The sequence below is a fragment of the Paenibacillus taihuensis genome (genome assembly GCF_003386535.1).
GTDB classification, from domain to species: Bacteria; Bacillota; Bacilli; order Paenibacillales; family Paenibacillaceae; genus Paenibacillus_Z; species Paenibacillus_Z taihuensis.
The window spans coordinates 57,672-113,576 of the sequence record NZ_QTTN01000015.1 but is presented as its reverse complement, the minus strand read 5'-3'; the positions used below and the strand labels follow the sequence as shown (position 1 = coordinate 113,576).

General features: G+C 51.3%; 63 protein-coding genes, 2 tRNA genes and 1 pseudogene (2 of these 66 running past the window's edge). 15 read left to right on the top strand and 51 right to left on the bottom strand.

Translation table 11 applies throughout. From position 1 onward, the window contains the following. The 3 genes from A8990_RS14375 to A8990_RS14365 all read left to right on the top strand — a co-directional run. Positions 1-253, top strand: the 3' portion of a protein-coding gene (locus A8990_RS14375; protein ID WP_116189724.1) for a DEAD/DEAH box helicase. The gene continues 1,547 nt to the left of window position 1, outside the view; the window shows 253 of its 1,800 coding nt (coding positions 1,548-1,800); the start codon falls outside the window, past its left edge; it ends in the stop codon at positions 251-253. Further along, complete coding sequence (locus tag A8990_RS14370) at positions 250-1,245, top strand: YqhG family protein (RefSeq protein ID WP_116189723.1); 996 nt, start codon at positions 250-252, stop codon at positions 1,243-1,245. Before A8990_RS14375 ends, A8990_RS14370 begins: the two co-directional genes overlap by 4 nt. A 193-nt stretch (positions 1,246-1,438) precedes the next feature. Next, positions 1,439-2,368, top strand: coding sequence for a hypothetical protein (locus A8990_RS14365; RefSeq protein WP_147306812.1), 930 nt, complete (start codon positions 1,439-1,441; stop codon positions 2,366-2,368). Positions 2,369-2,387: 19 nt separating this feature from the next. On the opposite strand, the gene A8990_RS14360 is transcribed toward A8990_RS14365, so the two are convergent. Beyond that, positions 2,388-2,579, bottom strand: a complete 192-nt coding sequence (locus tag A8990_RS14360) for a YqzE family protein (RefSeq protein ID WP_116189721.1) — start codon at positions 2,577-2,579, stop codon at positions 2,388-2,390. A 133-nt stretch (positions 2,580-2,712) separates the two neighbouring features. Between A8990_RS14360 and A8990_RS14355 the strand changes: the two genes are divergently transcribed. Then, positions 2,713-3,489 (top strand): N-acetylmuramoyl-L-alanine amidase family protein, encoded by a 777-nt coding sequence (locus tag A8990_RS14355; protein WP_245996020.1) that lies wholly within the window; start codon positions 2,713-2,715, stop codon positions 3,487-3,489. Here the strand turns inward: A8990_RS14355 and A8990_RS14350 are convergent. After that, a complete protein-coding gene (locus tag A8990_RS14350) occupies positions 3,457-4,290 on the bottom strand; it encodes a divergent polysaccharide deacetylase family protein (RefSeq protein ID WP_425463905.1) in 834 nt (277 codons plus the stop codon). The two genes, A8990_RS14355 and A8990_RS14350, sit on opposite strands and share 33 nt — an antisense overlap. Positions 4,291-4,431: 141 nt before the next feature. On the opposite strand from A8990_RS14350, the pseudogene feoB reads away from it, so the two are divergent. Next, a pseudogene (gene feoB, locus A8990_RS14345) lies at positions 4,432-5,352 on the top strand (ferrous iron transport protein B); the annotation flags it as partial. A gap of 362 nt (positions 5,353-5,714) precedes the next feature. Here the strand turns inward: feoB and A8990_RS14335 are convergent. The 6 genes from A8990_RS14335 to A8990_RS14310 form a co-directional block, all read right to left on the bottom strand. Then, positions 5,715-6,047, bottom strand: a complete 333-nt coding sequence (locus A8990_RS14335) for a cobalamin-dependent protein (RefSeq protein WP_342772841.1) — start codon at positions 6,045-6,047, stop codon at positions 5,715-5,717. Between the two features lie 158 nt (positions 6,048-6,205). Beyond that, on the bottom strand, positions 6,206-7,123 hold the full coding sequence (locus A8990_RS14330) for a glycoside hydrolase family 43 protein (RefSeq protein WP_220376810.1): 918 nt from the start codon (positions 7,121-7,123) through the stop codon (positions 6,206-6,208). 118 nt (positions 7,124-7,241) lie between these two features. Then, positions 7,242-7,631 (bottom strand): hypothetical protein, encoded by a 390-nt coding sequence (locus A8990_RS14325; RefSeq protein ID WP_116189717.1) that lies wholly within the window; start codon positions 7,629-7,631, stop codon positions 7,242-7,244. Between the two features lie 96 nt (positions 7,632-7,727). Then, positions 7,728-7,811 (bottom strand) — tRNA-Leu (locus tag A8990_RS14320). A 101-nt stretch (positions 7,812-7,912) separates the two neighbouring features. Beyond that, positions 7,913-8,680: a DODA-type extradiol aromatic ring-opening family dioxygenase gene (locus tag A8990_RS14315; RefSeq protein WP_116189716.1), complete on the bottom strand. Its 768-nt coding sequence runs from the start codon at positions 8,678-8,680 to the stop codon at positions 7,913-7,915. 15 nt (positions 8,681-8,695) lie between these two features. Continuing rightward, complete coding sequence (locus tag A8990_RS14310; RefSeq protein ID WP_116189715.1) at positions 8,696-9,049, bottom strand: DoxX family protein; 354 nt, start codon at positions 9,047-9,049, stop codon at positions 8,696-8,698. A 154-nt stretch (positions 9,050-9,203) separates the two neighbouring features. Here A8990_RS14310 and A8990_RS14305 point away from each other — a divergent pair, with 154 nt between their 5' ends. The 3 genes from A8990_RS14305 to A8990_RS14295 all read left to right on the top strand — a co-directional run bounded on the left by A8990_RS14305 (position 9,204) and on the right by A8990_RS14295 (position 10,768). Beyond that, positions 9,204-9,572, top strand: coding sequence for a winged helix-turn-helix transcriptional regulator (locus tag A8990_RS14305; protein WP_116189714.1), 369 nt, complete (start codon positions 9,204-9,206; stop codon positions 9,570-9,572). A 92-nt stretch (positions 9,573-9,664) separates the two neighbouring features. Next, a complete protein-coding gene (locus A8990_RS14300; protein ID WP_245996018.1) occupies positions 9,665-9,985 on the top strand; it encodes a hypothetical protein in 321 nt (106 codons plus the stop codon). 147 nt (positions 9,986-10,132) lie between these two features. Further along, a complete protein-coding gene (locus A8990_RS14295; RefSeq protein ID WP_116189712.1) occupies positions 10,133-10,768 on the top strand; it encodes a response regulator in 636 nt (211 codons plus the stop codon). 371 nt (positions 10,769-11,139) lie between these two features. Here the strand turns inward: A8990_RS14295 and A8990_RS14285 are convergent. From A8990_RS14285 to A8990_RS14255, 7 genes are all read right to left on the bottom strand, one after another. Next, a tRNA-Leu gene (locus tag A8990_RS14285) sits at positions 11,140-11,226 on the bottom strand. A gap of 100 nt (positions 11,227-11,326) precedes the next feature. Then, complete coding sequence (locus A8990_RS14280) at positions 11,327-12,364, bottom strand: glycoside hydrolase family 18 protein (protein ID WP_116189752.1); 1,038 nt, start codon at positions 12,362-12,364, stop codon at positions 11,327-11,329. Between the two features lie 34 nt (positions 12,365-12,398). After that, a complete protein-coding gene (locus A8990_RS14275; RefSeq protein ID WP_116189710.1) occupies positions 12,399-13,424 on the bottom strand; it encodes a carbohydrate-binding family 9-like protein in 1,026 nt (341 codons plus the stop codon). Between the two features lie 210 nt (positions 13,425-13,634). Next, on the bottom strand, positions 13,635-14,783 hold the full coding sequence (locus A8990_RS14270) for a GntR family transcriptional regulator (protein WP_281272506.1): 1,149 nt from the start codon (positions 14,781-14,783) through the stop codon (positions 13,635-13,637). Positions 14,784-14,795: 12 nt separating this feature from the next. Further along, a complete protein-coding gene (locus A8990_RS14265) occupies positions 14,796-15,005 on the bottom strand; it encodes a hypothetical protein (protein ID WP_116189708.1) in 210 nt (69 codons plus the stop codon). Positions 15,006-15,093: 88 nt separating this feature from the next. Continuing rightward, positions 15,094-15,414, bottom strand: coding sequence for a hypothetical protein (locus tag A8990_RS14260; protein WP_116189707.1), 321 nt, complete (start codon positions 15,412-15,414; stop codon positions 15,094-15,096). Between the two features lie 78 nt (positions 15,415-15,492). Further along, positions 15,493-16,062, bottom strand: coding sequence for a xanthine phosphoribosyltransferase (locus A8990_RS14255; RefSeq protein ID WP_116189706.1), 570 nt, complete (start codon positions 16,060-16,062; stop codon positions 15,493-15,495). A gap of 195 nt (positions 16,063-16,257) precedes the next feature. On the opposite strand from A8990_RS14255, the gene A8990_RS14250 reads away from it, so the two are divergent. Further along, positions 16,258-16,977: a hypothetical protein gene (locus A8990_RS14250; RefSeq protein WP_116189705.1), complete on the top strand. Its 720-nt coding sequence runs from the start codon at positions 16,258-16,260 to the stop codon at positions 16,975-16,977. On the opposite strand, the gene A8990_RS14245 is transcribed toward A8990_RS14250, so the two are convergent. Then, positions 16,963-18,249 (bottom strand): ArsB/NhaD family transporter, encoded by a 1,287-nt coding sequence (locus A8990_RS14245; RefSeq protein ID WP_116189704.1) that lies wholly within the window; start codon positions 18,247-18,249, stop codon positions 16,963-16,965. The two genes, A8990_RS14250 and A8990_RS14245, sit on opposite strands and share 15 nt — an antisense overlap. Positions 18,250-18,355: 106 nt before the next feature. Here A8990_RS14245 and A8990_RS14240 point away from each other — a divergent pair, with 106 nt between their 5' ends. Continuing rightward, positions 18,356-19,399 carry a YkvI family membrane protein gene (locus A8990_RS14240; RefSeq protein ID WP_116189703.1) on the top strand — a complete coding sequence of 348 codons (1,044 nt, stop codon included), beginning with the start codon at positions 18,356-18,358 and terminating at the stop codon, positions 19,397-19,399. Positions 19,400-19,462: 63 nt separating this feature from the next. On the opposite strand, the gene A8990_RS14235 is transcribed toward A8990_RS14240, so the two are convergent. The 3 genes from A8990_RS14235 to A8990_RS14225 are packed head-to-tail and all read right to left on the bottom strand — an operon-like array spanning position 19,463 to position 25,318. Further along, positions 19,463-22,768, bottom strand: a complete 3,306-nt coding sequence (locus A8990_RS14235; RefSeq protein ID WP_116189702.1) for an AAA family ATPase — start codon at positions 22,766-22,768, stop codon at positions 19,463-19,465. Continuing rightward, positions 22,765-24,150 carry a metallophosphoesterase family protein gene (locus tag A8990_RS14230; protein WP_116189701.1) on the bottom strand — a complete coding sequence of 462 codons (1,386 nt, stop codon included), beginning with the start codon at positions 24,148-24,150 and terminating at the stop codon, positions 22,765-22,767. Before A8990_RS14230 ends, A8990_RS14235 begins: the two co-directional genes overlap by 4 nt. Positions 24,151-24,175: 25 nt before the next feature. After that, entirely contained in the window at positions 24,176-25,318 is a 1,143-nt protein-coding gene (locus A8990_RS14225) for a glycosyltransferase family 4 protein (protein ID WP_116189700.1), read from the bottom strand. 153 nt (positions 25,319-25,471) lie between these two features. On the opposite strand from A8990_RS14225, the gene A8990_RS14220 reads away from it, so the two are divergent. After that, on the top strand, positions 25,472-26,674 hold the full coding sequence (locus tag A8990_RS14220; RefSeq protein ID WP_116189699.1) for a GGDEF domain-containing protein: 1,203 nt from the start codon (positions 25,472-25,474) through the stop codon (positions 26,672-26,674). Positions 26,675-27,116: 442 nt separating this feature from the next. On the opposite strand, the gene queC is transcribed toward A8990_RS14220, so the two are convergent. The 6 genes from queC to A8990_RS14190 all read right to left on the bottom strand — a co-directional run bounded on the left by queC (position 27,117) and on the right by A8990_RS14190 (position 31,365). Next, the gene (gene queC / locus A8990_RS14215) at positions 27,117-27,806 is read right to left on the bottom strand and encodes a 7-cyano-7-deazaguanine synthase QueC (protein WP_116189698.1); all 690 of its coding nucleotides are present in this window, start codon (positions 27,804-27,806) and stop codon (positions 27,117-27,119) included. Positions 27,807-27,810: 4 nt separating this feature from the next. Next, positions 27,811-28,521 carry a 7-carboxy-7-deazaguanine synthase QueE gene (locus tag A8990_RS14210; RefSeq protein ID WP_116189697.1) on the bottom strand — a complete coding sequence of 237 codons (711 nt, stop codon included), beginning with the start codon at positions 28,519-28,521 and terminating at the stop codon, positions 27,811-27,813. Then, on the bottom strand, positions 28,511-28,993 hold the full coding sequence (gene queD / locus A8990_RS14205; protein ID WP_116189696.1) for a 6-carboxytetrahydropterin synthase QueD: 483 nt from the start codon (positions 28,991-28,993) through the stop codon (positions 28,511-28,513). The genes A8990_RS14210 and queD overlap by 11 nt, the downstream gene beginning before the upstream one ends. 55 nt (positions 28,994-29,048) lie before the next feature. Then, positions 29,049-29,846 (bottom strand): PhzF family phenazine biosynthesis protein, encoded by a 798-nt coding sequence (locus A8990_RS14200; RefSeq protein WP_116189695.1) that lies wholly within the window; start codon positions 29,844-29,846, stop codon positions 29,049-29,051. A 65-nt stretch (positions 29,847-29,911) separates the two neighbouring features. After that, on the bottom strand, positions 29,912-30,859 hold the full coding sequence (locus tag A8990_RS14195; RefSeq protein WP_116189751.1) for a DMT family transporter: 948 nt from the start codon (positions 30,857-30,859) through the stop codon (positions 29,912-29,914). Positions 30,860-30,912: 53 nt separating this feature from the next. Continuing rightward, the gene (locus tag A8990_RS14190; protein WP_116189694.1) at positions 30,913-31,365 is read right to left on the bottom strand and encodes a GyrI-like domain-containing protein; all 453 of its coding nucleotides are present in this window, start codon (positions 31,363-31,365) and stop codon (positions 30,913-30,915) included. Between the two features lie 287 nt (positions 31,366-31,652). Here A8990_RS14190 and A8990_RS14185 point away from each other — a divergent pair, with 287 nt between their 5' ends. After that, a complete protein-coding gene (locus tag A8990_RS14185) occupies positions 31,653-32,213 on the top strand; it encodes a GNAT family N-acetyltransferase (RefSeq protein WP_116189693.1) in 561 nt (186 codons plus the stop codon). 65 nt (positions 32,214-32,278) lie between these two features. Here the strand turns inward: A8990_RS14185 and fdhA are convergent, their stop codons facing one another. The 14 genes from fdhA to A8990_RS14115 form a co-directional block, all read right to left on the bottom strand. Then, on the bottom strand, positions 32,279-33,496 hold the full coding sequence (gene fdhA / locus A8990_RS14180) for a formaldehyde dehydrogenase, glutathione-independent (RefSeq protein ID WP_116189692.1): 1,218 nt from the start codon (positions 33,494-33,496) through the stop codon (positions 32,279-32,281). 176 nt (positions 33,497-33,672) lie between these two features. Next, the gene (locus A8990_RS14175) at positions 33,673-35,364 is read right to left on the bottom strand and encodes a methyl-accepting chemotaxis protein (protein WP_116189691.1); all 1,692 of its coding nucleotides are present in this window, start codon (positions 35,362-35,364) and stop codon (positions 33,673-33,675) included. Between the two features lie 97 nt (positions 35,365-35,461). Beyond that, positions 35,462-37,651, bottom strand: coding sequence for an EAL domain-containing protein (locus tag A8990_RS14170; RefSeq protein ID WP_116189690.1), 2,190 nt, complete (start codon positions 37,649-37,651; stop codon positions 35,462-35,464). Beyond that, positions 37,644-40,241 (bottom strand): chemotaxis protein CheW, encoded by a 2,598-nt coding sequence (locus A8990_RS14165; protein WP_116189689.1) that lies wholly within the window; start codon positions 40,239-40,241, stop codon positions 37,644-37,646. The genes A8990_RS14170 and A8990_RS14165 overlap by 8 nt, the downstream gene beginning before the upstream one ends. Then, positions 40,238-40,666, bottom strand: coding sequence for a chemotaxis protein CheW (locus tag A8990_RS14160; RefSeq protein ID WP_116189688.1), 429 nt, complete (start codon positions 40,664-40,666; stop codon positions 40,238-40,240). The genes A8990_RS14165 and A8990_RS14160 overlap by 4 nt, the downstream gene beginning before the upstream one ends. Positions 40,667-40,698: 32 nt before the next feature. Next, on the bottom strand, positions 40,699-41,136 hold the full coding sequence (locus A8990_RS14155) for a hypothetical protein (RefSeq protein ID WP_116189687.1): 438 nt from the start codon (positions 41,134-41,136) through the stop codon (positions 40,699-40,701). A gap of 243 nt (positions 41,137-41,379) precedes the next feature. Continuing rightward, positions 41,380-42,147 (bottom strand): phosphoribosylformimino-5-aminoimidazole carboxamide ribotide isomerase, encoded by a 768-nt coding sequence (gene hisA / locus A8990_RS14150; protein WP_116189686.1) that lies wholly within the window; start codon positions 42,145-42,147, stop codon positions 41,380-41,382. 18 nt (positions 42,148-42,165) lie between these two features. Next, positions 42,166-42,588, bottom strand: coding sequence for a VanZ family protein (locus tag A8990_RS14145; protein WP_116189685.1), 423 nt, complete (start codon positions 42,586-42,588; stop codon positions 42,166-42,168). 80 nt (positions 42,589-42,668) lie between these two features. Next, positions 42,669-43,166 carry a GNAT family N-acetyltransferase gene (locus tag A8990_RS14140; protein ID WP_116189684.1) on the bottom strand — a complete coding sequence of 166 codons (498 nt, stop codon included), beginning with the start codon at positions 43,164-43,166 and terminating at the stop codon, positions 42,669-42,671. 36 nt (positions 43,167-43,202) lie between these two features. After that, positions 43,203-43,679, bottom strand: coding sequence for a TcaA NTF2-like domain-containing protein (locus tag A8990_RS14135; RefSeq protein WP_116189683.1), 477 nt, complete (start codon positions 43,677-43,679; stop codon positions 43,203-43,205). 31 nt (positions 43,680-43,710) lie between these two features. Beyond that, complete coding sequence (locus A8990_RS14130; RefSeq protein WP_116189682.1) at positions 43,711-44,196, bottom strand: GNAT family N-acetyltransferase; 486 nt, start codon at positions 44,194-44,196, stop codon at positions 43,711-43,713. Between the two features lie 101 nt (positions 44,197-44,297). Next, entirely contained in the window at positions 44,298-44,870 is a 573-nt protein-coding gene (locus A8990_RS14125; RefSeq protein ID WP_116189681.1) for a GNAT family N-acetyltransferase, read from the bottom strand. Positions 44,871-44,883: 13 nt separating this feature from the next. Further along, positions 44,884-45,486 carry a LysE family translocator gene (locus A8990_RS14120; RefSeq protein ID WP_116189680.1) on the bottom strand — a complete coding sequence of 201 codons (603 nt, stop codon included), beginning with the start codon at positions 45,484-45,486 and terminating at the stop codon, positions 44,884-44,886. A gap of 100 nt (positions 45,487-45,586) precedes the next feature. After that, positions 45,587-46,171 (bottom strand): nucleotidyltransferase family protein, encoded by a 585-nt coding sequence (locus A8990_RS14115; protein WP_342772838.1) that lies wholly within the window; start codon positions 46,169-46,171, stop codon positions 45,587-45,589. A gap of 143 nt (positions 46,172-46,314) precedes the next feature. Between A8990_RS14115 and A8990_RS14110 the strand changes: the two genes are divergently transcribed. After that, a complete protein-coding gene (locus A8990_RS14110; protein ID WP_116189679.1) occupies positions 46,315-46,494 on the top strand; it encodes a VOC family protein in 180 nt (59 codons plus the stop codon). Here the strand turns inward: A8990_RS14110 and A8990_RS14105 are convergent. The 6 genes from A8990_RS14105 to A8990_RS14085 are packed head-to-tail and all read right to left on the bottom strand — an operon-like array spanning position 46,491 to position 49,506. Further along, a complete protein-coding gene (locus A8990_RS14105) occupies positions 46,491-47,057 on the bottom strand; it encodes a pyridoxamine 5'-phosphate oxidase family protein (RefSeq protein ID WP_116189678.1) in 567 nt (188 codons plus the stop codon). The two genes, A8990_RS14110 and A8990_RS14105, sit on opposite strands and share 4 nt — an antisense overlap. Positions 47,058-47,088: 31 nt before the next feature. Next, positions 47,089-47,247 (bottom strand): hypothetical protein, encoded by a 159-nt coding sequence (locus A8990_RS31555; RefSeq protein ID WP_181909579.1) that lies wholly within the window; start codon positions 47,245-47,247, stop codon positions 47,089-47,091. Positions 47,248-47,269: 22 nt separating this feature from the next. Continuing rightward, positions 47,270-47,689: a GNAT family N-acetyltransferase gene (locus A8990_RS14100; protein WP_116189677.1), complete on the bottom strand. Its 420-nt coding sequence runs from the start codon at positions 47,687-47,689 to the stop codon at positions 47,270-47,272. A gap of 19 nt (positions 47,690-47,708) precedes the next feature. After that, positions 47,709-48,455, bottom strand: a complete 747-nt coding sequence (locus A8990_RS14095; RefSeq protein WP_116189676.1) for an alpha/beta fold hydrolase — start codon at positions 48,453-48,455, stop codon at positions 47,709-47,711. 17 nt (positions 48,456-48,472) lie between these two features. Continuing rightward, positions 48,473-48,928: an SRPBCC family protein gene (locus A8990_RS14090; RefSeq protein WP_116189675.1), complete on the bottom strand. Its 456-nt coding sequence runs from the start codon at positions 48,926-48,928 to the stop codon at positions 48,473-48,475. Between the two features lie 44 nt (positions 48,929-48,972). Next, a complete protein-coding gene (locus A8990_RS14085) occupies positions 48,973-49,506 on the bottom strand; it encodes a GNAT family N-acetyltransferase (protein WP_245996015.1) in 534 nt (177 codons plus the stop codon). 360 nt (positions 49,507-49,866) lie between these two features. Here A8990_RS14085 and A8990_RS14075 point away from each other — a divergent pair, with 360 nt between their 5' ends. After that, entirely contained in the window at positions 49,867-49,959 is a 93-nt protein-coding gene (locus A8990_RS14075) for a dihydroorotate dehydrogenase (RefSeq protein ID WP_116189673.1), read from the top strand. Positions 49,960-50,026: 67 nt separating this feature from the next. On the opposite strand, the gene A8990_RS14070 is transcribed toward A8990_RS14075, so the two are convergent. The 5 genes from A8990_RS14070 to A8990_RS14050 form a co-directional block, all read right to left on the bottom strand. Then, entirely contained in the window at positions 50,027-50,824 is a 798-nt protein-coding gene (locus A8990_RS14070; RefSeq protein ID WP_116189672.1) for a Cof-type HAD-IIB family hydrolase, read from the bottom strand. A 39-nt stretch (positions 50,825-50,863) separates the two neighbouring features. Then, on the bottom strand, positions 50,864-51,610 hold the full coding sequence (locus tag A8990_RS14065) for a pseudouridine synthase (RefSeq protein ID WP_116189671.1): 747 nt from the start codon (positions 51,608-51,610) through the stop codon (positions 50,864-50,866). 138 nt (positions 51,611-51,748) lie between these two features. Next, positions 51,749-52,192: a DUF309 domain-containing protein gene (locus A8990_RS14060; RefSeq protein WP_116189670.1), complete on the bottom strand. Its 444-nt coding sequence runs from the start codon at positions 52,190-52,192 to the stop codon at positions 51,749-51,751. Next, positions 52,193-52,996: a GTP diphosphokinase gene (gene yjbM / locus A8990_RS14055; RefSeq protein ID WP_116189669.1), complete on the bottom strand. Its 804-nt coding sequence runs from the start codon at positions 52,994-52,996 to the stop codon at positions 52,193-52,195. Positions 52,997-53,012: 16 nt separating this feature from the next. After that, the gene (locus A8990_RS14050) at positions 53,013-54,113 is read right to left on the bottom strand and encodes a quinone-dependent dihydroorotate dehydrogenase (RefSeq protein WP_116189668.1); all 1,101 of its coding nucleotides are present in this window, start codon (positions 54,111-54,113) and stop codon (positions 53,013-53,015) included. 194 nt (positions 54,114-54,307) lie between these two features. Between A8990_RS14050 and A8990_RS31550 the strand changes: the two genes are divergently transcribed. Then, on the top strand, positions 54,308-54,448 hold the full coding sequence (locus tag A8990_RS31550) for a hypothetical protein (RefSeq protein WP_181909582.1): 141 nt from the start codon (positions 54,308-54,310) through the stop codon (positions 54,446-54,448). Positions 54,449-54,518: 70 nt separating this feature from the next. On the opposite strand, the gene A8990_RS14040 is transcribed toward A8990_RS31550, so the two are convergent. Further along, a protein-coding gene (locus A8990_RS14040; protein ID WP_116189666.1) for a L,D-transpeptidase crosses the window boundary here: on the bottom strand, positions 54,519-55,905 show its 3' portion. 98 nt of this gene lie beyond the right edge of the window; only the last 1,387 of its 1,485 coding nucleotides appear in the window; the start codon falls outside the window, past its right edge; its stop codon occupies positions 54,519-54,521.

Below are 55,905 nucleotides of genomic sequence, written 5' to 3'. Positions count from 1 at the left end.
TCTGTTCGAGCTTGTCATCGGCGAGCTGGATCATATTCTGGAACGGTTCGAGAAGAACGAATCGCTGGAGCAGCGGCTTGCCCGGCTCATGCTGGAGACTGGCGGCAACGGCGACCTGCTGCGCAAGCAAATTGACGATCTCGGCAATTCGCTCAGCCGTATTCGCGATGAAGTGGAGTTCGAAGAGGACGAGATGAGCGCCATCAACTCGATAATGAACGCCGTCGGGCAAACGATTGAGGTGAGACCATGAACGAACGCCAGATACAGAAATTCGTACAGCGGTACCTGGATGCAACCGGATGCCATATTGTCGAAAAGTCGCCAGCCCACTTCCATGTGAAGCTGTCTCCGAAGGCCGACCGCGATTTGACGAACCGCCCTTATTATTGGAGCTTCGTCGATCGCACGGGCGCTGAGCCCGAGACGATGTCGCTGCTGCTCGTCACGGACAAGCAGAAATATGATAATCAGACCGCTGCGGCGGCGGCTAACGCTCAGCAGAAGGATTCATCGGCCGGCGGTGGCGCTGCTGGAGCAGCTGCTGCTGGCAGCGGGGCTTCGGGAACGGCAAACGCCGCAGAAGCTGCACTCGGCCGCTCCTTCGGCTACATTCACGGCACGCTCAATACGAATATTCGCGTACCGCGGGAAGATCTATATTTTGGCTCCAGACGGCTGAATCAGCTGTTCGAATCCTCCCGGCAAGGCGGGAGCTATCTCTGCCTGTTCCAAGAGCCGGATAAGCGCAGCAATCACCCGCTTGACTCAACCGCTTACAGCGCGTGGCTGGGCGTTAATATGAAGGTCGAGTTCGCCTGCGACATGAAGCGAGAAGAATTCCACTCCTTCGGCGTCTCTCTTGCAACTGGACAATGCATCGAACAGTTCCACGATCGGCTGCTGCAATATCGGATGACACCCAAGCTGCCGCCAAACGTGCACACCGCGAAGAACGCATTTACGCTTACCAAAGCAGCAGCGATTGCAGAGCAGACGCTCGAACGCAAGCTGCGTACCTACGACTATTCTTGGGCAGCTGCTGCCTCGAAACGGCTGAATGAAGAGCTCGAAACGATCAACCATTACTATCAGCCGCTGCTGGAATCTGCAGAAGAAGAGAATAAGCCGCAAATTGCGGAGCAATTCGAGCGCCGCCAAGAAGAGATCAAGTGGCAGTACGAGCCTCGCGTTACGGCTTCCGCCATTAATTGCGGCATTTTCTACCTGCAAGGTATCGGATAAACTAGCGCGAGACTTCATGAAGCGACAAGAACGGCGGTATGACCCAATGATCCGGCAAAAATAGAATGATGCTTGTCCAGTCGGCCTGACAGGTTCCTACACCCTTTTTCGCGCCATTTCGTTACAATGACGGTGTCAGGAACGAATCTTTGCTAAGAAAGTCAAATCTTAAGGAAGCAGCAGGTGATGCACATTGCTATGTCGCCGTATCCTCATGTTGGCCCTATTAGTCTCCGCTTTCTTCTTGATGACCAATGAAGTCTCTGCCGCTGCCATATTGAATACGATTTCCGCCCCTGCGGAAGTGAAGTCGAAGCTTGAGCAGCAAGTGAAGCTGTGGTCAGACACGTTGTCGAAGCAGCCTCAATTCGAGGCGTGGAAGAATGCCTCTCCTGTAATTGTACCGATTGGCCCAGGCACGCATGGTTGGCTGGTCACCTTCCAAGTGAACCGTAAGCCTGTTGGCTATATGATTGTGAATGCAACCGTAAACGGCGGTTTTGAGCTTGGGGAATACGGAGCCGGAGATCACCCCGCCTTCGATCCGAACACGCTTTATCGTTCCCTCATCCGCCAAGGCCTGATTACTTCATTCACTGAAGCCATGAAAAAGCCGCTCCATCTGGAACGGCTTTACCTCTCGCCCGTGCTCGCAGTCTGGAAATGGACAACTGCAGCTGGCGAAACTTACTATTTAGATGCTTGGAACGGTGAAGCACTGCCTGTGAACGATAAAATGTGGGACGAGCAGGTCGCTGCTGCCGCCGCTGCCGCGAAGCTTAAGTCACCAACCGTGCCGCTCACTACGGTAGCGCAAGCACATGTCAATCAATGCTTCGATCCGTATGAACGGATGCCATGGCTGACCAAGTCACCTCTATCGTTCGATCAGGTTCGGCTGCACTTGCCCGAATATCTGGATAAAATGAGTCAAATCCGGTATACCGCAGAGCTGTATCGCAAAACCGTGCTCTTCGTGTACCCGGCAATTGGTTATCATCGCTGGAATAGCGGCTCCTCGATTGGCACGGCCGCACCATCTGTCTTCGTTGAAGTGGATTATGAAGGATCGCGCTTTATTCCGATGACAACCATGAATTCCCTCGGCCATTTCTACAGGTAACACTATGAAGGCGGCGTACTTATTCCCGAGGCGATTTAATCCATTGCATAACGCCTAATCCGCCAATACCGAACCAGCGCGTCAGCCAAGGCTCTCTTACAGCTTTGGCTTTTTTGCGGTTTTCACGGTGTGTATCAAGCGGCGTATCGATGAAGTTAATCGCTTTGCCTGTAATGAATTTGATGTAATCTTCCGGTTTCTCGACAGCCATTGCGGTTGCATCTCCTTTTCCCTTATAAATTGCTTATCTACAGTGTCTCCGCTAATCATTCCTTTCAAACATGAATGAGTTTCCTTGGACTGTGCCACGCTAACCATAAGTCTTTTGGAACTGGAGGTATGGCATGTCCATGTCATTTGATCTCATTCGCTGTGCAATTAAACGGCGACTCATTCTTCCACTCTGTACGGTGCTCATCATCAGTTCCGGTTCTGGACAGCCGGCACAGCGTGCTGCAGCATATCCGCTCGATGCGCCTGTCAAGCATACCGCTGCCGCTCGAACTAGTTCGCAGCCGCCGGATTACCATCGAGCACTGCCAAGTGCGGAAGTGCTTATTGATGTAGGACATGGCGGGATTGACGGCGGTGCGCATCATGAAGAAGTCCTCGAGAAGGATATCAACTTGGCGGTTGCCAAGAAGCTGTATCTGCTCCTGCAAGCAAGCGGTATTCGCGCTATCCTTAACCGTGACGCCGATTATGCGCTGAGCGATGACAACCGGTGGAATCCTGCCGGATCCCGGCATCGGCGCGATTTGTCGCAGCGCAGCCAATTGACCAAAGAAATCGAGACGCGAATTCTCGTCAGCATTCATGTCAATTGGGCGCCGGACAAGACTGAGCACGGACCGCTCGTGCTTCATCAGAATGAAGGCGAAAGCGCACTGCTCGCGTTCTGCATCCAGGATGCGCTGAACCGCAAACAGAATACGCGCGCGCTTCCGCGTGTCGGCCGGCCCTTCTATCTGCTCAATGTCGTTAAGCAGCCTGCCGTTATCGTCGAGCTGGGCTTTCTCAGCCATGAAGGTGACCGCGAGATGCTGACCGATCCGCGCAAACAGGTGCAGCTTGCCGAAGCCATCCACTCAGGAGTGCGGAATTATATCCTTCTCCGCTGACGGAACGATCATCTGCGATAACGTGACAAATGTGGTATTCGACTTCATGCCCGGGATGCTCGCCTTCAGAACGGCTGCCGTAATTTTGCCTGGAGGACCGACATGCCCGATCGTGATGCAACTGTCATGGCTCTCGAGATACCTGCGCATGATTCCCACCTGCTTCGAGACATGATTCGCCGTATACACGTCGTCGAGAAACACTTGATTCGACAAGAGCGGCACGCCAAGCTCGGCAGTCAGCTTCGGCAGAACCGTCTTGTACGTTGTGCGGCTATCGAGGAAGAACATGCCATGCTGCTTCACAACGGACAGCACGACGCGCATGACCCGTTCGTCTGCCGTTACCTTGGAGCCCATATGATTGTTCATCCCGACAGCATGCGGCACAGCTTGAATCGCTTCTTCGACGCGTTTGCGGATCTCCACGTCGCTCATCGCCGTTGTGATGGCACCGGGGCCAAGCCATTCCGGCTTACCGCGCACCGGCTCCATCGGCATATGGACGATTACGTCGTGGCCGAGCTTATGTGCGAGCTCCGCATCCTGCTTCGTCGTCGGCAAGAACGGCATGACCGCCACTGTAATATGAACCGGGAGGTCCATCATCTCTGGCGTTCCCGTCTGATTATTACCGAAATCGTCGATAACAATGGCGACCTGACGATTGCTCTTTACTTCGCTTTGTTTATCCGCAGTCACGGATGCCGATGCAATGCCTCCTTCAAGCGGCAAAAGCAGTGTAATTGCAGTCATCAAGGCGCACAAGCCTGTCCATTTTATCCGCTTCATTTGGCTCATTTTGCACATATTCCTCTCTTTTTCGTAAAATGCTCACACTCCTTCATTGTTTGTGTGTATAGGAAAATTTATGTATTTCAGTCATGCTCTTGGGTCAAAAAAAGATGAGCATCATCGCTGATCCCCTTCTTCCCTACGTGCATATTGAATTACATTGAGGATTCTGGCTATATGGCCAGAATTGCCGCTGTTATGGATAAGCTGCTTGAAGGGGTCGGGTTGAACGGCAAGGCCTTTATTCCGATGATTATCGGCTTCGGCTGCAACGTTCCCGGCATCATGGCTGCGCGAACGATCGAACAGCCGAAAGAACGGCTGCTGACCATTTTGCTCACGCCGCTTATGTCATGTTCTGCTCGACTGTCGGTATACAGCTTATTCGTCGGCACTTTCTTTCAATCAAACCAGGCCATTATTGTGCTGTCCTTATACGTTCTCGGGATCGTGGTCTCATTAATTCCGGCCAAGATCTTCTCCTTTACGCTTGCTAAGGAAGAGGCATCCATGTTCATAGTGGAGCTTCCGCCATATCGCATACCCCAGTGGCGAGCTTTATCCCGCAGCACATGGGAGAAAGGAAAAGGATTCGTGCGAAAGGCAGGCACTTTCATTTTCGGGGGTTCGGTTGCGATCTGGCTGCTTGGCTATACCGGTATCCACGGTTGGAACGTGCCGATGGATGAGAGCTTCCTCCAAACCATTGGCTCCTTGCTGTCGCCGGTGTTCTCGCCGTTGGGCTTTGGCAATTGGCAAGCCGGAGCTGCGCTTATTACGGGTTTCCTTGCCAAGGAAGTCGTCGTTTCGACCATGGGAATCATTTACGCTGCACCGACATCTTCAGGCCTTGAGGGGGCGATTACGCACTTCTTCACCCCGTTGCAGGCCTACAGCTTCATGACCTTCATTCTGCTTTACGTGCCGTGACTTGCTACGGTCGGCGTCATCCATACCGAGACCGCTTCTCGAAAATGGACGTTGTTCTCTGTTGGCTATGCGCTTGTCACAGCTTATATCATAGCTTTTATTATTTATCGCACAGGGCTTCTGCTTGGATTTCATTAATTTTCTGGGATGGTGAACCGCTATGCTGTTTAGTATCATCGTCGGCATCGGCATCTTCGGCTATTCGACGTGGTCTCTGTACCGTTATATTGGAAAAACGCGCCAAGGAAAATGTGCAGCATGTTCTCTTAGAACTACATGCACGGCTACGTCAGCCCCCGTCGACAACCGATAACGATAAATAACATAAAATTGCACAATTAAACGACAGACTATTTCATTGCCCGGCGAAGCACAGCCTTCGGCAGGATTTAGTGGATCGCAATCGACTATTATAATGGCCGGCTCGAACCCTTAAGACAATAAACAAGCCAAAGAAGCATCCTGTCCAGATGCTTCTTTGGCGATTTCAGCGGGATTCTTCAAATGTTCTGCCAGTCGTCCCATTCGTCATATGGCAAGTAACGCAGGTTCGGTTTAACTATGCGTTTCTCAATCTTGTCAAATGCCGCTCCGCCGAGGATAAAACGCAGCTTAGGATGACTTCGTGAGATCGCATCAATCCATGCAATGAGCCTGTCCGCATAGCGGACGTCCGTAACGGAGGCAGCTATGAAAGATACTTTATGGCGGTCGATTATCCTCTCCAAATCCGCAAGCGGCGTATCCGGTCCCAGGTACAATACGTCTGCACCGCGTTTGCGAAGGAAAAGGCTGAATGACATCAGTCCCAAATGATGACCGGCGTTATGCAGATAATCCGTCGTACCAGCGGTATAAGAAAGAAACGAATCGGTTTTTCCCTTGGTTCCCTAAGGTTGAGCGATAATAAACCGATTGGATCAAGAATGAGGTGTCCCGTTGCCATCTTCAACACCTTCGGGACACCATTACCTATTTATTCCCCTTACTCTCATTCGATCGGTCGTGCGCTAACTCCTTCGAACGTCAATTGAACTGGACGAATGCTCCCATCCTCTTCGAAAACCATCCGATCCAAGCAGACGACACGGTGATTCCGATCCGTCTCAGTCAGCGGCCGGCGATGATAGACGATAATCCACTCATCCGTGCCAGGCACTTGAATCATGCCGTGATGGCCAGCGCTTGTTGCCACATCCGGGTTCTGCTGGAGGATTTTGCCGACACGCTCGAACGGACCGATCGGCGAAGATGCTTTGGCATACGCAACCGAGTAATCCGGCACGCCCCAGCCGCCTTCCGCCCACATGAAGTAGTAGAAGCCTTTGCGCTTGATCATGCATGGCCCTTCCACGAACTGCTCCGGTGTCACCGATTTGAACGTCTCGCCATCATCAAAAGTGCCGAGGCTAATCATATCCTCGTTCAGCTTCACCACATTGCAATGTCCCCAGCCGCCATAATACAAGTATGCGCTTCCATCATCGTCAATAAAGACATGCGGATCGATGGGCTGCGCGCCGTGATGGAACTTATCGATGAGCGGTTTGCCGATCGCATCGCGGTATGGACCTTCCGGCCGGTCAGCAACTGCGACGCCAATGCCGCCTAATTCTTCATCACTTTGAATATCATTCGCTGCAAAATAATAATAGTATTTGCCATTGCGTTCGATCGGCGAAGGTGCCCACATCGCTCGCCAAGCCCACGAGATGCCGCTCATCTCCAGGATGCGGTCTACCTTGGTCCATTCGATCAAGTCCGTCGAATAGAACGCGTCGAAATGGGTCTGTTCTTCATAAGGTGCCGAATACGTCGGGTAGATCCAATACTTGTTCTCAAATATTCTAGCTTCCGGGTCTGCATACCAGCCTGGAAAAATCGGATTGCCTGATGTTCGCTTAAGCATGCTCTCAGTCACAGTATCCTCTCCCTTTGGTAGAACCAACATATGGACGCAATTATATCAAAAAAACCTTCGAATCATCAATTCGAAGGCTGCGACATTAGAGTATGTAATTGCGACATTACTGACGCAAAGTAGAGTTCTGCGGCCAAATCATTCGGCTATCCTCAGTCGAATCTCCTTGCAGGTAGATTGCTTTTAACCCGTGGTACTTATTTTCAATGGAAATCTGATCGGCAATTGGTTTAGGCTTCAAGTTGCTGACAAGAAAGCCCTTTTTAAATTTGATGTAAAGCATGTTGTCTTCATAGCCGAGCTTATAACCTTTATAGCTTGTCGCACTTTCAACTAACACGATACCCTTTAACGTGATGGATTGATCAGTTGTCGTTACCTCTTTGACTCCCAATACACTCGGATTGATCGGCGTAGTATATAAGTTGATTAGCATGATTCCTGCAATAATGAAAAAGAGTACAGCAATTGCAGTAACAAGAACCTGCTTTGGCATGTTGAAAGCTCTCCTATCCGAAATAAAGCCGGGCAAAATTGAAAGTTATAAAAAAACCCTTCGAACTCAATCGAAGGGTTGTACTGTTAAGGTAAATGCGGTCAAGAGGACTCGAACCTCCACGTCATTGCTGACACTAGAACCTGAATCTAGCGCGTCTGCCAATTCCGCCATGACCGCATATCTCGTAACCAGCTTCTTCATTTCTTCAGAAGCGGCGAGAATTAATATACCATGCGTGTTAACAATAAGTCAACACTTCAGCAAAAAAATTTATTGAACTAGAACTGCACGCATAGCGTGCTTAATGAACCATGTTCAATCGTGTCGTATAGTACACGAATTTCATTCCCTAGCGTATTCGCACCAAGCGCAATCAGCAATGGTGCAAAATGCTCCGCCCTTGGCACACCGCGTCTTGCATGCGGAGCGAGCGTCTCATACCGGCTTAATGCTTCGATATCTCGTGCCAGCACCTTTTCGCGAATCCAATCTCTGAATTCCACAGCCCACTGCCGCGGCGGGGCATCTCCTGCACGATCGATCTCGTTAAAGTTATGCGTCAGGAAGCCGCTGCCGATGACAAGAATTCCTTCCTTCTCAAGCCCTTGCAGCGCTTCGCCGATTGCGATTTGCTGACTTGCGGGCAAGTAGGGATTAACCGATACAGGTACGATCGGGATATCCGCTTCCGGGTAGGCATGCATCATAATCGGGAAGACACCGTGGTCAAGACCGCGATATTTCTGCTGAACCGGAATGTTGTGACTCCGCAGCCTCTCTTCTACCATATTCGCGACGATCGACGAGCCTCTCGCCGGATATTGCACCTGATAGTACGACTGCGGGAAGCCGTAGTAGTCATAGACCATCTCATGGACGTCGTCCGTAGAGGCAATGGTCGTAATCTCGCTCTCGAAATGGGCAGAGAAGATAACGATAGCTTTCGGACGGTTCTCTTTGCCATAGCGGTTAAGAAAAGCGGTAAATTCAGACTGCTCAAATATCGTCATTGGCGATCCATGCGCCAGAAATACAGGTGAAATCAAATTCAGCCCTCCCTCTTACCAGCGGCCAATCGCAACGATTACGAGAAGCACAATAAAGATGACGTTCATGAAGACAGCTTGATTCTCTTTGCGCTTCGCATGTACGCCAGCTGCCAGCACCATGACAACTGCCAGGGCAATGGCTGCAATCGAAGTCAGAACAGGCGCTACGTCTGCCGCGAACGGTACAATAAGTCCAATCGCGCCAAGCAGCTCCGACCAGCCGATGAAATTAATCATTCCCTTGGAGTAATCTTGTGCCCAAGGCATGCTCGACTTCACCTTCTCCACCTGAAATGCTTTCATCATACCGCCCATCAGGAACGCTAGTGCCAATACACCTTGAATAATCCAAAGTGCAATATTCATCCTCATTCTCCCCTTATCTAATTTGTTTTTAACAACTGTCACCAGCAATTGAATGGACCTTGTTATGGTTGTCTAATATCCCCTAGGGCATTTATTGAGAAGTAGTTTCTTTAAAGTGACATAGTATACAAAAAGATACCTAAGGAGAAATCTGATGTCTGCGAATTGTGAGTTTACGACAGTGCTCGAGATTTTAGGCGGCAAGTGGAAGCCTACCATCATGTATCATCTCTTCTCAAACGGTACGATGCGATTCAGCGAGCTGCAGCGCGCCATGCCGGAGATTACGAAAAAAATGCTGACGGCACAGCTTAGAGAGCTCGAATATCATGATATTGTGCATCGTGAAATCTATCAGCAAATACCGCCGAAAGTGGAGTATTCCATGACCGAGCATGGCAAAGGGCTGACGCCTGTTCTGATGGCCATGAACGATTGGGGGAAGGCGCATCTCAATCATCTGAGCACACTATATGGCGAAGAACAGCCACTGAACGAAGCTGCGAGCAACATCGAAGGATAACAAAAGGACGATCTCCAGCACTTGATGTGCAAGAGGTCGTCCTTTTTCGTGACATGGATGAATAGATTCCTAATATAGAACGGGAGGGATCTATGATGAAGAAATTCAGATTGCTGCTAATAATGGTTATGCTCCTTGCGATTACCATGACGCTGACGAGCTGCGTCCCAGGTGATGGCGTCAACACCGCAAGCCGTCCCGCAGGCTTCTTCTGGGGCATCTGGCATGGCTGGGTCGCACCGATATCACTGATAATCGGTATTTTCAAACATCACATCCGAGTATACGAGATTCATAACATCGGCTGGTGGTATGATGCCGGATTTTACATTGCGGTCATCAGTGGCTTCGGAGGAATCTCGTTAAGCAGAAGAAAAAAATATGTTTCGAAACACTCGAAAAATTGTGATTGATTATTGATGCTCACAACACCCTTCGAAATATCGAAAGGTTTCACGATTAAGTAAATTTAAAAAGCAGTTTATTTTTATTAACTTTACACGTTTTATCGTCAATTTAATAATTACACTAATAAATGGAATCGTTGAGGTGGACATACTTTGGAGCAACTAGACACGATACTCATTGTCGATGATAGCCATCTGCATAATGCGATGCTGAACGATATTCTCGCGCCGCATTATCGCGTAATGATTACGGATAACGGATCTAAAGCATTGCATATCGCTTCGACCCAGCGGATCAATATGGTCCTTCTGGACATTATGATGCCGGGTATAGATGGCTTTGCCGTTTGCCATTCTCTCAAGAACATCCCCGCTCTAGCCGAAATCCCTATTCTGTTTATAAGCGCACTCTCCAACACCAGCGACATCGTTCACGCCTTCAAAACGGGCGGAGCCGATTATATTACGAAGCCGTACCAAGCCGAAGAGGTTCTGGCGAGGATAGGCGTTCACTTGCGGCTTCAACGTTCCAAAGCTGAAGTTCAATCGCTCTTATCCCAAACGATGAATGGCGTCATTGAGATTATCAACGATTTGTTGACCAGCAAATATCCCGTCCTTGTTCGCCACGTCAACCAAATGAGATTAACTGCGGAGAAGATGATGCAGCTTCTCTCCATCGGCAGGCATCATCCGCAATCAACTTATTCATCCAGCAAAATTACAGCAAGATCTATCGGATATCACCGTTCCGGGTCAGTTCATTCTGAACATGCTCATTATGTTTGAATCGTATTTGTATCAGGGCTTTGCGCCTAATCAAGCGCTGGAGAGGATCAAGAAGAGCGATCCCCTTATCCGCCTATGCTTGTTGGAGCGTTGGAGCAAATCGTTGCATCGGAGTATGTACTCGTTGAGAAAAAGATTCTATATGAGGAACTTAAGCCTGGCATGGTGCTCTTGAGTCCGGTAATTAACCGCTCAGGGGTTAAATTACTTCCGGTTGGCATCGAATTAACGGAGAACCAAATCCAAAACATACTGAGCTACTATCGAGATCACAAGCTGCTCTTAAGCACTGTAAGTGTGATGGACTACAAGTCCAAATAAGCAAAAAAAAAAACCTTCGATGATTATCGAAGGGTTGTGCTTGTAGAAGATGGTGCGGTCGAGAGGACTCGAACCTCCACGGCTGTTACACCACTAGAACCTGAATCTAGCGCGTCTGCCAATTCCGCCACGACCGCATCTGGCAGTTTGTCGCTTCAAGTGAAGCAACGAAAATTAATATACCATAACCGTCTTGGACAAGTCAACCTATGCAATTTATTTTTTGATTTTTTTTTCTTAGCCAGCTTCAAACCCTTGATGAATCGCATCTAGCAGCTGGTAAGTCGTGTCGCAGCAATACTCCCAGAACATGATTCCCGCGAGCCCTTCCCGAATGACAAAATCAGCTTTATGCTTCATCGATTCTTCGTCATCGTACGTAATAAAATTCTCGCCATCGAATAAGTATGGCGCCTTCGCCTCGTCATCCCAGTAGCGGATGTACCCGTTCTTCCCGATGAACTCGTTCACCAGCTTCGTATAATCCGGGCCGTAGCCGCCAGTTGTTCCGGCCATCTGATGCAAGCCATGATGGACGTTCGGCACTTGCTTCCACATCCGCGAATAGAACGCGGCGCCAATGACGATTTTCTCCTTCGGTACGCCTGCATTTCTGAACAAGCGAACCGACGCTTCCACGCTGATACGGAACAGATCGCCGGTCGACGCATGCAGATTCGTATGATGCCCAGTCAAAGTCTGGAATCCGCCGCGCATATCGTACGTCATCAGTTGAATGAAGTCCAGATAGCGATGCACCTGATCCATTTCCGTGCCGTCGATATAGTATTGGTCCGCGCCAGCCGCGATCGTTAATAAGTAGTGGCGGCCAGTTTCAGACCCAAGGAGATCGAAAGCGTCTCGGAGCTCCTTAAGCAGCAATGTAAAGTTGACGCGATCATCCGGGCTCGCCCCAATACACGCAACGCCATAGCAAGGATACTCCCAGTCCAGATCGATCCCGTCAATCGGATACTCACGCAGAATCGCCACAGCCGTATCCGCCATCCGTTTGCGGCCTTCCGCTGTTGATGCAGCTTCGGAGAAACCTCCGGCACTCCAGCCGCCAACAGAGAGCAGTATGACGAGGTCAGGGTTGTATTGCTTCAACGTCTGAAGACTGTCCAAATGCTTCAAATGAGCGATACTGATGCCGTCGTTCACGACATGTCCGAATGCGATATTCATGTGCGTAAGCTTACGTGCATCTTCTTCTCTTACTTTAGGCAGCCATGTATCTCCGACATAGCCAGCTTTGATATAACTCGATTTCAACCTGATCTCCTCCATCATTGCATGTATTGAACCGTTACTCCTGCCACAGCTTCCCGTCTTGCCCGATATGATAAGTGCTTTGAGCGTCTACGGATGCCGCGGAAATTTGGAACAGGCGACTCGTAATTTCAATGCGCGGTTGAATTGTCCAACCCTCGTCCCCCATTAACAATGCCGGGTCCATCGTGTAATGGCCATGCTCGGCGTAATAATTGCGCTGGCGGTAATACAGACGCCGTAATTCCCATTTCACAAGCTCATCCGGCGGCAGCGTAAATGTATCCGTAGTCTTGTCATCGCCAAAAACAACGTAGCCCCATAGCTCTGGGTAATGCATATTAATAATCCCCTGCGGCGACCATACCCAGTTGTCTTCCGGATACGGCTTGCCTGTAGCAGGATTAACGACCTTCACATAACGGCCATCCTTCACTTCCACTTGCCATTCGACCCTGGAAAAATTAACGCGCCAGAACTGTCCGATCGACGGACGCTTCCGGTCATTCGCGCACTCCAGCAAGCTCTTCCAAGGGATTGCTACCTCGATGCTCCAGCTGCGGTTATCCGCATTCGGATTGTTCAGCTCCCCATCAATGTGTACCGCTGTCTTCAAGCCTGCAATATCCCAAGCATCAACCGGAGGTCCTCCATCACGGTAAGGTTTAACGAGCAGCAGATCCCATACCGTATTCAGAGCGTTAATCTCAAACTCGTAGTATTGATGCGAATCGCCGTCTGGATCGATGAAGATCTCGAAGTCGTTATCGTAGAAAATGACAGAGTCGCGCTCGGTAAGCGTCGCCCAAATTTCGTTCTCCATCAGCTCTGCGCCGAAATAGAAATACTCATCATCCCATAGCATTTTGACACGTGTCTGCTTGGCTGGCAGCGGCCTTGCATCACCTTCGATGTCTACGAAGTCTTCCGTCCATTGCGCATGCGCCCAGAACGGCTTATCCAGCCTGCCGTCGAGCTCCAGAGCGCAAGCAGCCCTGCGGCATATGTAATGCTCCGGCGCATAGGACAAGACGGCTGGCTCAGGTACTCTGCTAACGTTCATGTTCGATTCTCTCCCAATTAGATATATCATCTTGTAGTAACTCCGTCTTTTTTTCGCCTTCATTATACCCCTTTTCATCATAAATGTAAGTAAAAGATATATCTTTATATCAAAAACCGTGGGACTAACTATATCTTATTAAGCAAAATAGCCTCCCACAACGAGTCGCAATAAACATACTCGCAAGGAAGGCTATCTGTAATGGCCTAACTATTCATTTCCATTATGCAGCTCCGGACCAGGTCCGACCGTCTGCCTCGAGATCCACTTCACGGGGATAATTGCCCGCTCCTGCTGAGTCATGCCGTTCTCCAGCTGATCTACAATCATCATCGCGGAGCGCCGGCCGATCTCCTCGTAATTTTGCTCCAGCGTCGTAATCGGAACGTCCGCTTGCGTGCACAGAACATCGTTGTCGAAGCCGATAATCGACAGCTCTTCCGGAACTTTGATTCCAAGCTCAAGCGCGGCCTTCAAGCAATCGTACGCGACCAAATCATGCTCGGCTTGAATGGCGGTCACACGCAGCTCCTGCAGCTTGCCGACAAGCTTCTTGTAGAACTCTCGGCGAACTGGTGCTGCACCTTCAGCATCGCCCGATAAATTGCTGAAGCATAGCTCGATATCGAGCGGAATTCCGTTATCTTGCAGCGCTTTGCTGTAACCGAAGAAACGGTCTCGAACGGTGCTGCGGTATTGAATCCCGACCGTCGAAATAAATGCGATTCGCGAATGGCCGAGCTCGATAAGCTTGGATGCCGCGATGTACCCGCCTTCTTCATTATCAGAAACCACGCTGCCGATCGTCAGCAAGTTATAGTACTGATCGAGTGTCACGATCGGATAGCCGTTCATATGCAGGGCATGTACGACATCCAGGTTATGCTGCGTGCTGACAGGATAGAGGATGATGCCGGCCGTGCCTCGTTTGGGCAGCGACAGAAGCAATTCCCTCTCCCGTTCGCTGCTCCAATCACTGTTATGTATGCTTAAGAAGTAGCCAATGGATTCCAAATATCCGGAAACCGATTGGATATGCTCCAATGAATTGTTCTGGGTTTCGAATGGAAGCACCATCGAGATAATCGGGCTCGCTTGCCGCGTGACAGGTAACTCGGCAGGTTTCTTAACGTCATCCTGCTTCTTGACGAAGCTGCCGCTCCCTCGTCTCCGGTAAATCAGACCTTCCCGCTCCAGCTCTATTAATGCGCGTTTGGACGTGATACGGCTGACGCCGAACTGTTCCGCGAGCTCAAGCTCCGTCGGAAGCTGCTGACCGGTCACATATTCTCCCCCAGAAATACGATCGCGCAGTATCCCGAGTATTTGACTATATAACGGTTTATTATCGCTCAGCACGATCGTTACACCTCACAGCTGCGTTCTCGGCGCTGTAACCGGCTCATAAATATAACTGCGGCTGAGCTTTACCACACGGCGATTGCGCTTGCGGATAACGACGCTGTCTGCGTCCCAAGCTACGACGATGCCCATCACATCATTGCCTTCCATGCCGTCACGAACGACACGAAGCGATGTACCTTCTACCCGATATTGATCGAGCTGCTCTTCAGAGATCACGGACCTACACTCCTTTGTACGACAACGTTATAAAAAAACCTCAAGGCTCGAAGGATTGCTCCTCGCCCTGAGGCTTTCGGATTTTCACTTAACCGACATGCTCTTTGGAGTCATTCGTCTCATACCACTCATCCAACACGCGGGATGACATGACACGGCTCGTAATATACTCCGATTGCTTCTCGGAGAACTGTTCTTTCCAATCAATCTCAAGCTCATCTGCGAGCTTCACGATTGTAAGCAGCTCTGACCAGGCGACATAACGTTTATACCAGAAAAACTGCGGGTGCTCAATCATATAAGGGTACAAGTCATCAAATTCGGTATGCTTGCAGTCGAGTGCACGTTCGAAATGAATTTTCGCGTCCGACAATTTGCTAATTAAGTAATCTGCTGTAAGTTTACCCATATTATGATGCCTCCCTCCATTACTTTATGAACATTATAAGGCAAATCAGAGCGCATGGAAAGATGCTGAATCTTGGTATTACTCGAAGCGGATCTTCCCGCCGTCCAAGGATGCAATCTTCACGAGCGACTCGACCCGAACTCCTTGCTCACGGATTGTACGAGCTCCGGATTGGAATGACTTCTCCACGACGATGCCAAGTCCTGCAAGCTTCGCGCCGGAGCGCTCGATAATCTTGATCAGGCCGCGCGCTGCATCGCCGTTCGCAATAATATCATCAATGAAGAGGACCGTATCATCCGCAGTCAAGAATTGACGGGAAACCATAATATCCGTTACAATTCCTTTCGTAAAAGAAGGCACGCGCTCGCAGTAAGCGTCCGGATCGGCGATCAGCGTCTTCTTCCTTCTTGCGAATACAAGCGGTACGCCAAGGGCGAGTGCTGTCGAGAACGCAACAGGAATGCCTGAGGACTCCACCGTAATGACCTTCGTAATCGGAGACTCGGCGTATAAACGCGCGAACTCCTTGCCCATCTCTTGCGTTAACAGCGGATCGACCTGATGATTAAGCAATGCGTCCAGCTTCAGGACGTCCTGATTAAGAATAGAAGCTTCGCGCAGTATGCGTTCTTTTAACAGTTCCATTCGCTAAACCTCCACCGTAAAAATCTTTTCCGTTAAAGTTACCATATGTACCCTGAACTCTGCAACTGACAGGCAGAAATTCACGAAACCAACGCAATTTCACTGCAACTTTTTTCCAAAATAAGCGTCTAAAAGGTTACCAGAATCGCGGCTGACCGCTTTTTAGGGCATAACGCACAGGTGGTGCTAATGTACATGGATCTTAATTCGAGAACCTTACTGAAAAAACCTGCTTTGACCGGAGCAGCTTGTCTTATCCTTCTAGCTCTGGCAGGCTGTCAGCTTAGCAGCGGTGATTTCTCACTCGGTAACAACGATGATTCCGTAGTAAGCCAAAGCAATTCTGCTTCTAATAATGAACACTCGGACAGCCCTCAGAAGGCTCTCGATACGAATATTACTACGGCTGCCGGCGAGACAGCGGCGAGTGGCGATGCGACAACGGTTGCAGACGCAACGACCGAGTCCACCTCCAGCGGATCGAAACCTGCGGCCAAATCGCCTGCGGCGAAGAACGAGAAGAAGTGGGACTCCAAAGCGCCGAAGCTGCATGGCATTGCAATCGGTGATGCTGGGGCCCTTTGGGACAGCAAGCTTGGCGCACCTTCTGACAGCTACACGATGGATGATGACACAGAGACCGTTTCTGTATCCGAATATTTGGCCTTCTCCGTTGGCTACGGTTCCGATAAGAAGGTTAAATTCGTCGAAATCTTCGACAAGAGCGCCGATACCGGCTTAAATGGCCTGCATGTTGGCGATAGTCAGAACGCGGCGATTAAAGCGCTTGGCAAGCCGGATATCCAAACCGCAAGCGTCCTCGCTTATCAAGGAACAGGCGCGCTGCTGAAGCTCGATCTTGACCCTCAGAATAACAAGGTCCTCTCCATCAAGCTGTTCTCAAATCCAAACTAGCCAGAGTGTAACGAGCGCTACGAACAGGATCGGCATCGTCAGCAGCAAGCCGAGCTTGCCGTACTCCCGCCAGGAGATCTCGATGCCGCCCCTGCGGAGCAGCTGCATCCACAGCAGCGTTGCGAGCGAACCGATCGGGGTCAGCTTGGCACCTACCGATGTGCCGAGCAAGCTCGCAAACGGCAAGTAATCAGGCCCTCCCGTATGCGAAATGGCGAGAGAGGACACAAGCACGGCTGGCAGATTATTCACCGCCGCGCTCAACAACGAGAAGACAAGCCCCGAACCCAGAATGCCCACGAACTCCCCATGCTGTACGAGAGGTTTTAGCAGCTCGGGGAACCACGATATTGCCCCATGCAAATATAAGCTGTAGACGATCAAGTTCATGGATAGAGCAAAGACGATAATGAGCCACGGCGTTTCACGAATCGTTCGCCGTACATTCCCTTGGCGAGCGAACATGCATGCCAGCCACTGAATGGCCGCACCTCCAAGTGCAATGACTGCCACCTGTACGTGCAGCCTCTCCGCAAGCAAATACCCCACCAGCATTGCACCCATGATGAGCCACGATAGAATGAACAGCGGCCTGCTGCCGATTACCGAAGCTGGCTCAGGAAACGACTGCGGCGCCTCCGATCTGTGCTCTTCCCTTCGAATGCTTTTGCCGAAGAAAGCTGCAGTTACAGCCACAGTGCCGACAATGGCGCTTAAGCCAGGCAGCAGCATCGTCCTTGCATACTCACCAAACGAGATATTGAAGAAGTCTGCGGTGAGGATATTGGTCAAGTTGCTCATCATAAGCGGCGCGCTTGCCGTATCTGCCATCAGTCCAACGCCCAGCAAAAATGCGATCCTCGTCTTCCGAGACAACGCGAGCAGCGAAGTGACCTCCAGCACGATCGGGATCATGATCAGAATGGTGCCGTCATTATTGAAGAAGATCGTGATGCTTGCTGCGAGCAAGCAGAGAAGAACCAGCAGCGTTAGCTGATGATGATGAAACCGGCGTACGATATGAAGCGCTGCCCAGCGGAAAAATCCGTTCGCATCGAGAAGCGAAGTAAATAACATAATGCCGATAAGCGAGAATGTCGCGTCCCACACGAAGCCCCATATATAGGCGGCATCCGCCGGAGCGAGCAGTCTTGCTGCGAATAATAGTAGTGCGCCTATGAGTGCCACTATGGCTTCATGAATGCCACGAGGCCGCCAAACAATAAGTGCAAGCGATGCGGAAAAGACGCTGACCGCAATTGCGATATTCATGTGAGCAGGATCAACTCGCTAACCTGTGATTATAGTCATGCCCGTCCCTCTTTGGACATACCTTGTTAATAAGTGTCGTAAGGGGAAATAGGAGGTCGTGGCTTAAATGATGAAACGGACGAGCAAAGTATTGCAAATTGCGTTTACGTATATGGGTACAATTGTAGGCGCAGGGTTTGCAACGGGCCAGGAAATTTTGCAGTTTTTTACGCGATTCGGCTTCCCTGGCGCGATTACCATCTTTCTGGCGACGCTGATGTTCATATGGTTAGGCGCCAAAATGATGCTGATCGCCAGCGATATCCGGGCCAAATCGTATGAGGATGTCAATAAAGTGCTGTTCGGCGAACGTTACGGACGATGGGTCAGCCATTTCATGCTGCTTGTCCTGTTCGGCGTCTGTGCGGTCATGCTCGCAGGCGCAGGAGCCATTTTCTCGGAAAATTGGAATCTGTCCTACCAGTCCGGCCTGCTTATTACGATCTTCGGCTGCTTTCTGCTGCTCCGCAAAGGGATGAAAGCCATTCTCGCCGTCAATGCGATCGTCGTGCCGGTCATGCTGTTGTTCACAGTGCTCATCATTATCGATACGGTTCAGACGCCCGGCTCAAATAGATGGCTGCTCCTTAGCAGTGATCATTCGATCATCTCGCTCTGGGCTTCGCCGTTCTTGTACGCTGCCTTTAACCTATCCATGGCACAAGCGGTGCTCGTTCCGCTCGGGGCGGAAATGCAGGACCGGAAGACGATCGTATACGGCTCTTGGGTCGGTGGAATCGGCATCGGCTTCATGCTCATTGCAGGTCATATCGCCTTGTCCGTCTACATGCCAGGCATCCAGCAGTACGCCATCCCAATGGGCGGTATTGCACGCCAGCTCGGACATGGCATCCAGTGGATTTATATTTTCCTCATCTTCGCGGAGATCTTCACGACGCTCATCGCGGACATTTACGGTCTTACTCTGCAGCTGCAGGAACGGCTCAAAGTCTCCCGGACGCTGCTCACCCTCATCACCCTTGCCTGCTGCTACGTCGCCAGTCAAATCGGCTTCGGCCCGCTGCTCTCAACGCTGTATCCGCTGTTCGGACTGATCAGCCTTGGATGGCTGGCGCTGCTTATTCGGCAGCGGCCGCCGCTTGGGGATTAGATTGTAAGAGCGGAAATAATAAGGCCTAGGCGGCGTAATTGAGAATAAAGAAAGCCAAGGCAGCTATGAAGAAAGTTCGATGGTTGCTGCATCTGGGATGCTCTCATACAAGGCATCTCGCATGTGTGCGTGACAAGTGAATAAGATGATCTGTCTGCGCTCGGCTATTTCTTTCAGAACCGCTGCGGAACCCACGAGTCTTCCATAGTCAAAATTGACAAGTGGATCGTCTAGAATGAGCGGCAAAGCGTGGACAGAGGAAGCCTCTTCCGCGAGTGCAAGACGCATCGCAAGATAGAGCTGCTCCGCGGTCCCCCTGCTCAAATATATACTTTCCACAATACGGCTGTCTTCCGTTTCCAGGGAGATGGCCTGTTTCTCTTCATGCAGCCAAATTCGCTTGTATTTCCCTCCCGACATCACGCTCAACATTCTAGATGCTTCGCGCAGCACTGCCGGCTGGCGCTGCTCCTCCATAATTCGCTTCGTCCGGCGAATCATCGCCATGCTGACCGATAACACAGCATAGCGGTCAACGAGCTGTTCCAGCGAGGCGGTCGTCTGCTCGCGATCCATCGTCAGCCGCTGCCTGTCACTGCTCTGAAGCAGCTGCTCCATTCGCTGCCGCAGCCGGCCGATATGCTCAAGAAGCTCCATACTGCGCGCTTCGTTCCGGCGCAGATCCTCCCCTGCCTCAACCTTCATTCGATCAAGCTGACTTTCGTCAAATTCCGCATACCAGCTCTCAAGTTGTTCACGCTGGTACAGAGATAAACCAGCGGTCAATTGAGCATCCAGTTTAAACAGAGCATTCTCAATCGCACCAAGCCGCTCTGAGCGCTCTAGTGCATCGAGCCATTCCAGTTCATTCGCTGCATGTGCAGCTTGGAACCATTGGAGCTGTTTGGCTGTCAGCTCTTCGGCAATCCTGCTCTGCTGCGAGAGCTGCATCTCTTGGTCAGCCAGCTGGCGCTGCAGCTCTTCCTTCCGCCTAGCCAGCAAGCTCTGGTTGTCCAGCTCTGCCTGCAGCAGCCGAAGCGCAGCGGTCGCATCGCCATGCGCCCGGTAGCATACGGCCGGGAATGCTTCCGCCAGCTGGAACACAGCTTGCTCGTAATCCGCAAGCTGCTCCTCCAGCCGCGCCGCCTTGCTTGCGGCGCGGTCGTAGGCTTGTAATCGAAGCTGCGCTTGCTCCGCGAGATCGTAGGATTCGAGGGCAGCTTCGGTCGTTAGCTCCGCCCGGAGCTGCCTTGTTTCAAGCCAATCGCGCCACTTGGCCGCGATTGCTTCAGCCGCTTCGGCCGCGTGCTCTGCCGCGGCTCGTGCGACATCATGCTGCGCGCGCAGCCGGGCTTGCCGGCGCGAGAGCTCGCGAGCGCGCTCCGCGGTGCCGGCGCTGGCGCGGAGCTCGTCCTGCCGCGCGTCGATCGCAGCGCGCAGGCGCGAGAGCAGCGGTGCCGGGTCAGCGGCGCCGGCGGTTGTGGAGCCGCGAAGCGGCATGTGCTGCGCTGCTGCGGCGGCTTCGCTGTGCGCCGCAGCCAGCGCCGGCGGCGGCGCTGCGCTCGCCGCGAGCAGGCCGTGCAGCAGCGGCTCGGGCTCGCGCGCGAGCTGCTGCAGCGCGGCCGCGACGCGCCGCTGCGCGGCTGCAAGCGGCTGCGCGTGCACCGCAGCCGCAGCCAGCGCTGGCGCCGCTGGCGCTGGCTCACGCCCGCGCCGCGCACGGCCCGGCTGCGCCGCCATGGCGCGCGCGCCTGCGGCCGCGGCTTGCGGCTGCCGCTGCGCCAGGCGCAGCAGCGGCGGCGCCGCCAGCGCAGCCGCCAGAACCCCGGCGGCTGCGGCCGCGGCCGGCCAGCCCGCCGCGGCAAACAAACCAGCGCCAGCGGCCGTCACTCCGCTGGCAATCCACCAAGCTGCGCTAGGCACAAGCCGCCGCGCAGCAGCAGCACCATCACCGCTTTGCGCGCGAACCTGCGCAAGCGCAAGCTCATGCCACGCTTCCTCGAACTGCCTGGAGGCGCTGCGCAGCGCCTCCAACGTCTGAGGAAGCAGCCCAATCTCATACTCCTGCTTCTCAGGGTCAGCGACACCGACGCTCAGCTCCAAGAGCTGCCCATCCGCTTCCCTCAGCTGTGCAGCGGAAGCGCGCAGCTCCGCTTCAGCTTGAGCGACCGTTCTCTCCCGCTCCTGCAGCGCCGCGCGGAAGTTTCGGACCGCTTCCCTCTCCGCGACACCCGATTGGAACGAACGCAGCGAAGCCTCCGTCCATTCCGGCGAAATCTGCGCGATTAACCGGCGCACAGCTTCCATATCCGCCCGAGCTTCTGCCGTCAGCTCGATGAGCGTGTGGCGCCCTGTGTTCATATTTTCCGCTGACAGCATCAGCGACTCGATCTCCGGCTTTCGCGACAACAGTTCGTCGTCGACGATCAACGCTGCGAATTCTCGCCGCTGCCGGTCAGCAAGTCCATTCCCCCCATCCAGCTCCTGCTTCACGCGATGAAGCTCCGCAGCAATAAGTTCCCAGCGGGATCGCGCATTCGCAGCAAGCTTAGGCGTGTCGCCAATTGCCGTCTGCTCATGGAGAAGCGCCGAACGCTCCAGCCATATCTCCCGCAGCTCGGCTGCCCGTGCAAGCAAATGCTCACGTTCGCGCAGCCCTGGCAGGATGCGCTCCACTTGTGCTTGCTCTCCTTCGGCTTCCGCGAGCTCCTCAGACAGCGTATTGTACGCTGCAATGCCGTCCTCCAGCTGTCTAAGCTGCGTCTCCGTCTCTTCCAGCGCTTTCACCAGCTTATTCATTTGCTGTGTGCTTCCGCGAGGGCGATACAGACTGTCCAGCTGTGCGGATAGCAGCTTCTCCGTCTTCGCGATAGCTCCGCCGCCATTCCAGCCGGCGTGATACAGCTGCTTGCCAAGCTCGTCCCCTTCGAGCATGCCGATTGCCTGCAGCTCTGAGAGCGTGATCGCGAACAGCTCCCGGAACAGCCGTTCATTGACGCCTCCAAGGAACATTCGCTCCCACTGCTGCTGCGTGAGCACATCCGCTCCAAGCGCTGCTCCATCGCCAGCGCTATCCGCTCGAACGTTGATTTTGCTCGATGCTTCGCCATAACGCGCCAATATATAGCGGGCTCCGTCCTCATTCTCTACGAACAGCCTTCCTCCATGCCTGCCGCCATTAACGGGCTCCAGCCGTTCTGCCGGATTCCCTTTGCTGGCGAAGCCGAACAGCATCGTGCGAATGAAGCCCATCATCGTGCTTTTGCCCGCTTCATTCTGCCCGTAGACGATCGTAACCGGCGCATCGAAGCGATAATTCCGGTCTCTCAGCTTCCCGAAGCCGTCGATATGTATGCCTCGCAGCCTCATACGCCATCGCCCCTTTCTTGCCCCGAGTCCTCGGTCTTCGCTCCTGCTTTCCCTAACGAGTCCGCCGTTTTATCTCCATCTTTGACTGCCGCATCCTCAAGCAAGAGCCCTGCAGCGAGCTCCCTTGCTCCTGCCAGCCACTGCCTTGAACGCTCATCCTGCCTGGACCGAACCAGCTTGCGCAGCCTCGCATTTGCATACAAAGGCTGCAGCGCTTCACTAACAAGCTCCTCAAGAGCGTCATCGTCATTCTCAATGGACATGCTGCTTCGAATGAGCTCGCCTGTGAAGCTGTCCTCTCTTCCGAGCAGCTCCAGATCCAGTTCAGCGCCTGAAGCGGTCTCAATTCGATAGATCCAACACCAAGGCTCGGAAGCGTTCCCTTGCCATTCATTAATCTCTGCGATCCGTTCTCGAATGCCCATGAGCAGCTCTTGCACGAAGGTCGCATCCGATAAACGATGATGCAGCGGTCCTCTGCCTTCCAAGCTCAATCTCAGCATGCTCGATCGTCTCTCACAGCCAGAAGCAGCCTCCAGAGCTGCCTTTTCCAATGTCATGAGCAATACTTGTTCCGATTCAATGCCAGCAATTTGAACAACAATGTTCTCCCATCTGACGGCATCGAGAGGGACGAACTTCAGCTCCGTCTCATAAGAAGCGGACACATCGACAATATAGCAGCCTTTTGCCCCCGTTTCCTTCGAATGTCTGCCCTGAGTGTTGCCTGAATAGACGACATGCGGATATGTATGTAGAACTGCTCGACCATGAATATGACCTAGCGCCCAATAGTGAAAACCAGAACCGGCAAGCTCGGATAAGCTGCATGGCGAGTAAGGGTCGTGCCCCTCCTGCCCGTCCACATTGCCGTGGAGCATTGCGATCTGATAGACGCCGCTTCCGCCGTCAGCCTCATATCTCGCAGCCAAATTTTCCGTAACCGACCTTGTGCCATAAGAGATGCCGTGTACATAAGCGGCAAGCTCCCCTGACTTCGTGTAAGCCGCTTCCTTCTCCACCTTCTCGGACCCATAGAAATGAACAGACTTCGGCCACTCTAGCTTTGCCCGCTGTCCTGAGAGTGGATCATGGTTGCCATGAATGACAAAAAGCTGCACACCTTTGGCGTGCAGCCTCTTCCACTCCCGCTGCAAATACAGTTGCGCACGCAGCGAGCGGTCCGCCGAGTCGTAGAGATCGCCTGCGATAACGACGAAATCTACTTCCTCCGACAGCGCCGTATCCACTAAATTTCTTACGGCTTGAAAGGTGGACGATTGGAGCGCTTCCCGCACCTCAGCTGGTGCATCCGTCAATCCGCGAAACGGACTGTCGACATGCAAATCGGCTGCATGCATGAAACGAAATGGAACTCCCATGTCCCTTATCCCCTCTATATAACGTTTATGATTCGACAGCACCTGGATTGATTTCGGTATATACTTGCTTCAACTGCGCGATAACACGCTGCAGCGAATAAGCTTTCTTCGCTTTATTCCACGCCGCTCTCGCCATGTTATAGCGGAAATCCGGATCCGATACGACCTTCTCCAGCGCATTGGCTAGCGCAGTCGGATTCTCAGGCTCAACAAGCAACCCATTGATGCCATCATCGATCTGCTCCGCGATACCGCCTACATTCGTTCCGACAAGGGCGAGCCAGCAAAGCGCTGCCTCCGCGAATACCGATCCGAACGCCTCAGCCCGCGATGGGAGCACGAAGACGTCGAAGAACGGCATGAACTCCTCCGGATGCAGCATATAGCCGTAAAAAATAATGTCGTCATACAAATTTAACTGCTGCGCCAGCAGCTCGAGCTCAGGTCTTATCGGTCCGTCGCCGATAATATGAAGAACGAATGGCTGCCCGCGTTCCTTCAGCTGTGCGCAAGCGCGAAGCAGAATATCGAGCCCCTTCGCAGGAACGAGGCGGCAAACCGTGATGAGCTGTACTACCGCGTTTTCGTGGGAAATCGGTTTGAACCGCTTCTCATCAAACCCGTTCGGGATGACGACAATGCGGTCTGCATCTTGCACATATGGACGCATGTAATTGCGGAATGATTCCGATGCGGTCAGGATCCGTTCAGCCTTCGTTTCAATCTCCCGGTAGAGCGACGTGAGAAACTTGTGCTCCATGCCGCCTTCGGCGATTTTGCCATTCAGGACCAGCTCTCGTTCATAGCTGGAGTGGATCGTCATGACGAGCGGCGTATCCGGGAAAATCTGCTTCATGACAAGCGCAGGAATCGGATGATGCGCGTGAATGAGATCGAATTTCTTGTTGTTCAGCCGCAGCTTCGTCCACCAGACGTAATCGCGGTATGTTTGCAGATATTTATCAATAATAGGATTGCCCTCATAATTGCTTATATCAAATGTGTCGAAAGAGACGCTTTCTTGACCTTTGCCGCGAACTCGCTTCGGCAGCGAGAACAGTTCCATCGGCCAGCCGATCTTGTTAAAACGCTCTTGAATGTAGGGAACCATTGAGGACACGCCGCCCGGTTGCTCCGGTGGAAAAAACAGTGCCTGCAAAATATTCATGTGCCCGCGAACCTCCTCAACAAACCTGCAATATACTTCTCGACCTGCAAAAAACATGATATACTAGAACATATGTTTCTGTAAAGCTGATGGATCGGTCAAAATGCCCCATACCGCACCGTGCGTCTACTCTCATGATTAGGTGGTTCAAACATGACATTTGTTCACTGGCTCGCCGGACAAGCCGGTCAAACCTTCGCATCCGCTTGCGTGATGACGATTCTCGTGCTCATGCTCTTCATGGCCATGAAGCTGTACAAGAGCTATAGGCGAAATCAGACGCATCTTGTGCTCATAATCGTGCTTCCGCTCATCATCATCCAGAACGGCGTATTGATCAGCCTCTCCGATCCTGAATGGTCCGCTTCACCTTACTTACATATTGGGTACTCGTTTGTCAGCTTGCTTTCTTTTATTATTATAAACTTTGTTTTCATGAAATTATATACCGGCCCTGCCTCAAGATTAAAGGGCATGCCTTTCTTCTTAATGGCAATTGGCCTCGTAGTTGTTACCGCAGCTCAGATTGCGTATAAGCCTGAGATGCTGAGCGGACCGATCGCCCCAGGCGGTGTTGATCTGCTCGCGCTTGATTTCTACGGACTGATACTGAACTTTATCATTCTGCTCAATCTGCGCGGCGTTGACCAACGGATCAATTATCAGACCAGTCTGATCGTCTATTTCGTTTACCAGCTCTCGGATATGGCTGACAGCTACGTGTTTCACGGCGAGAAGCCGATGCTGCTCATCTTCATTCATTTGCTGCCTATCGTCTATTATACGCTCCTGTTCCTGCTCCTGTTCGAATGGGTGCTTGAACGGCTGATGATGACGTTCCAATCTTCGATTACCGACGGTTTAACAAGCTTGTACAACCGGCGTCATTTCAATAAGAAGGCAGAGCAGCTGCTCCGAGACATGAAACGGATCGCGATCATCTTCTGCGATATCGACAACTTCAAGAAGCTGAACGATACGCAGGGCCATCATAAAGCAGACAACGTTCTGAAGCAGGTCGCTGAGATAATTAAAGAAGAGACAGCCGGTATCGGCACAGCGGGACGGTATGGCGGCGAAGAGCTGCTAGGTCTCATCGCGGCGCCTGGCGTTAAGCCAGAAGATGTTGCGGAAGCCATCCGCAGCCGAGTCGAGAAAGAAACGATGGTCACGATCAGCGTCGGCGTCAGTATTTCCCGTGAGGGCACTTCGATAGCCGAGATCGTCAGCCAAGCGGACGAAGCGATGTACCAGTCCAAAACGACCGGCAAGAACAAAGTAACGCTGCACCCGTCTGTATCACAGAAACGCCCCCGTTCAGAGAGCGAAGGTTCGAAGCGAAGCAAACAAGCTTAAATTTATAGTATGCATCAGTTAAAGTCGCTTTGTCAGCCACAGTCAGTGGCTGGCAGTGCGACTTTTATCATTATAAACGGAAAATGAGAAGCGCTCCATTCAGAAATACCGCCGCGTTTCTCTTGCTGAGAGTCGGATTTTCCGTCTCTCGGAACAGAATTTCTGCTGTTTTGCGACTGAGAATCGTGTTTTCCGACTCTCAGGACTTCAACCAATCAATTTCGGCGGGACTTGGATTCTGAGAGTCGGATTTTCCGCCTCTCCTTTCAGAACATCGGCTGTTTTTGGGACTGAGAGTCGTGTTTTCCGACTCTCAGATTTCGTCGTGGCTCTAAGGGTAATCAAGCCGGCCTCAACGGTGCAACACCCGATTATCCAAACCTCAAACGAAATAAAAACCAAACCGCCCATGAATAAGGGCTGTTTGGTTTTACTCCAATTTCTACTTATAAGGAATCGGGTCCTTCATCCCCGCTTCCGCGAAGCCCTTCAAGCGCAGTCTGCAGCTATCGCACTCGCCGCAAGCTTCAGGTTCGCCGTTGTAGCACGACGTTGTCAGATGGTAAGGAACGTCCATCCGCATGCCTTCTTTGACAATATCTGCTTTCGTCAAGCTGATCAGCGGCGTCTCAATCGAGATTGGCTTACCTTCTACGCCGATCTTCGTTGCAATCGCGATAACCTCTTCTACTTTTGCAATAAACTCTGGGCGGCAGTCCGGGTAACCGCTGTAATCGAGCGCATTCACGCCGATGTAGATGGCTTCAGCGCCTACTGTCTCTGCGAACGAAGTCGCGATCGACAAGAACAACAGGTTACGGCCTGGCACATACGTCACTGGGATCTCGCCCGCTTCGTCCGGTACAGGGTCTGTGCCGACTTTCGGAACGTCAATGCTGTCATCGGTCAGCGCGCTGCCGCCGAAGTCACGCAGGAAGCCGAGCTCAACAAGTCTGAAACGATCGCTGACGCCGTAGTGTTCCGCAACCGCACGCGCATTGTTCAATTCGATTTTATGGCGCTGGCCGTAGTTAAACGTAATCGGGTACAGCTCGTAGCCCGCTTCTTTTGCATATCCCATGCAAGTTGTACTATCCAAACCGCCGCTTAGAATTACGACTGCTTTTTTCATATGATTACACACCTCTCTGTGCCGGATCCCAAATGATTTTGTGCAGCTGCATATTCAGCTTCACGCCGGTGAGTCCGCTCGCCAGCATCTTCTCTACAAGTCGTGCCGGCGGCATTGATTCCCAAACGGGGCTGAATAACGCAAGTGCCTTCGTCGGATATTTCGCTAACGTCTCTACTGCTGCATCGAAGTCGCGATCGCTTGCGATAACGAACTTTACCTCGTCCTGCTCGCGCAGAAGGGAGAAGTTCTCGTGAATCATCGCTTCATTTTCACCCGAGTCCGGCAGTTTGTAGTCCATAATGTATCGCGCTTTGGGCGATGCAATGTCTTGAAGGAATGGAGCTAAGTCAATCGCACCGTTCGTCTCCACATGCACGTCCTTGATTCGTTCAATATTGCATAGCGCCTGCAGCAGCTCACCTGAACGGTTGCCGTACAGGAGCGGCTCGCCGCCAGTCATGCATATATGCTCCGCTTTATACTTCTGCTCGACTTCGGCAACAATATCCTCGATGGTCATTGTAAACTCCGCTTCGGCCGGCGGATAGCTGTACTTCGTATCGCACCAGACGCAGCGCAGGTTGCACCCGAACAGACGTACAAAAACGGTCGGGAACCCGGCACGTGTGCCTTCGCCTTCGACCGTTTCAAAAATTTCTACCATAGGCAGACGAATCGAGCGTTTCTCCTGCTCTGTCGCGTTAACCGGCATGCTCGTCAGCCTCCATCAGTTCACGAGTGACGGCCGCATAGCTGGTTGGCGTTTCCCATAGACGAATTTCTTCAATCCGGATATCCGGGTAATGGCCTTCCTCCACGAGCGCTTCATGGATCTGTTCATAAATCCAGACGACCATGTTCTCCGCTGTCGTGTTCATCGGAGGCAGTACCTCGTTCAAGTAACGATGGTCCAGCTTGTCGATCACACGCTCTTTGGCGATGCGCTTCATATCGGCAAAATCAATTGTTAACCCGCGTTTATCCGTCTTCCCGGACATGATCGTTTGAAGTTTATAAGTATGGCCGTGCAAGCTCTTGCACTTGCCTTCGTATAAATGCAAATGATGCGCACTATCAAAAGTAAATTCCTTCGAAACGAGCACCCGGCGGTTATGATACCGAAGCTGCTGTTCTTCAATATCGGTCCCGAACTGCTGAATATGCTTCGGAATCTCGTAAGTCACGTTTCACACCTTCTCCTTTATGCAATTGCAATATGAAATTATAACACAACTTGCCTTACACGGAAAGATGTCCATTCAAAACAGTGACCGCTTTCCCCGAAATAAGAATTCGGCTGCCTACGACGGCAAGCTTCAGCTCACCGCCGCGTGCGGAAGCCTGATAAGCAAGCATATCATCCTTGCGCAATTTGCGCTGCCAATACGGAGCAAGCGCGCAGTGTGCAGAACCGGTTACCGGGTCTTCCTCGCAGCCAGTTGCCGGATAGAACGCCCGCGAGACAAAATCATATTCGCTGCCGCGGTTCGCCTTGCTCGTTACTATAACACCTCGAGCTTCTACGCGAGAGAGCATCGCGAAGTCTGGCTGCAATGTCCGGACCGTATCTTCGCTGTCGATCTCAACGAGGTAGTCGATCCGATTTTTCGAAACAGCTCTCGGAATGAGGCCCAAGCCCTGAATAAGCTCCTCCGGCGCGGTCACAGGTACTGCTGGCTCTGCCGGGAAATTGAGCATAATGCCTTCAAAAGAAAGGTCTGCTGTGAGCAGCCCGCTTAGTGTATGGAATCTCGCCTGGCTGTTCGTTGGCAGATGGCCGCTCTCCCATAAGTAATGCGCGCTCGCCATCGTCGCATGACCGCACAGGTCCACCTCGACCGTAGGCGTAAACCAGCGAAGCGAGTAGCTGCCGTCTTCTCGAGGAACGACGAAAGCTGTCTCCGACTGATTCATTTCAGAGGCCACTCGCTGCATCCATGCCGCATTCCGCCCCTCTTGCAGCAGGCACACTGCAGCTGGATTCCCTTTGAACGGCTCGCTCGTAAAAGCATCAATAAGCGCAATTGGAATGTTCATGTCCGGCTTTTCCTCCTTATCAGAAAATGCCGAGCCCGGCTAGACCAGTTCGGCATCGTTCCATGCTACGCCTCCGTCGGCGTGAGCGCATTCTGTTTCTTCTTCCGATTCACGATAATAATCCCGCTGCTGACAAGTGCAAGCGCGCCAAGTACGGCAGCCGAAATCGGCTCGTTCAGGAAGAGCGCGGATTGCAGCACGCCGAATACGGGAATGAGGAACAAGTACATCGAGACGCTGCCAACCTGATTGTACTTCATGACATTGTTCCAGAGCGTGAATGCGAGTGCCGATACTAGTGCGAGGTGCAGCAGCATCAGAAGCGCGATTCCGTCAAAATGAAACGGCGTCAAGCCCGTGTTCCAAGCAGCAATTACGCAGAGCATAATGCCCCCGAGCAGCATTTGATATCCGTTAATATACGAGATGCTGTAGGATGCAGAAGCCTTCCTGGACAGCAGATTGCCGCATGCGTTAAACAATGTAGCCGCCATAAGAAGAACTTCGCCTAAGGAGAAATGGAGGCCAGAGTTGCCATCATGCTTGGATAGTCCTAGCACGAGCAAGCCGACAAAGCCGACGATGAGTCCGAGCCCTTTTGCCCCGTTAATCCGGTCGTTCTTGTATAGAAAATGCGCGATGACAATCTGAAAGAACGAGATTGTGCCGGCGATAACCGCACCTACAACGCCTGCGCTCTTGGACAGACCTGCATAGAAAAACGTATATTGCAGTACGGTTTGCAGCAGCGCGATGGTCGTTACCATGCCTCCGCTGCCTCGCTGATAGTCCAGCCGTTCCCGTCTAATGAGCATATACAGCAGAATAAGCAGTCCTGCCAGTGTGAAGCGATATCCAGCGAACAGGATCTGCTCCAATGTGTCTCCGGAGCCAATGCCGAGCCTCTCGTAGCTCAGCTTAATAAACGGATAAGAGCTCCCCCAGAGCAAAGTTGCGCTGATAGAAGCTCCGATAATGCCTAGCGGATGTGTAAAAAATTTGGCTGCGTTCATAACGATATTCGTTTCTCCTTCTTCGGTGCAGGCAGCCACTTTATGTGAAACTTCTATTGCTCTTCAATGGGGATGAGCAGTTCAACCTGCTCTTCTTCCAAATGCTCGTCAATATAAAAAATTTCAAGGGAAACTGCATTTTCCCGTCTCGTCAGCCGCTGCTCGTTCATCCATGCCGCAAGCTGTTCATAGCCTTCACCGATTCGTTTATTTGTGCAAGCGGCCATCGCATAGGTGCGCTGCGGAATTGTAAATTGCACCATGCCTGGCGGCACCTGCTCCAGATGGGGCACCTCAAAGCAAGCCCAATATGTAGCAAATACTTCGTTGCCGAAATACGGACTGTAAAGCACTGTCGTCTTTACGTCTCCTTCAATCTCATGCTTACGCTGCAGAAAAGCGCTTTGCAGAAGTATCGCCTCGTCCGGGAAAGACGAATAAGGACCGCAATAGCTAATTCCAACCATGTTCAAGGCAGGCTTCGTAACCAATGTGCAATTATCCATCGCGAATAACCTCCTGCAAAGTTTGATGTAGAAGCTAAAGGTTAACCCGTTATCAGTTTACCATGATCGCGAGCTTGTTTGGTATCTATTTGTTGGCATTTATATTTATAAAAAGTAAAGGCGGACCGGTATAAAACAAGAATGACAGCACCGCTAATGCTATAATGATAATCATCTTGTCCCTTTCCATAATCAAACATTCTTTCTGCCTTTTATTCGATATAGTTCTTTTGAATCCCTTGCTGATTAGAATCAATCTTTATCATGAATCTTAAAGGAGAGATCCCATGGAAACAACCGAATTCAACAAAACACTTGAAAGCAGTCGCTTAATCCTACGACGAATCACACTCGACGACGCAGAGGACATTTTTGACTATGCAGTCGATGCGCAGGTTTCAAAATACACTTCTTGGGAGCAGCATCGAGCGATCGAGGATACGCATTCATTTATTCATTTTACGATGCAAAAATACGAGAACAATCAGCCAAGTGATTGGGGAATCATCGAGAAGAAGACGAATAAGCTAATAGGTGCGTGCGGGTGGGTCTATATCAACGAGAACCATGGTCGGGCAGAAATTGGTTATGTGCTCTCGCGAAAGTACTGGAATCAAGGCTATATGTCTGAGGTTGTGAACCAGATTCTGGGTTTTGGGTTTGGTGAGTTGGATCTGAATCGAATCGAAGCGAGATGTTTCGCGGAAAATACCGCCTCTGAGCGTGTCATGCAAAAGACTGGCATGCAATACGAAGGTCTTCTGAGAGAGCAAATGATTGTCAAAGGCAGGAAAGTCGATATCAAAATGTACTCCATTCTGAAGAGGGAATTGCCCATCACCGAATAGTTTCAAGTCGCAAAAAAAGGTGACACCAGAAGCATCGCTTCCGTGTCACCTTTCTTCATTTCGTATTAACGTTTAACCGATCCGTGCGGATCGATAACGAACTTCTTCGATACGCCGCGATCGAATTCCATGTACGCATCCGGTGCTTGGTCGATCGAGATCAGCGTCGCGTTAACCGCTTTTGCGATTTGTGCTTTGCCGCTCAAGATCGCAGTCATCAGCTCGCGATTGTATTGCATAACCGGAGTTTGGCCAGTTACGAATGTGTGGGATTTTGCCCAGCCGAGGCCGAAGCGGATCTTCAGCGTGCCGACTTTTGCATCATCGTCCACCGCACCCGGGTCGCCTGTTACATACAGACCTGGGATACCGAGGCGGCCGCCAGCGCGCGTAACTTGCATGATGGAGTTCAGCACCGTTGCTGGCGCTTCACCGTGAGCATGACCGTGACCGTGCGCTTCGAAGCCTACGCAGTCCACGGCGCAGTCCACTTCAGGAACACCAAGGATTTGGTCGATTTGCTCGCCCAGGTTCGGATGCTCGCGAAGGTTGACCGTTTCGCAGCCGAAGCTTCTCGCTTGCGCCAGACGCTCGCTGTTCAGATCACCGACGATAACGACTGCAGCGCCGAGCAGTTGAGCGGAGTGCGCAGCAGCAAGACCTACAGGGCCTGCGCCTGCGACATACACTGTCGAACCCGGCTTCACACCGGCGCTAACGGCGCCATGGTAGCCCGTTGGGAAAATATCCGACAGCATCGTCAGATCGAGAATTTTCTCCAATGCACGCTCTTTATCCGGGAACTTCAGCAGCTGGAAGTCTGCGTAAGGAACCATAACATATTCAGATTGGCCGCCGACCCAGCCGCCCATATCGACATAGCCGTAAGCGGAGCCTGGACGATCCGGATTCACGTTCGTACATACATTCGTATTACGCTCGCGGCAGTTCCGGCAGCGTCCGCATGCGATATTGAAGGGAACGGAGACCAGATCGCCTTTTTTAATAAACTCAACGTCGCGTCCTACTTCAATAACTTCACCTGTAATCTCGTGACCGAGCACGAGCCCGCTTGGAGCTGTCGTCCGGCCGCGCACCATATGCTGATCGCTTCCGCAGATGTTTGTCGTAATAACTTTAAGGATAACGCCGTGTTCACATTTTCTGCCAACATTGAGTGGATTAACGCCTGGCCCATCTCGCAAAATCAAATCAGGATACGAGATATCCCGTACTTCAACCTTGCCGGGTTCCACATAGACTACCGCACGATTCCCTGCCATTAGTCAGCCTCTCCTCTTTCAATGAAATGAAAACTGCTTGTTCACACTCCCCATTGTAATCGCTTCCAGATTGAAAAGCTATCCTGATTTACTAAAATATGACCTTCATGAAAAAAGAAGCCGCCAACCTGGCAGCTTCTCTGAATACTCGGCTTTGGAGTAAAGCATCAATCATTTTAGTTAAGTTTGAATCCTTGCAGCATCTCATTCAGATCCTCCGCAAGCCTGCGAAGCTCCATCGTCGACGACGATATCTCCTCCATTGTCGCAAGCTGCTCTTCCGTCGCGGCGGAGTTGTTCTGGCAAGATGCGGCCACTTGATTGCTTGCTTCAGCAACGGATTGCGCCATTCCAACTACTCGTCGTCCCGACTCCGAAAGCTCGCTGGTCGTCTGCGAAATGTCGCTCACTTGCGTGGACACCGCCTCGATGCTAGCTTCAATCGACTGGAACATATGGTTCGCCTGCTTCGTACGCACAAGCCCGCTTGCCGCTTGCGCCGACACGGTCGTCATACCAGCAGCCGCCTGGCTTACGCGAAGGCGAACATCTTCTATGAGCTCGGTAATTTGCTGCGCGGACAGCTTGGACTGCTCCGCGAGCTTCCTAATTTCAAGAGCGACTACCGCAAAGCCCCGCCCATGCTCGCCTGCCCGAGATGCTTCAATTGATGCGTTAAGCGCTAGCAGATTGGTACGGTTCGCGACCTCAGTAATCATCTCCGTAATCCCACCAATTTGCTGCGACTGCCGCTCGAGAAGCTGCATGACTTCCGTCGTTTCACGCACCGTATGATGAATCGTCTCCATCTCGTGCAGCATTTCGTTTACTGAGATGGCGCCTTGCTTAGAAGCATCCGATGCAGATGAAGCAAGCTTCGCTACTTCCCCGTTACCGGTCGATACGCCACTGATATCCTCCGACATCTGCTTGATTGCCCGAATGGCCTCTTCGAGCTGTTCCTGCTCTTGATCCGCACGGACAGAGATGAACTGCGTCGCCTCTACGATGTGCTCGGTGGCACGAGTCGTCTGTTCCGCACTTGCACTCAGCTGCTCGGAGGAACCCGCGACCTGATTTGCGGTACTTACTGCTTTGGTCAGAATGGTCCTCAAGTTGGCAAGCATCTTATTGAAGGCAGTTGCCAGATCGGCCAGCTCGCCTTTCGACCGAATCGTCAGCTCCGTGCTTAGATCCCCGCGGCCTTCGGCAATTCCATGGAGCTGGCGGTTGATGACTTTAAGCGGCTTCACAATCGAACGAGTGAGCAAAATGCCAAGAATAGCAGCGAGGAGCAGCGCAGTGCCCACGAGGAATGCCATAATCATATTCTGCATATCTGCTTCCTTCTCCCGCTGTTTCTTATCGCCGTCAAGCTCCTGGCTGATGCTTGTGATCATCTGACTATTCAGCGTATCCATGGATTTTCGAGCATCACGCTCATCGCCGAAGTGAAGCGCATATGCCTCCTGAACCTTTCCTTGTGCCATCAAAGCTCTTGCCTTAACGCTATCGGCGAAGAATGGATCATAGTCTGTTTTCAGCTGCTCGATCTGCTTCCGATTCTCATCTGTTAAGGTTGGGTTCAGCAGCATCGCGTTCATAATCTCTCTAGCTTCCTTATCCTTCGCAGCAATTTCATCGAGGTAGGTTTGCTCCTTCGTTAGCAAATACCCGCGCTCATCATTCGATATGCCGACAATCTTGTATTGAAATTCCCGTAATTGGAGTTGAACCGCATTGTCCTGCAGCATTTCAGTATAGGCCGCTCTTGTGTTATTCGTATGATCCCATGCAAAATACCCAAGTACAGCCATCAACACAATAATAAAGGCAAAACAACTAAGCAGCTTCGTTCTAATTTTCATTATATAGCCCCCCTTATTTGTTTTGAGCAATACTGGAAATGTCGGTATATTCTGACTATTGCTCCTAAATGTGAAGAAAGGATCCAAGTAACGAACGTTACTGGATCCTCATCTTTTTAGCTGGCTGGTTCAACTTAAGCAAATCGGCAAATTGGGCGGCTTCTAATGGTCGGCCGAGCAAGTAGCCTTGCATCGTACTGCATCCGTAACGTCGCAGCAAGCCGAACTCCGCTTCCGTCTCAACACCTTCAGCAATGACTTCTAGCTTCAAGTTCTCCGCCATTGTAATAATCGTATGGACAATTGAAGCGTTCACGCTGTGCGTGTCCATCTTCTTCACGAATGACTGATCTACCTTTAACTTATCTATCGGCAGTTCGCTCAAATAACTTAGGGAGCTATATCCGGTTCCGAAGTCGTCAATTGCGATCGATACGCCAAGACGCTTTAAGTTCTTCAGCATGTACAATGCATGATGTTTGTTCATCGTCATGCTCTCAGTAATTTCAACGACCAGATACTTGGGGTCAAGCCCTGTTTCTCTAAGAATATTTTCAATCCGTTCAATAATCTTGCCATCATTAAATTGTTGTGTGGAAAGGTTAACAGCGACCGGGATTTTCATCAGCCCTTCATCCTGCCAACGTTTATTCGTCCGGCAAGCTTCGAGCAGAACCCATTCACCGATCGCGTGGATTAAGCCTGTTTCCTCAGCAATCGGGATAAAATCCGCAGGCGATACGCGTCCGAGCTCCGGACTTTGCCAACGGATTAAACACTCCATGCCTTTAATTGTCCGATCCATTCCGTTAAAAACAGGCTGGTACTGCAAATAAAACTCTTCCCGGTCGATTGCTTTACGCAGTCTGCGCTCAATCTCCATCTTGCGATGAATCTCTTCCTGGAAGCGCGCTTCGTAGAACTGAATCCGGTTGCCGCCTTCAGTCTTCGCGATGTTCATCGCCATATGTGCATAGCGGATAATGTGCTCGATATTCGTATGATTCGCTGGAAATTGACTGATGCCGAGGCTTGATGTCATGTGAATCTCGAGTCCGTCCAATATGATAGGTTGACGTATCGAATTGAGCAGACGCTCTGCATGTTGTTCAATCATATCGAAGGAGGCGCCTCCCATGATACAAATGAACTCGTCGCTGCCTGCGCGAATAATCGTCGTATCTGCAGAGGCAAACCGCTTTAACCGTCTGGCCATGAGCTGAAGCAGCGAATCGCCTTTCTCATGCCCCATAGAGTCGTTAATTTGTTTGAAATGATCGAAGTTGAAGAAGAGTACAGCAAACTGTCCAAACTTCACTTTCGCACGATCCATCTCAGTCAGAAGCTGATTCTGATTCGGGAGTCCCGTCAATTGGTCATGATTCAGAAGAAATTGAATCTTCTCTTCCATCCGCTTCCGCTCTGTCACTTCGAAGGTGACCGCAATAATTTCTTTGACGATGCCATTCACGCGTACGGGACGAGCTACGGTCGTAAAATGATACTTCTGCCATTCGGTATCGTAGCTCACACAATCTTCGCCATTCCATGTTCGAGTGAGATGCTCCACATGGAGCTCCAACAATTCGGCAGGTAGAATATGATTAAGCGGCTGTCCGACGAGACCTTGGTCCATTTGCCCAAATCGAGTTAAGAGCTCGCCTTTGCAATCCGTAAGATTGAATCGGTCATCCCGTTTGATTAATGCGCAATAAATGCCATTTAGCTGCTGCATCGCCCGGTTCAACTCTTCGTGAATCGAATGCTCGGACGCTAGACATCCCGTCATAAACTCTAGCAGCACCTTCATCTCATGGTTGACGAGATCTTCTTGATCGATCGTTTTCCAGAACGGTTTGGACTCGATTGCAGCATGGCAGCGAAGAAGAAATTCTTCTTCCATCTGTTCGTGGACTGGATATTGGAACAAGCTGTCTTTATGAAAAAAATCAGCAGCGCCTTTTGCAAGCGCCGCAATTGCAGGGGAAGCCCCTTCATCGGTATAGCTGCTTAGCATGATGACCGGCAGCGGATCATCGACCATGATCTGGCTGAGTGCGGATAATCCATCCAGCACCGGCATTTCAATATCCATGGTAACGAGGTCAGGGCGCATGACCTTTAATCGCTCAAGCGCCTCTTGACCATTTGATGCAGTTCCCATTACCCATAGTTTTGGGTCTCTCTCGATAAGCCTGCTAATCATCTGCCGCATGACGGCAGAATCATCGACGACGAGCACGCCGTATTGTGCAGGCTTATCGACCAAGTCCAGAAGTCTACGCATGTATGGTATCCCAACCCCTTGACCGGAGCATTTTTTCCAGCTTAAGTACAATGACAAGCTGCTCGTCTGTTTTGCAAATGCCGCCGATGTATTGATCGGAGATCATCGTAACATCCTTCGGCGGCGGTTCAATCTGGCTATGTGTAACATGAATGACTTCACGCACACGGTCAACGAGAATACCGATATCGCGGCCATCCTCGTTCAGAATGATGACGCGTGATTGCTGATCCGGCTCGGAGCCCCGCATCCCGAGACAGGATTTGATATCGATAACCGGCAGCAGATCGCCGCGCAGGTTCGTCAGGCCAAGCACTTCCGCTGGTGCGTTCGCCATCCTCAGTATGGATGGAACTTTAATAATCTCTTTGGCCTGATTGATATCAAGCGCGTAATGCTCGTCTTCCAAATCGAAGGTGACCAGCTTCACTTTTCGTCCAGTTGCTTTCTGTTCGCCTGCATTCGTCTTGCTGATCGTTGCACCGGAGTCGCGAATGACGGCGTTCACATCCAGAATAAGCGCAATGCGGCCGTCGCCCATAATGGTAGCGCCAGATACGTACGCGACTTGTCCCAAGTAGTTGCCAAGCGATTTCATTACGATCTCTTGATTCGCCACCAGCTTGTCGACATAGAGACATACACGTTTCTCGGCAAGTCCAATCATAACTGCATAACCCTTCGACTCGCTGTCATTCTCGACAGTGCCAAGTCTTCTGTGCATCCGTACAAGCGGCAATATTTCGCCGCGAACGACGCAAACCTCTTCGCTGTTCACGATTTGAATATCTTCCGGCGTGAGGCGGAATGTCTCCACAACGTTCGTCAGCGGAATCGCAATCGTATGCTTGCCGAGCTGGACAAGGAGCGAACGGGAGATGGCGAGCGTAAGCGGCAGCTTAATCGTGAAGACCGTGCCTTCGCCCGCAGTCGTCTCAATATTGATAATGCCGTTCAGCTTCTCGATATGGGAGCGTACGATATCCATGCCTACACCGCGGCCAGAGAGCTCCGTCACTTTGTCCGCTGTGGACATACCCGAGTGGAAGATCAAGGCGATAATCTCTTTATCCGTTAACGAATCCGCCTCTTCCGCACCGATGAATCCTGTCTGAACCGCCTTCTGCTTAATCCGGTTCAAATCAATGCCGCGGCCGTCATCGGCAAGCGTAATGACGATTGCATTCTCTTGATGGCTTGCACGCAGGAGGAGGTTACCTTTACGGTTCTTGCCAAGCTTCTCCCGTTCATCCGGCGGCTCAAGACCGTGGTCGATCGCATTGCGGATAATATGGATAAGCGGATCGCTAATCTCTTCAATCAGTGTACGGTCAAGCTCCGTTTCTTTGCCTTCCACATGGAACGTCACTTCTTTGCCAGCCTGCTCCGCAACGTCGCGAACCATACGAGGAAAACGGTTAAACAGCTGTTCAATCGGCATCATTCGCGTCTTCATTGTGCCTTCTTGCAGCTCTGCAACGACGCGGCCTAGATGGTCCGTAATTTCGCCGAGCAGCAGCGTTTCCGACTCTTGCTTGAAGCGCTCCTCGAAGCGTCTGCGCACTTCGCGAATCCGTGTGTTGTCGATGATCAACTCGCCGACCAGGTTCAGCAGATGCTCCAAGCGGTTGACGTCTACGCGAACCGTTTGCTGAATTTGTACCTTCGCATCGGATTGACCTGCTGCGCCTTGGTCCACGCTTGCTTGCTGTGCGATGTTTGATGCCGGAGCTGCTGCAGCCGTTGTTTGTTTATTCACTGAAACAACGGACGGTTTGGAACCGATTTGAACGCCGCCGCCAGCTTGCAGATGCTTCACGGTGAAGCTCTCGATCTGCGATGCTTCCTCAACTTTGCGCACAATTTGCGTTTCACCGTGCGATGTTGCGAGCATGAAATGGATCGGGCCAGCGGTCAGCAGCTGTTCCTGCTCCCACATGCCGATTTCCGGGGATGTCGCGATCACTTCACCGAGCTCGCCCAAGTTGCGCAGAATGACCATTGCTTTTACCGTAGGCATCTCAACATCAGACGCGAGCGTCACGCTGATCTCATACGAATGGAGCCCCTCAGTTAGCTTCTGAGCTTTAGCAGCAAGCACGGTCTCGCTCCAGCCATCATACAGCGCCTGCTCCTGCACCGATGTCGCTTTCGCTTGCTCAGCTGCTGCAGCATTCGCCACCAGTGATTCTTCCGCAGGCTGATCGTTCATAATGCCGTTCAGCAGCTCGATGAGCGTCTCGATCGGCTCATCATTGAAATCGCCTTTGCGCAGCGTCTCTTTCTTCGCTTTCAAGTAGTCAATGCACTTGAACAGCACATTAATCAGCGGCTTGCTCGTCTGCAGCCTGTTCTGACGCAGCAGCTCGAACACGCTCTCGACTTTATGCGTCACTTCCTTCATCGACTGAAAGCCCATTGCAGCGGAAGAGCCTTTCAGCGTATGCGCTGCCCGGAAGATCGTCTGAATCGTCTCCGGAGAATTGCCTCCGTTCTCGAGCTCCAGAATCGACTCATCCAATACTTGCAGCTGCTCCTCAAGCTCATCTAGAAAAACACTTAAGTATGTAAGCGCGAATGATTCATTCATGATAGACTTCCTCCAGTGTTCAAGATAGACGGCAAATGCAAGATACTGACAAGCTGGTCATTGATTTTCCCGATGCCTGACAAGTTGCCTGCTTGCGCTCCGCCTATCCCATCTGTAGTCGGCAATATTTCTGAGAAAAACGCGACTTGCTCGACCCGGTCAACATACAGCCCCACCGGCTCGCCTTCTGGTGTCTGGACGATTACGATGCGGGAGGATGCCGTCGAGTGGCTTTCCATCATGCGAAACTTCGAGCGAAGCCCGATAACCGGAACGATGGTGCCGCGCAAATTAATGACGCCTTTCACATGTGCCCTAGCGGCTGGTATCTCGGTGATTGGCATATCTTTAATAATTTCTTGAATGTCTGTAATCGGAAGTGCAAACTTCTCCTCATTCAACCCTACTACGATGTAATTGGCCACCGCTCGGACCTCCTTGTGATGAACTGCCTAATCTATCGGAAATGCCGTTCTGTTTCTTTCGCATGAACAACATCTGTCTTCAAAATGACACAATCAAATATATTCATGATCTCGCTGCGCGCTTGGTGGATGAATCCGAGCACCGACTGCTCCAGCTTGCTCGTGCTAAGCGAAGCATTAACCCAGATTTGCTGATTCATCAGGACAATGGACATATCGTTATGCGACGGATACCGGTAAACCTCGTCGAACACATTCGTTTCCGAGTACATATCTGGGAGAACAATAGAGAACATCATAACAGGCGGCTCATCACCCATATCCGTGATGCGAAACTGCTCTTGAATCGGATAGTTGTCTTTGGTCCAACGACAACCGTGCAAGTAAGCGGGATCCGCTTGCCACACAGGTTCGAAGCGGCCCGTTGCGTCTTCAAATAATTCTTTATAAAATTCGAGCAGTTTCATCATAAATGATCACCTAATCGCATCGTTGTCTGTCCCAAATTGCCTTCCTCCTTCAAATTACCGCTAAACTCTAAACTGATTATAAAGGTTAAGTATTTGGTAAGTTCTTAATGATCGTTTGAATTGTGTGATTTTGGAACGATTTTATTTGGAAAGTGTTAGCCGGGACGTGAAAATGCACAAAAAAAGACAGCCTCTGCCTGCTGTTTCCAGCAAACCGGACTGTCTCTAGCTTATTTATGTGTGTTATTGCGCACGCGCTCTGCAGAATGCGACTACATCCTCGTACGACATCGCGCCGCCAAAGATATCAAGCGCACTGCCGATCGTAATATCAAGCTTGCCTGCAGCAAGATTCCGGAACAGCTCGAGATCGTCGAACGAACGGGCACCGCCCGCATATGTCGTCGGAATTGTTACCCACTGCGCGAGCTGATCTACGAGGTCAGTCAGAATACCGCTCCGCTTGCCTTCCACGTCAACTGCATGAACGAGATATTCATCGCAATATTGCGCCAGCTCCCCCAGATGGGAAGCATTCACTTCGAAGCTGCTGAACGTCGTCCATTGATTCGTAACGACGAACCACTTGTCATCGCGTTTCTTGCAGCTGAGGTCAATGACCAGCTTGTCCTTGCCGACTTCAGAGACGATTCGCTGCAGGTTGCCCATATCGAGCTCGCCATCGCGAAAAATATAAGAGGTGACGATGACATGCGACGCGCCTGCTTCGAGATACTGCGCTGCATTCTCGGCGCGAATGCCGCCGCCGATCTGCAATCCGCCCGGATACGCGCGAAGTGCCGCCAATGCGGCTTCCTCATTCCCCCCCCCGAGCATAATGACATGCCCGCCGGTGAGCTGATCGCGCTTGAACATATCGGCATAATACGCTGAATCATGCTCCGATACGAAGTTCTCAACGACCTGCTTGTCATCGTTCTGACTTAACGTTTCTCCGACAATTTGCTTCACTTTGCCTTTATGAAGGTCAATACATGGTCTGAATTTCATTAGGTCCCTCTTCTCTCGTTAGCTAGCTCTAGCCCGCTTCACACTTAACCGGTAGAGTATGTATCCAAGCCAAGCGCCAATCGTATTCAGAATGACATCGTCAATGTCAAAGCTGCCGCGATGAAGCACGAGCTGCAGCAGTTCCAGAACGAAGAGCGCAGATATAAATAGCAGCGAAAACCGGATAAATCGCAGTCCGAGCAAATACGGCAGCACGAGTCCGAACGGCATAAACACCGCGACATTCCCGACCATATTGACGAGCCAATATTTGGCGTCGAAGCTATCCGCATGTTCGAAGTAAAGACGGACGGTTTGGAGCGGAATGACGTTATAGCGGTATTCGGACGGATGGACTGCCGAGCGGCCAAATCCGATAAACATCCAATAAAAAAGCAACAGCGTATAACCGATAATGATAAGTGCGTATAGCTTCTTCATGTAAACGCCCCGTCCCCCTTGCGAGCGAAGGCTGCCTCCGTCGCTACGGCTTCCGCATGACGACTGCTGATTGACTCGTATTAATCTAATATTTTCTGATAAGAAACCGAGTCCAACCAGCGGTCAAACTTGCTCGCGATTTCTTGATAATAGGCCACTTGCTTGTAGCCAAGTTTATCGAACAAAGCTACGCTGCCCGTATTCTCGGTACAGATTGCAGCGATCAAGGAATGGAAATTAAGCTCACGTGCGACACGCTCAATGAATTCTGCCGATTTGCGGCCGAGTCCTTGACCGATAAACGCCTGGTCCAGATAAATGCTGACTTCCGCTGTCACGTTAAACGCAGGACGTTTCTTATGCTGAGTAAGCAGCACGTAGCCCGCATATTGCCCATCCACCAGCACAACATAGGAGCGGTACAAGTCCGACAACGGCTCGATGAGCGTCTTTATTTGCTCGGATGTATATGGATACAGGTCATACGTAACTGTGGTATGGTCCACATAGTAATTGTAAGTATTGCGAACGTTTTCTAAGTAAATATCCGAATAGCTTTCGAACGTAATCTCTTTCATCTAAGTCGCACCCATCCTCATCTTCGAATCATGCTGCTATTCCCATCGTTCAATGCTGTACACTCTTGTTTTGCCCGTATTAGGCTCTTCCTTCACGGTGTAAATCCACTCATATTCATTCATATCGACACGACCGCTCGGGTAATAGACGCCGATCTTCTCGGTAATATAAAACTTGTATTCACCGTTTATTTTCTGGATATTCATAATTTGGTAACGGATCAGCTTTTCCTTAATATTCTTCGATGCCAGCCTGCGAACGAGCCCTTCTTGCTGCGCATAGAGCGGTCCGGCCGGATCAAGCAGCCCTTCCACTAAGGAGAAACGGTTCTTGTTGACCGCCTCCACGATGGACTCTTCATAAGCATTCATCGTCTTGTTTGCGCCAGTCTCCGTATAATCCATCTGTTCACCGATCGCTGGCCCTTCCGATTTCGGCTCATCCTTCGCTGTACAGGCACTTACCAGCAGCATCAAGCTCAGCAGCGCGCCTAGCGTCGCCGTTCTGTACATGGTTGTAATCTCCCGTCTTAAATATTTTTCTTTAGTTCTCGGTGCTCACCGCTCGTTCATAGATCATAATGGCTTTTCCATCCGGCAGCTCGGCCGGACGAACCTCCACACAACCATGACTTTGCCAGAAGCGGTGTCCATTCGGATTATTCGCAAGCACGCCAAGCCTGTGCGACTCGACGCCTCGCTCACGCATAACATGATCGAACAGTACCATGGCAGCACTTCCATAACCTTGACCGTGGAAGCGGCCATTAATAATCAGCAGTCCGATCCACGTGCAATTGTCCTTGGGATTGTGCATCAACAGCTCAAGAATGCCAACATATTGATGGTTGTGATCGACAAGCAAATATCGTTCAGCTCCGGCTTGTTCGGCATCCTTAAGCTCGGCAGCAATGTCTTCGGCAGTTAGTGTTGCTTTGTCCTTGGAAATCAAATTGAACATCGGATTGCTATTAAAAATATCAAGCTCATGCTCAATATGTTCTGAAGTTGACCGAATCATCGCCAGCATACTTGACCGCTCTCACTTTCACTCATGTCCAAATAAATATAAATCATAGTTTACCACGTTTGCACGCTCTTCTGGAATATCTGCACCAAATAAAATCCGCCCTATATTTCTTTCCACATCGGATTCAGCAGCACCATATGAATATGGTCCTCCCAATGGCCGCTAATGCGCAAATAATCACGGGCAATGCCTTCATGTTTAAAGCCCAGCTTCTCGACAACTGTAAGCGAAGCGCCATTGCGGGGCATAATATTGGCTTCAATCCGGTGTAAATTCAGCTCGCTCCACGCGAACCCGATTACTTGTGCGAGCGCCTCCGTCATATATCCTTTGCCACGCACGGACACATCAGTCCGATACCCGAGGTGGCAGGACTGAAAAGCCCCTCTTACAATATTGTTCAGCGTTATTGTGCCGAGCAGCGGTGCGTCTCGCTGTTCCGATTCACTGAACCAAAATTTCGCACTTTGCCCGCTGCGCATGCTCTGCAGGTCATTCAGAATGAATTGCTTTTGCACGTCTAAGGTGTAATAGTCGTCATTTCTTGCCGGCTCCCATTCGAGAAGTGCCTCTTTGTTTCGCAGTACAAAATCAAGAGCTTGTTCTGCATAACTCTCATCAATGGCACGTAACACTAGCCGTTTCGTCCGAAGTGCTGGTATATGTTCATTCATTGTCTATCATCCTTCACTTTATCACTTGCCACAACGAGAAGATACCGAAGCCGAGCAGCACGAGCCCGGACAACCGGTTAATCCACATCATCGCTCCGCCGCTTAGCGTTGTGCGGAATGCGCCAATTACGATACTAAGGAACAGCCACCAGAGCATTGAACCTGTAAATACACCAACTACGAGCAGCACGGAATCTGCGGTTGTTGCCCCTGTCACCTGGAGTCCTGCGAAAATGCCAAGGAACGATAAGATCGTCATCGGGTTCGTAATTGTCAGCAGAAATGTCGTTAGATACGCTGCGGCAGTATTGCGGCTCATGCCCGCTTCCGCGTTCGGAGCTGCATTGGACCGAATGGACTGTACACCCAAGTAGCATAGAAACAGCCCGCCGATCAGGCTCATCCAGAACCGCTGCGCAAGCAATCCGCTCGTAATGAGATCGAAGCCGAATGCCGCGATCAAGCCGTATAGACCATCTGCCGTCGCAGCGCCCAACCCAGCGAAAAATCCGTACAGTCTACCCTGATTAATCGTTCTCTTCATGCACAATACACCGATCGGTCCCACAGGAGCCGCGATCGATAAACCAATAAGAATCCCTTTCCAAACCAACATTCAATGACTTACCTTTCTTCGCTCTAGTTGTCCATATCCTTCATGATCTTCCACTATCTTAGTGTAACCGATTTAACACACTTACGCCCACCTACAAATTTCAGGTGATAATCGTCAATTTCGGCCAATTCCGATCCCAGCCCTTCTTCGTTATCCGGTCTACGTAGTAGCCGTGATCCGGGAAGTATGGACTACGCTGTACACGCATCTCGAATAGATCGGCTAACCCATGCGGGCAGCAAAGCTCTAACTGATCGCTGTCATTCAATCGTACGCCGATTGCTGTAACCATCTCTGGCCAATGGCTCAACGCATGTGAGGTAGAATGATACGGCTCGAAGCCGTTTTTCACATGCATTCTCGCTTGATTTTTGACCGACCATCGCGGATTTTCAGTTGCTTTAATGAGCTTTTGTTCCAGCTCTGCATCCTTTAAGGGTGAAAGATCATCGGCGTCGTAGTACACCACGTCGATGTCGTCATGAAGCGATCGACTGCTGCTATACCCACTCAGCCGATCCCAGACATAATTACGAATACATCCTGCGGCAATGTAACACTGCGGCAGCTGCAAGCTGCGCACTAGGCGCAGATCGTCCATGAGAGTATCATGCTCCATAAGAAACAGGATAAGCTTATGCTTTAGCAGCTTTTCTTCTTCGGCTTGCTGCGCTGACGCTGACACTTGGATTCGCAGCCTCCTTTGCTCTTGTCAGTTTACAAACTTTAATGTATGTTTAGCGTATTAATGGGAAATAGAGGTCAAGTAGACCATGAGATTTCATAAATCCGGCATCATTTTATTCACCGAGCATTATGAGAAGACCCGTGCATTCTATATGCTCCAATTGGGGTGATATTACCGATTTTGCAGATGAGGTAGAAGCTATTCGCGAACGCGGGGCGGAAGTCGTCGTACAAGCTTTCCATTGGGGCACAGTAGGCGTGCTCCATGATCCTGAAGGGAACCGAATTGAGCTCAAGGATGCACTCGTAGCGGCAACTTAGTTCACGTTCTCATCTTCAAAAGCCTTACCAATAGGCGTTGGGAAGCCGTCCATGCTGGCAGAATTTTTTCTTTTGCGATAATCGATGAGCTTCTCCTCGCCATGGTTAGTCGCCCAGTTCAATAATTGATCGCGCTCTCCCTCATACGAATAGTAAGGAACGCTGAAGCCGCATGAAGTTTTTACAATCTCAATCTCGGAAACAATGATCTGCCGGTAGCCAGGATAGAGGGTAAAATGCGCGGCAACCTCGTCCCACTCCGGTGAAGTAGGGAGAACGACCTGACCTGTTCCGTACAGCCTTAGTATGAGCGGTTTCCCATCAAACGCGACGAACATGTACGTAATCCGATTCACTGCCGACAAGTGTGCACTCGTTTCGTTGCCGCTTCCCGTCAGATCGAGATACGCGACTTTATTCGGCGACAAGATTCTGAAGGCATCATACCCTTTTGGCGACAGATTCACATGTCCATCCTCTGCTGCAGTGCCGACGAAGAACAGCTTCTGCTCGCGGATAAACGATTCATGCTCTGGCAGGATCGTTGAATACGCAGTTCCCAATGGATTCACCTCTTGGCAATTGATATAAGCCTCATGCGTCGTATTTGTTCTCGCTGCTTTCTCTTCGCTGGAGGTCACGCGCCAGCGCTTCTTTACCCGGATCTTTCTTCGGCAGTCTCGGCAGTTTGCTGTTGATATCTGCCAGCAAGATAATGATGATTCCTAACATAATTACAATGACAACGCCCATTCGGGCAGCGCCTCCCACCGGATCAGAACTTGATGACAAAGAAGATTTCACCGACATTCCCGTCGTTAATTCCGTTTATGATGCCGCATTCGAAGAATCCCATCTTGCGATGCCACCGTTGCGGATCCGGCTCATCCGCTTGGGAGGAGCTGTACAGCGCGTGGACACCTTGCTGCTGTAGCTGCGTGATTACAAAGTGAAGCATCCGCTTCCCGATCCCGCCGCCACGGTACTCTTCCTTCACTTTAATAAGCCCGATATATGGGAACTGGGACCAGAGATGCTCCAGCTTCAAATAACCGACACAGCCTCGCTCATCTTCTGCCAATAGAATATCGTGATGCTCGAGTTTCCATACCAAAATATGCTCAGGCGTATATCGGTCAAAGCTGGAAGCAGTTGCAAGATCTGCAGCATTGCCGTAGCGAATTGTAATTTCCATACTGCCACCAACCTCTCTCTTAGGTCTTCTCTCCAAGGAAGGCGCGAATCAGTTCAGAACAGTTCAGACGTTCATTCCCCATCAAGTTATGCCCCGAATGCGTGAGCGCTTCTACATGACATTTTGCGAACATGGATTTATAGGTCTCTACATCGGGTTCACTCAAGAGCGAGCCTTCCAGTGCTCCTCGGAGAATAAGCGCATGCTCTATGAGCTCAATCGGCGCTGAGAGATCGATCTGCTCCGCTTCATGCTGGATGCCCCAAACAGCAGCCGGACGGATATTGCCCGTTCGCTCGAATGGAATGAGATAATTCGTTATGTAATCATCCGCCCAGCCTTCCGGCATCCGGCGATGCTCTGCTGGATAGTCGCTAAGAAGCAGCGAAACTGCCTGCACGGAACCGTTGCTGCTGAGTTGCTCCTGTACATAGCCAAGTGCATACGACACGCCTCGCGAATGAGCGAATAGATGAAACTGTTCTAAGCCAGAAGCTCGGATTACAGCTTTCATGTCTGCAATATGCGAATCGAGGTTATAACCACTCGCAGGCGTATCGCTGCCTCCTCTGCCTCGGAAAGAAAGGACTACACACCGCCGTGGCAGCAAATATCGCATCAAATCCATATACTCTTCAGCCGTCTCCGACAACCCCGGACAGATTAGCAGCGGTGTCAGCGTTCGATCGGCAACGTCTACTGAATCTAAATAATGAATAAGAATACCATCGTTGCTCGCATGGCTAGCACGAAACTCACGCTCCATCACAAGTACCTCCACGGTTAGTTTGCTTCTGCCAGCACCTTCAACTGCTCATTGCGATACTTAAGAAAATTGTACATATAGCGGCGAAGGACGGCCCTTTCAACGAGCCAGCCAACAACGCCAAGAGGCGCTGCAAATTTGAGCCGATCTCTCATCAGCGTCATCCCATGCGCACATTCAAAATAATGCTCGTGCCGCAAGTACTTGAACGCGCCCCGCTGCATCTCATCTACGAAATAGTACGGAGCATGATACGCTGTAATTAGCGAAGTCAGCCGCTGTCTAACGCCGAGATGTGTCGCTTCGAACGTCACGGTCTCGCCATTCCCGATCGGTCCGGTCGTAATGCCTGCAACGGCACGCTCTTTTGTGTGCGGCCATACGGTGCGCGTATGCACATCGATATTTCGAGCCAGATCGAAGCAGCGCTCAAGCGGCGCATTAATCCATACTTCTGTTTCCACGGTGACCATTTGTTAACTCATGCTCCTCTTACGTTGTTTAACCATTTATTTTGTCAAAAGAACGCTGCCGGGTATTGAAGTTCCCCCGCAATCCCCTTCAATGCGCCATCATACAGCTCATACGCCATGAACACGTCATCGGGCACTGTAAATTGCTTGAGCTCCATGCCGAAGCTGCTCGCTGGCCGAAATCCGAATCGCGGATAATAGGTTGGATGTCCAATAAGCAGAACCGCCGCATAGCCTAATACTCGACTCCGGTTCAACCCTTCACGAATGAGCAGCCCTCCCACTCCTCGCTTCTGATGAGCAGGAAGTATGGCGATAGGCGCAAGGACAAGCACATCGTGGCTCGTACTCCCATTGACGATTGAAGCTTTACTAATGAGCAGATGCCCGACAACACTGCCATCCCGATCCGCCACAAGCGACAGCTCGGGAATGAATTCCGCCGACGACCGAATGCGCGCAACCAAATCCGCTTCATCATCTCGATTGCCGAAGGCAGCGTAATTCACCTCGCGAACAACAGCGTAGTCGTCGCTAGTTTCCATTCTAATGAGAATTTGAATAGGATCATTCTCCATCTGTTTGACTCCCTCCTAGCTTGTATAGCTTGGCGGCTTGCGCATGACATAATCGAGATATGTAATTTCCATGCTGCATCCCTCCCTGATTCTCTAGCACTTCGACATCAATCGAGCATTTTCCTTTTTTACCCAAGAGACTGACGTCGATAGGCAATTGCTCCGCTGCAAATGGCTCCCCGTCATCCGTCATTTTCCAAGGACATCCTCCCTAATATAAACGCCTAAATGTAAGGGCAACGGGGCATCTGTCCAATCGCCGAGCCCTGTTTTTCATACTATATCGTATACCGGGTGCCGAACAAGAAAGCTTAAATGCAGCAAAGGGCACCGGAAATACCTGTTAAGGGAGGAAGTTGCATGTCCGGTATGCACGGTGGTTTCACTTCTGCTGGCGTGATCTTGGTGTTGTTTATCCTGCTGGTCATCGTAACCCGTGGAATTTTCTTCTAAACAACCCCATTGATCCGATATTGTAAAAACCGTCGAGAGGCTGGACCTCTCGACGGTTTTTCGGTTTCTACCAAGCGTACGTATAGAGTGCATGCGCCACGCCGTCTTCTTCGTTGGAGAGCGTCACTGTATCTGCTGCATCCTTAACGCCCTCCGGTGAATTCGCTACAGCGATGCCAAGCCCTGCGAATTCCAGCATCCCGAGATCGTTAAAATAGTTGCCGATCGCCATCACTCGGCTCGGATCAATGCCTCTGGCAATGGCGAGCTGCTTCAGCGCCGTTCCTTTGCTCGCTTCCTTATGCATTACATCGATGAAGAATTCGCCGCTGCGGATATGCGACAGCCCATGATCCCAGCCGTTCCATTCTGCTTCAACTCGGTCGAGGTCGGCTTTGTCGCCGAACAGCGTGAATTTCACAAGATCATTCGGCAATGGCTCATCCGAGCTGCGCATAACCGGTTTCGCTTCAAACATCTTATACATCTCTTCCGCTTCCGGCGTAATGCCCTCAATCAGCATCTGGAACGCGGTATTATAGTCAAAATGCAAGCCGCCGTTCTTGCAATAGTCGCGGAATCGTGCAACTTCACTCGCGTCGATGCTGTACTGGTGCAGCACCTCGCGCTTCGCCGCATCGATCGTCGCCGCTCCGTTATGCGTAATCATCGTGCCGGACAAGCCAAGCGCATCCAGCACCGGAAGCGCAGAGCCCGGTCCGCGACCTGTACATAGCACGATCTCCGCACCGCGGCTCGCCGCTTCTCTTACTGCATCGCGTACACCAGGTGTCAGCACATGCCCATCCGTCAACAGCGTCCCGTCAATGTCGAGTGCGATCAAATCATAGTTAAGCTTGTTCATTTCTCTCCCACCATCCTATTTCTATCTCTTTATCTGTATCTATTTCGCGTGCACATTTTGCAGCGACTCCAGTTCCGCCTCCGTCAGCGGACGATACGAGCCGAGCGGAAGCGACTCGTCAAGCGCGAGCGGTCCCATCGAAATCCGGCGCAAATAAACGACTTTCTTGCCGACGGCCTCGAACATCCGCTTCACCTGATGGAATTTCCCCTCATGAATCGTTAGCGTAATTCGGCTGTAAATGCCGTCTTCCCGACTCTCTTTCTCGCCGATAATTAGCTTCGCCGGCATCGTCTTATACCCATCATCAAGCGTAACACCTTCTGCAAAAGCTTCCTGGTCGCTCGCATCCACATCACCATGCACAATCGCTTCATACGTCTTCGGCACATGCTTCTTCGGCGACAACAGGTCATGTGCAAGCTTCCCGTCGTTCGTCAGCAGCAGCAGTCCTTCCGTATCCTTGTCGAGCCTGCCGACCGGGAATGGCTGGAGTACTTGATCATCCGGGTCAAGCAGATCAATGACCGTACGATCGCGCGTATCCTCCGTTGCGGAGATAACGCCTTGCGGCTTATTCAGCATCACGTAGATCGTATCCTTGTATATCACCTTCTCATCATCGATCATAACCGTCTGCGAGTCCGGATCAAGATTCAGCCCGAAGTCTTTCACGACCGCCCCATCGACTGTAACCCGCCCTTGCTTAACAACCTTGCGAATTTCGCTCCGTGTACCGAAGCCCATATTTGACAGCAGCTTGTCCAGCCGCATTCGTTTTGCCATGTGACTCGTATCCTCCAAACGTCTCTAGCACTTCATCCTATTGTATAACAAGTGCAGTATATTGACCAACGGTGCTGCATTTTCTAATGTGAAAAAGCCCCTGCCCGACATATCGGGAGGGACTTCGTGCTTATATGTTCAGTCTTCGGGATGCAATCGTATATCAAGCGGAATTTCCGCAAGCGCTTTCGCAAGTATTCGCAGCTGATCATCCACCACCACGACTTCAAACGGTGTAAAGGCTGGACGAGCATCCGCCTCGCTGGTCAGCAGCGTCAGACTACTCGCCACATCAGCGCGAAGCTGCCTCATATCAAGGCCCATCTCCACATCTGCATACTGTACCAGCTTCTGCTGCGCTTGGTTGAACAGCTTGATGGCACCGGAGAAATTATCATTGCGCCAATGGTGCAAACCAACTGCCGCCTGCAGCAGCCCTTGGTAAAGGAGATTGCGGCCCTCCTCCAGCCACAGCTCCTCCATTACCTCATGGCATTCGAAATAATCCTGGTCCACATTAAACAGGACGACAAAATGGACAAACCGTTCATCGTACGGATGCTCCTCGTATCGTGCCGTCACTTAAGTGGTACCGCCCTTCTTCGCCCGGCTAATTGCCGTCTTAATCTCATCAGACAGCATTCGGATTCCGAATGTATCCTCCTGCTCCCACAGCTCGTTGAACCGCAGTTGGAACTGAACCGCCTCACGTACGCGATTGAAGAAGTACAGCTCCTGAATATCGCTCAGCACGCTCGTGAACATGTTCGACTTCTCTTCGAAATCCCGCTGTGCATCCAATATCTCATTGCGAATGCTCGACATCTCTGAATCCAGCACGGAGGCCGCCTCTGCCGCCTTCTTCAGACGGTCACGCACTTCATCGGGCAAGCTCTCCTTATATTTGTAGTTCAGCGAATGCTCGATCGTCGCCCAGAAATTCATCGCAAGCGTACGAATTTGAATTTCCGCCAGCACATGCTTAAGCCCAATCGCCGTCTGAACCGGATACTCCACGATCATATGGTAGCTGCGATAGCCGCTTTCTTTGAAATTTGTAATGTAGTCCTTTTCATATACGAGCTTCAGGTCCTTACGCAAGCGTATGAATCCTGCTACGCGGTGAATATCGTCGACGAACTGGCACATGATGCGGATGCCCGCAATGTCCTCAATTCCGGTATCAATCTGCTCCATCGGTACGGACAAGCGCTTTGCTTTCTCCAATATGGAGGAGATGCGCTTCACCCGCCCGGTCACGAATTCGATCGGCGAGTATGCTTCCCGATTCTTCAATTCGGTGCGTAGTGTCTTCAGTTTGACCTTCAATTCTTCTACTGCTTGCTCATATGGCTGTAAAAATAATCCCCAGTCTCTTCCGTCCATCCGGCCGCCTCCTATCTTAAGACCGATGATCTGCTCCTATTGCTTCTGTAATTGATTTGAATCCATCTCTGCGAAGCGCTTCTTTCAAGCCGCCTGCGAGTTCGCGCAGCAGCTCGGGCCCTTTATAGATGAGGGCAGTGTAGATTTCTACAAGACTTGCGCCTGCGCGAATTTTATCGTATGCATCAGCAGCCGTAAAGATGCCGCCTGAACCAATAATGGGCAGTTTGCCGCCAGTTTGGCGGTAGACTTCGCGAATGACCTCTGTCGAACGCTCCTTTACCGGCTTGCCGCTGAGACCGCCGGTCTCCTTCGCATTCGGATGCTGCAGCCCTTCACGGCTGATCGTCGTGTTCGTGGCAATAATGCCGTTCACGCCGCTTGCTACTATTGTATCGACTGTGTATGCAAGCTGTTCATTCGTCATATCCGGGGCGATCTTCACCAGCACCGGCTTGCGTGCCTCGCCAGCTTGCTTCGCCTGGACGTTCATCTCATCCATGACCGTTTGCAGCAGCAAGCGCAGCTCATCGCCATGCTGGAGCGCGCGGAGATCCGGCGTGTTCGGCGAGCTGATATTGACGACGAAGAAGTCGCCATATGTATATAGCTTCTGCAAGCAGATGCGGTAATCTTCGTGCGCGAGCTCATTCGGCGTCGTCTTGTTCTTGCCGATATTTGCCGCGATTGGAATACGGCGGTTCGTATCCTTGGCAAGCCGCTCTGCCATCGCATCTGCGCCATCATTATTGAAGCCCATTCGGTTAATGAGCGCTTCATCTGAAGGAAGCCGGAACAGGCGAGGCAGATCATTGCCTGCTTGTCCTTTCGGTGTTACCGTTCCTACCTCCGCGAATCCGAAGCCGATATTCGCAAACATATCGACCGCTTTCGCGTTCTTATCCAGGCCAGCCGCAAGTCCAATCGGATGGGCAAAATGAAGGCCGAACAGGTCAACTGCCAGTTCCCTTGCCTCCTCTATTCCGTACATCGCACGCATCAGTGCGGGAATGCCCGGGACCTTGCTTGCCGTATGCAACCCATCAATAACCATATGATGGGCCTTCTCGGCATCCATCCGAAAGAAATAAGGCTTGGCCAATTTCGTATACAACACTTACGTTCACTCCGTTCTTCGTGTTAGCTCTATCGAACAGTTTAACGTGTTAAGCAAGAAAAAGAAAGAGCCCGCCCCCGCTTTCATAAGGGGCAGGCGCTACATTTTCGCGAGGTTGCCTAGTTGTGCGCATGAAAGAAAACGGTTACAATAGCGGTATATACCCATTCAATGTGAAAGAAAGGTTGATCCGCATGAGTCAAGCAAAGAAAAGACCACCGGTAATGAAGAAACAACAGAAGGAAGAAATCAACAAGAAGGCGCTCATTTGGATCGGATCAATCTTTGTTGTTGTCGTTATTATTATGGCCATTCTGCTTGTTGTTGATAAGTAAGCTTCGAGCTAACGCTTAACTCTCGCTACAAACTTTAAGTTACAAGCTTTAAGCTTCAAGTTTCTAACTTTTAATTAAGCCATTTATAAACGACAGCGGTGTTCGTCTCGTCCTGCACCGGCTTCAAGCGGAAACGCTCCGAAGCCTTAGGTGTACTGGCGGGAAGGACGCCGCTTTTTATGGTTACCTTCGTGCCGAGCGGCACTAGATCGTACAGCTCCTCGAGATCCTTCTGCAGCATGCGCACGCAGCCATGCGATTCATCCATGCCGATGCTGCCTTGGTCTTGCGTGCCGTGAATCGCGTACAGCGTCTTCGACAATATCATTCCCCGGCTGCCGAACTCGCTGTCGTCCCGACCATTCGGATGGCGTACCTTCTCACTTATATAGAAGCTGCCTGCCGGGGTCTTCTGCCCGCCAAGTCCAACTTTATAGCTCCGCACAATGACATCGCCGCTGACAACGGCCAGCTGATGCTTATCTTTATCGATGACAATCGATAACGCATCTTCCGGCAGCTTCGTATCATCCGCGCTCGAGGAAGATTCACTCTTCGCACCTGCCTGGCTCGCCGCTGAATTACTCTGCTGTACAGACCCGCTTCCTGATGCTGAAGGCTTACCGCCCATCGCAGATGCATCTGCACGACCAGAACTAGCCTTAAGCTCTGTTAAGAGCTTCGGGAATAGCTGCTGCATCGCCCCCGAAGTACCTGCAAGCACATTGTTCGGGTAAGGGCGGGTCAGATCGCTTAGACGTGAAGGCCAAGCCTTGTAGATCCAACGATATTGCACGATCGCGCTGCGAAGCGTCCATTCCTGTTCTTGCTGCGCGCTCCACTTCTCGTACATTTTATAGGCAGCGGTCGAATCGCTCGGCTGGCAGTCGCAAGCAGCACCGTCGAGCAAGTTCACCGCGACCGGATTCGCATCGCCTTGCCGCTTCGTCATGGCGAGCAGCCGCGTGCCCCCTGTCCAGCTGCGCCACTTGCCGTTCTGCTGAAGCATGGCAGCAATGCCTGTCTGCGTACCGCGGCCCGCTCCTCTCAATAGCGCGCTAAGTGCTTTCCCCATTGTATCGTCACCAGCCGGCTTCACAATAGCGACATGCAGCCCTGGCGGATCGCTTTGCGGAGCCTGGGCACCGCCTGTTTGTGATTTTCCCCCTCGCTGCTGAGACGCTGCTTCATCCTTTGTATCACTCAAAGCTGTTTCTTTTGGCGAATCTGCTTCGTCCTTTGCCCAGCCGATCGGCATTATGAGCATGAGGCTGGACAGCAGGATCGTCGCTGCCGCGGTTCGAGCGGCCAGCATCGTCAGCTTCTGCTTCCGGTTCCACTTCGCAATTAATGCTTTAGGCTGATTCGCCAGCGGATGCTCTTTGCGTTCATATGCATCATATATGCTCCCGGATTGCAGGAAGCAATAATTCGCCTTCCCTTCTTTGTCTTCGAGC

What these genes read in the sequence shown, in the direction of transcription:
- A8990_RS14370 (WP_116189723.1), top strand. Translation starts at nt 250, where the DNA reads ATGAACGAACGCCAGATACAGAAATTCGTACAGCGGTACCTGGATGCA.
- A8990_RS14360 (WP_116189721.1), bottom strand. Translation starts at nt 2,579, where the DNA reads ATGGCTGTCGAGAAACCGGAAGATTACATCAAATTCATTACAGGCAAA.
- A8990_RS14355 (WP_245996020.1), top strand. Translation starts at nt 2,713, where the DNA reads ATGTCCATGTCATTTGATCTCATTCGCTGTGCAATTAAACGGCGACTC.
- A8990_RS14350 (WP_425463905.1), bottom strand. Translation starts at nt 4,290, where the DNA reads ATGAGCCAAATGAAGCGGATAAAATGGACAGGCTTGTGCGCCTTGATG.
- A8990_RS14330 (WP_220376810.1), bottom strand. Translation starts at nt 7,123, where the DNA reads ATGCTTAAGCGAACATCAGGCAATCCGATTTTTCCAGGCTGGTATGCA.
- A8990_RS14325 (WP_116189717.1), bottom strand. Translation starts at nt 7,631, where the DNA reads ATGCCAAAGCAGGTTCTTGTTACTGCAATTGCTGTACTCTTTTTCATT.
- A8990_RS14310 (WP_116189715.1), bottom strand. Translation starts at nt 9,049, where the DNA reads ATGAATATTGCACTTTGGATTATTCAAGGTGTATTGGCACTAGCGTTC.
- A8990_RS14305 (WP_116189714.1), top strand. Translation starts at nt 9,204, where the DNA reads ATGTCTGCGAATTGTGAGTTTACGACAGTGCTCGAGATTTTAGGCGGC.
- A8990_RS14300 (WP_245996018.1), top strand. Translation starts at nt 9,665, where the DNA reads ATGATGAAGAAATTCAGATTGCTGCTAATAATGGTTATGCTCCTTGCG.
- A8990_RS14275 (WP_116189710.1), bottom strand. Translation starts at nt 13,424, where the DNA reads ATGAACGTTAGCAGAGTACCTGAGCCAGCCGTCTTGTCCTATGCGCCG.
- A8990_RS14260 (WP_116189707.1), bottom strand. Translation starts at nt 15,414, where the DNA reads ATGGGTAAACTTACAGCAGATTACTTAATTAGCAAATTGTCGGACGCG.
- A8990_RS14255 (WP_116189706.1), bottom strand. Translation starts at nt 16,062, where the DNA reads ATGGAACTGTTAAAAGAACGCATACTGCGCGAAGCTTCTATTCTTAAT.
- A8990_RS14250 (WP_116189705.1), top strand. Translation starts at nt 16,258, where the DNA reads ATGGATCTTAATTCGAGAACCTTACTGAAAAAACCTGCTTTGACCGGA.
- A8990_RS14245 (WP_116189704.1), bottom strand. Translation starts at nt 18,249, where the DNA reads ATGAATATCGCAATTGCGGTCAGCGTCTTTTCCGCATCGCTTGCACTT.
- A8990_RS14240 (WP_116189703.1), top strand. Translation starts at nt 18,356, where the DNA reads ATGATGAAACGGACGAGCAAAGTATTGCAAATTGCGTTTACGTATATG.
- A8990_RS14235 (WP_116189702.1), bottom strand. Translation starts at nt 22,768, where the DNA reads ATGAGGCTGCGAGGCATACATATCGACGGCTTCGGGAAGCTGAGAGAC.
- A8990_RS14230 (WP_116189701.1), bottom strand. Translation starts at nt 24,150, where the DNA reads ATGGGAGTTCCATTTCGTTTCATGCATGCAGCCGATTTGCATGTCGAC.
- A8990_RS14225 (WP_116189700.1), bottom strand. Translation starts at nt 25,318, where the DNA reads ATGAATATTTTGCAGGCACTGTTTTTTCCACCGGAGCAACCGGGCGGC.
- A8990_RS14220 (WP_116189699.1), top strand. Translation starts at nt 25,472, where the DNA reads ATGACATTTGTTCACTGGCTCGCCGGACAAGCCGGTCAAACCTTCGCA.
- queC (WP_116189698.1), bottom strand. Translation starts at nt 27,806, where the DNA reads ATGAAAAAAGCAGTCGTAATTCTAAGCGGCGGTTTGGATAGTACAACT.
- A8990_RS14210 (WP_116189697.1), bottom strand. Translation starts at nt 28,521, where the DNA reads ATGCCGGTTAACGCGACAGAGCAGGAGAAACGCTCGATTCGTCTGCCT.
- A8990_RS14200 (WP_116189695.1), bottom strand. Translation starts at nt 29,846, where the DNA reads ATGAACATTCCAATTGCGCTTATTGATGCTTTTACGAGCGAGCCGTTC.
- A8990_RS14195 (WP_116189751.1), bottom strand. Translation starts at nt 30,859, where the DNA reads ATGAACGCAGCCAAATTTTTTACACATCCGCTAGGCATTATCGGAGCT.
- A8990_RS14190 (WP_116189694.1), bottom strand. Translation starts at nt 31,365, where the DNA reads ATGGATAATTGCACATTGGTTACGAAGCCTGCCTTGAACATGGTTGGA.
- A8990_RS14185 (WP_116189693.1), top strand. Translation starts at nt 31,653, where the DNA reads ATGGAAACAACCGAATTCAACAAAACACTTGAAAGCAGTCGCTTAATC.
- fdhA (WP_116189692.1), bottom strand. Translation starts at nt 33,496, where the DNA reads ATGGCAGGGAATCGTGCGGTAGTCTATGTGGAACCCGGCAAGGTTGAA.
- A8990_RS14175 (WP_116189691.1), bottom strand. Translation starts at nt 35,364, where the DNA reads ATGAAAATTAGAACGAAGCTGCTTAGTTGTTTTGCCTTTATTATTGTG.
- A8990_RS14170 (WP_116189690.1), bottom strand. Translation starts at nt 37,651, where the DNA reads ATGCGTAGACTTCTGGACTTGGTCGATAAGCCTGCACAATACGGCGTG.
- A8990_RS14165 (WP_116189689.1), bottom strand. Translation starts at nt 40,241, where the DNA reads ATGAATGAATCATTCGCGCTTACATACTTAAGTGTTTTTCTAGATGAG.
- A8990_RS14155 (WP_116189687.1), bottom strand. Translation starts at nt 41,136, where the DNA reads ATGATGAAACTGCTCGAATTTTATAAAGAATTATTTGAAGACGCAACG.
- hisA (WP_116189686.1), bottom strand. Translation starts at nt 42,147, where the DNA reads ATGAAATTCAGACCATGTATTGACCTTCATAAAGGCAAAGTGAAGCAA.
- A8990_RS14145 (WP_116189685.1), bottom strand. Translation starts at nt 42,588, where the DNA reads ATGAAGAAGCTATACGCACTTATCATTATCGGTTATACGCTGTTGCTT.
- A8990_RS14140 (WP_116189684.1), bottom strand. Translation starts at nt 43,166, where the DNA reads ATGAAAGAGATTACGTTCGAAAGCTATTCGGATATTTACTTAGAAAAC.
- A8990_RS14135 (WP_116189683.1), bottom strand. Translation starts at nt 43,679, where the DNA reads ATGTACAGAACGGCGACGCTAGGCGCGCTGCTGAGCTTGATGCTGCTG.
- A8990_RS14130 (WP_116189682.1), bottom strand. Translation starts at nt 44,196, where the DNA reads ATGCTGGCGATGATTCGGTCAACTTCAGAACATATTGAGCATGAGCTT.
- A8990_RS14125 (WP_116189681.1), bottom strand. Translation starts at nt 44,870, where the DNA reads ATGAATGAACATATACCAGCACTTCGGACGAAACGGCTAGTGTTACGT.
- A8990_RS14120 (WP_116189680.1), bottom strand. Translation starts at nt 45,486, where the DNA reads ATGTTGGTTTGGAAAGGGATTCTTATTGGTTTATCGATCGCGGCTCCT.
- A8990_RS31555 (WP_181909579.1), bottom strand. Translation starts at nt 47,247, where the DNA reads ATGGGCGTTGTCATTGTAATTATGTTAGGAATCATCATTATCTTGCTG.
- A8990_RS14100 (WP_116189677.1), bottom strand. Translation starts at nt 47,689, where the DNA reads ATGGAAATTACAATTCGCTACGGCAATGCTGCAGATCTTGCAACTGCT.
- A8990_RS14095 (WP_116189676.1), bottom strand. Translation starts at nt 48,455, where the DNA reads ATGGAGCGTGAGTTTCGTGCTAGCCATGCGAGCAACGATGGTATTCTT.
- A8990_RS14090 (WP_116189675.1), bottom strand. Translation starts at nt 48,928, where the DNA reads ATGGTCACCGTGGAAACAGAAGTATGGATTAATGCGCCGCTTGAGCGC.
- A8990_RS14085 (WP_245996015.1), bottom strand. Translation starts at nt 49,506, where the DNA reads ATGGAGAATGATCCTATTCAAATTCTCATTAGAATGGAAACTAGCGAC.
- A8990_RS14075 (WP_116189673.1), top strand. Translation starts at nt 49,867, where the DNA reads ATGTCCGGTATGCACGGTGGTTTCACTTCTGCTGGCGTGATCTTGGTG.
- A8990_RS14070 (WP_116189672.1), bottom strand. Translation starts at nt 50,824, where the DNA reads ATGAACAAGCTTAACTATGATTTGATCGCACTCGACATTGACGGGACG.
- A8990_RS14065 (WP_116189671.1), bottom strand. Translation starts at nt 51,610, where the DNA reads ATGGCAAAACGAATGCGGCTGGACAAGCTGCTGTCAAATATGGGCTTC.
- yjbM (WP_116189669.1), bottom strand. Translation starts at nt 52,996, where the DNA reads ATGGACGGAAGAGACTGGGGATTATTTTTACAGCCATATGAGCAAGCA.
- A8990_RS31550 (WP_181909582.1), top strand. Translation starts at nt 54,308, where the DNA reads ATGAGTCAAGCAAAGAAAAGACCACCGGTAATGAAGAAACAACAGAAG.